At 63.8% G+C, this 57,671-nt stretch carries 48 protein-coding genes and 1 pseudogene (1 of these 49 running past the window's edge); 34 read left to right on the forward strand and 15 right to left on the reverse strand.

The genetic code is table 11. The features are described from left to right. Window positions 1-149 precede the first annotated feature (149 nt). Complete coding sequence (locus D906_RS24670; RefSeq protein WP_019099776.1) at window positions 150-1,643, reverse strand: CoA-acylating methylmalonate-semialdehyde dehydrogenase; 1,494 nt, start codon at window positions 1,641-1,643, stop codon at window positions 150-152. 73 nt (window positions 1,644-1,716) lie between these two features. After that, entirely contained in the window at window positions 1,717-3,063 is a 1,347-nt protein-coding gene (locus D906_RS24675) for an aspartate aminotransferase family protein (protein ID WP_027615806.1), read from the reverse strand. A 118-nt stretch (window positions 3,064-3,181) separates the two neighbouring features. Between D906_RS24675 and D906_RS24680 the strand changes: the two genes are divergently transcribed. The 5 genes from D906_RS24680 (at window position 3,182) to D906_RS24700 (ending at window position 7,533) form a co-directional block, all read left to right on the forward strand. Continuing rightward, window positions 3,182-4,099, forward strand: a complete 918-nt coding sequence (locus tag D906_RS24680) for a LysR family transcriptional regulator (RefSeq protein WP_027609861.1) — start codon at window positions 3,182-3,184, stop codon at window positions 4,097-4,099. A 90-nt stretch (window positions 4,100-4,189) separates the two neighbouring features. Further along, window positions 4,190-4,852, forward strand: a complete 663-nt coding sequence (locus D906_RS24685) for a TetR/AcrR family transcriptional regulator (RefSeq protein ID WP_027615805.1) — start codon at window positions 4,190-4,192, stop codon at window positions 4,850-4,852. A gap of 9 nt (window positions 4,853-4,861) precedes the next feature. Beyond that, entirely contained in the window at window positions 4,862-5,446 is a 585-nt protein-coding gene (locus D906_RS24690) for a YigZ family protein (RefSeq protein ID WP_016484768.1), read from the forward strand. Window positions 5,447-5,812: 366 nt separating this feature from the next. Then, a complete protein-coding gene (locus tag D906_RS24695) occupies window positions 5,813-6,499 on the forward strand; it encodes an SDR family oxidoreductase (protein ID WP_019099772.1) in 687 nt (228 codons plus the stop codon). An 86-nt stretch (window positions 6,500-6,585) separates the two neighbouring features. Continuing rightward, window positions 6,586-7,533, forward strand: coding sequence for an adenosine deaminase (locus tag D906_RS24700; protein ID WP_016715423.1), 948 nt, complete (start codon window positions 6,586-6,588; stop codon window positions 7,531-7,533). A gap of 19 nt (window positions 7,534-7,552) precedes the next feature. On the opposite strand, the gene D906_RS24705 is transcribed toward D906_RS24700, so the two are convergent. After that, window positions 7,553-8,266, reverse strand: coding sequence for a helix-turn-helix transcriptional regulator (locus D906_RS24705; protein ID WP_016715422.1), 714 nt, complete (start codon window positions 8,264-8,266; stop codon window positions 7,553-7,555). Between the two features lie 458 nt (window positions 8,267-8,724). Here D906_RS24705 and D906_RS26925 point away from each other — a divergent pair, with 458 nt between their 5' ends. Further along, window positions 8,725-8,922 (forward strand): hypothetical protein, encoded by a 198-nt coding sequence (locus tag D906_RS26925; RefSeq protein ID WP_081741895.1) that lies wholly within the window; start codon window positions 8,725-8,727, stop codon window positions 8,920-8,922. Here D906_RS26925 and D906_RS24715 read toward each other — a convergent pair. After that, window positions 8,873-10,054 carry a multidrug effflux MFS transporter gene (locus tag D906_RS24715; protein WP_027615804.1) on the reverse strand — a complete coding sequence of 394 codons (1,182 nt, stop codon included), beginning with the start codon at window positions 10,052-10,054 and terminating at the stop codon, window positions 8,873-8,875. The genes D906_RS26925 and D906_RS24715 overlap by 50 nt on opposite strands. A gap of 121 nt (window positions 10,055-10,175) precedes the next feature. After that, on the reverse strand, window positions 10,176-10,373 hold the full coding sequence (locus D906_RS24720; protein ID WP_019099770.1) for a heavy-metal-associated domain-containing protein: 198 nt from the start codon (window positions 10,371-10,373) through the stop codon (window positions 10,176-10,178). Between the two features lie 131 nt (window positions 10,374-10,504). Between D906_RS24720 and D906_RS24725 the strand changes: the two genes are divergently transcribed. From D906_RS24725 to D906_RS27175, 5 genes and pseudogenes are all read left to right on the forward strand, one after another. Then, window positions 10,505-10,891, forward strand: coding sequence for a hypothetical protein (locus D906_RS24725; protein WP_016715419.1), 387 nt, complete (start codon window positions 10,505-10,507; stop codon window positions 10,889-10,891). 52 nt (window positions 10,892-10,943) lie between these two features. Next, window positions 10,944-13,343: a heavy metal translocating P-type ATPase gene (locus tag D906_RS24730; protein ID WP_019099769.1), complete on the forward strand. Its 2,400-nt coding sequence runs from the start codon at window positions 10,944-10,946 to the stop codon at window positions 13,341-13,343. Further along, entirely contained in the window at window positions 13,340-13,750 is a 411-nt protein-coding gene (gene cueR / locus D906_RS24735; protein ID WP_019099768.1) for a Cu(I)-responsive transcriptional regulator, read from the forward strand. The genes D906_RS24730 and cueR overlap by 4 nt, the downstream gene beginning before the upstream one ends. A 365-nt stretch (window positions 13,751-14,115) precedes the next feature. Continuing rightward, window positions 14,116-15,003 (forward strand): annotated as a pseudogene (locus tag D906_RS27170) (cache domain-containing protein); the annotation flags it as partial. Window positions 15,004-15,132: 129 nt separating this feature from the next. Continuing rightward, window positions 15,133-15,861 (forward strand): methyl-accepting chemotaxis protein, encoded by a 729-nt coding sequence (locus D906_RS27175; RefSeq protein ID WP_371257973.1) that lies wholly within the window; start codon window positions 15,133-15,135, stop codon window positions 15,859-15,861. Between the two features lie 65 nt (window positions 15,862-15,926). Here the strand turns inward: D906_RS27175 and D906_RS24745 are convergent, their stop codons facing one another. Continuing rightward, window positions 15,927-16,706, reverse strand: a complete 780-nt coding sequence (locus D906_RS24745; protein ID WP_019099766.1) for a helix-turn-helix transcriptional regulator — start codon at window positions 16,704-16,706, stop codon at window positions 15,927-15,929. Between the two features lie 54 nt (window positions 16,707-16,760). Next, window positions 16,761-18,041, reverse strand: coding sequence for an acetyl-CoA C-acetyltransferase (locus D906_RS24750; RefSeq protein ID WP_027609860.1), 1,281 nt, complete (start codon window positions 18,039-18,041; stop codon window positions 16,761-16,763). Between the two features lie 118 nt (window positions 18,042-18,159). Between D906_RS24750 and D906_RS24755 the strand changes: the two genes are divergently transcribed. The 8 genes from D906_RS24755 to D906_RS24790 all read left to right on the forward strand — a co-directional run bounded on the left by D906_RS24755 (window position 18,160) and on the right by D906_RS24790 (window position 24,287). Continuing rightward, window positions 18,160-19,512, forward strand: a complete 1,353-nt coding sequence (locus D906_RS24755; protein ID WP_027615803.1) for a 3-oxoacyl-ACP reductase — start codon at window positions 18,160-18,162, stop codon at window positions 19,510-19,512. A 2-nt stretch (window positions 19,513-19,514) separates the two neighbouring features. Continuing rightward, complete coding sequence (locus D906_RS24760; protein ID WP_027615802.1) at window positions 19,515-20,366, forward strand: MaoC/PaaZ C-terminal domain-containing protein; 852 nt, start codon at window positions 19,515-19,517, stop codon at window positions 20,364-20,366. 55 nt (window positions 20,367-20,421) lie between these two features. Then, a complete protein-coding gene (locus D906_RS24765; RefSeq protein WP_009685784.1) occupies window positions 20,422-20,727 on the forward strand; it encodes a MazG-like family protein in 306 nt (101 codons plus the stop codon). Next, a complete protein-coding gene (locus tag D906_RS24770; protein ID WP_016715412.1) occupies window positions 20,724-21,473 on the forward strand; it encodes a methyltransferase domain-containing protein in 750 nt (249 codons plus the stop codon). The genes D906_RS24765 and D906_RS24770 overlap by 4 nt, the downstream gene beginning before the upstream one ends. A 21-nt stretch (window positions 21,474-21,494) precedes the next feature. Next, window positions 21,495-22,130, forward strand: a complete 636-nt coding sequence (locus D906_RS24775; protein WP_027609858.1) for a DUF4136 domain-containing protein — start codon at window positions 21,495-21,497, stop codon at window positions 22,128-22,130. 19 nt (window positions 22,131-22,149) lie between these two features. Next, window positions 22,150-22,719 carry a DUF4136 domain-containing protein gene (locus D906_RS24780; RefSeq protein ID WP_016715410.1) on the forward strand — a complete coding sequence of 190 codons (570 nt, stop codon included), beginning with the start codon at window positions 22,150-22,152 and terminating at the stop codon, window positions 22,717-22,719. A gap of 204 nt (window positions 22,720-22,923) precedes the next feature. Continuing rightward, window positions 22,924-23,394 (forward strand): prepilin peptidase, encoded by a 471-nt coding sequence (locus D906_RS24785; RefSeq protein ID WP_016715409.1) that lies wholly within the window; start codon window positions 22,924-22,926, stop codon window positions 23,392-23,394. 119 nt (window positions 23,395-23,513) lie between these two features. Then, on the forward strand, window positions 23,514-24,287 hold the full coding sequence (locus tag D906_RS24790) for a response regulator transcription factor (RefSeq protein ID WP_019098619.1): 774 nt from the start codon (window positions 23,514-23,516) through the stop codon (window positions 24,285-24,287). A 68-nt stretch (window positions 24,288-24,355) separates the two neighbouring features. Here D906_RS24790 and D906_RS24795 read toward each other — a convergent pair whose 3' ends face one another. Further along, on the reverse strand, window positions 24,356-26,011 hold the full coding sequence (locus D906_RS24795) for a ShlB/FhaC/HecB family hemolysin secretion/activation protein (RefSeq protein ID WP_027615801.1): 1,656 nt from the start codon (window positions 26,009-26,011) through the stop codon (window positions 24,356-24,358). 91 nt (window positions 26,012-26,102) lie between these two features. Then, a complete protein-coding gene (pbpC, locus tag D906_RS24800) occupies window positions 26,103-28,457 on the reverse strand; it encodes a peptidoglycan glycosyltransferase PbpC (protein WP_027615800.1) in 2,355 nt (784 codons plus the stop codon). Window positions 28,458-28,534: 77 nt separating this feature from the next. On the opposite strand from pbpC, the gene D906_RS24805 reads away from it, so the two are divergent. Further along, window positions 28,535-28,828, forward strand: a complete 294-nt coding sequence (locus D906_RS24805) for a hypothetical protein (RefSeq protein WP_016715405.1) — start codon at window positions 28,535-28,537, stop codon at window positions 28,826-28,828. Between the two features lie 46 nt (window positions 28,829-28,874). On the opposite strand, the gene D906_RS24810 is transcribed toward D906_RS24805, so the two are convergent. Beyond that, window positions 28,875-33,776, reverse strand: a complete 4,902-nt coding sequence (locus tag D906_RS24810) for an alpha-2-macroglobulin (protein ID WP_027615799.1) — start codon at window positions 33,774-33,776, stop codon at window positions 28,875-28,877. A 181-nt stretch (window positions 33,777-33,957) separates the two neighbouring features. On the opposite strand from D906_RS24810, the gene D906_RS24815 reads away from it, so the two are divergent. Further along, window positions 33,958-35,295 (forward strand): MATE family efflux transporter, encoded by a 1,338-nt coding sequence (locus D906_RS24815; protein WP_025754640.1) that lies wholly within the window; start codon window positions 33,958-33,960, stop codon window positions 35,293-35,295. Window positions 35,296-35,382: 87 nt separating this feature from the next. On the opposite strand, the gene speA is transcribed toward D906_RS24815, so the two are convergent. From speA to D906_RS24835, 4 genes are all read right to left on the reverse strand, one after another. Continuing rightward, complete coding sequence (gene speA, locus D906_RS24820; RefSeq protein WP_097156186.1) at window positions 35,383-37,296, reverse strand: arginine decarboxylase; 1,914 nt, start codon at window positions 37,294-37,296, stop codon at window positions 35,383-35,385. Between the two features lie 151 nt (window positions 37,297-37,447). Next, complete coding sequence (locus D906_RS24825; RefSeq protein ID WP_025754639.1) at window positions 37,448-37,819, reverse strand: translation initiation factor Sui1; 372 nt, start codon at window positions 37,817-37,819, stop codon at window positions 37,448-37,450. Between the two features lie 295 nt (window positions 37,820-38,114). Beyond that, window positions 38,115-38,651, reverse strand: coding sequence for an NUDIX hydrolase (locus D906_RS24830; protein ID WP_019097109.1), 537 nt, complete (start codon window positions 38,649-38,651; stop codon window positions 38,115-38,117). 2 nt (window positions 38,652-38,653) lie between these two features. Beyond that, a complete protein-coding gene (locus tag D906_RS24835; RefSeq protein ID WP_019097108.1) occupies window positions 38,654-39,721 on the reverse strand; it encodes a DUF2333 family protein in 1,068 nt (355 codons plus the stop codon). A 248-nt stretch (window positions 39,722-39,969) separates the two neighbouring features. On the opposite strand from D906_RS24835, the gene D906_RS24840 reads away from it, so the two are divergent. The 6 genes from D906_RS24840 to accC all read left to right on the forward strand — a co-directional run bounded on the left by D906_RS24840 (window position 39,970) and on the right by accC (window position 47,928). Then, window positions 39,970-41,328: a diguanylate cyclase gene (locus D906_RS24840; RefSeq protein ID WP_025754637.1), complete on the forward strand. Its 1,359-nt coding sequence runs from the start codon at window positions 39,970-39,972 to the stop codon at window positions 41,326-41,328. A 1,312-nt stretch (window positions 41,329-42,640) separates the two neighbouring features. Further along, complete coding sequence (locus D906_RS27180) at window positions 42,641-43,420, forward strand: methyl-accepting chemotaxis protein (RefSeq protein WP_371257974.1); 780 nt, start codon at window positions 42,641-42,643, stop codon at window positions 43,418-43,420. A 163-nt stretch (window positions 43,421-43,583) separates the two neighbouring features. Beyond that, window positions 43,584-45,356 (forward strand): protein-disulfide reductase DsbD, encoded by a 1,773-nt coding sequence (locus D906_RS24850; protein WP_027615797.1) that lies wholly within the window; start codon window positions 43,584-43,586, stop codon window positions 45,354-45,356. Window positions 45,357-45,535: 179 nt separating this feature from the next. After that, window positions 45,536-45,991: a type II 3-dehydroquinate dehydratase gene (gene aroQ, locus D906_RS24855; protein WP_003255330.1), complete on the forward strand. Its 456-nt coding sequence runs from the start codon at window positions 45,536-45,538 to the stop codon at window positions 45,989-45,991. Between the two features lie 99 nt (window positions 45,992-46,090). Further along, window positions 46,091-46,555, forward strand: a complete 465-nt coding sequence (gene accB, locus D906_RS24860) for an acetyl-CoA carboxylase biotin carboxyl carrier protein (RefSeq protein WP_016715395.1) — start codon at window positions 46,091-46,093, stop codon at window positions 46,553-46,555. Between the two features lie 17 nt (window positions 46,556-46,572). Further along, entirely contained in the window at window positions 46,573-47,928 is a 1,356-nt protein-coding gene (gene accC / locus D906_RS24865) for an acetyl-CoA carboxylase biotin carboxylase subunit (protein ID WP_016715394.1), read from the forward strand. Between the two features lie 72 nt (window positions 47,929-48,000). Here accC and D906_RS24870 read toward each other — a convergent pair whose 3' ends face one another. Then, window positions 48,001-49,854: a sigma-54-dependent Fis family transcriptional regulator gene (locus D906_RS24870; RefSeq protein WP_019098112.1), complete on the reverse strand. Its 1,854-nt coding sequence runs from the start codon at window positions 49,852-49,854 to the stop codon at window positions 48,001-48,003. 283 nt (window positions 49,855-50,137) lie between these two features. Here D906_RS24870 and D906_RS24875 point away from each other — a divergent pair, with 283 nt between their 5' ends. The 7 genes from D906_RS24875 to D906_RS24905 all read left to right on the forward strand — a co-directional run. After that, complete coding sequence (locus D906_RS24875) at window positions 50,138-51,193, forward strand: ATP-NAD kinase family protein (protein ID WP_027615796.1); 1,056 nt, start codon at window positions 50,138-50,140, stop codon at window positions 51,191-51,193. 22 nt (window positions 51,194-51,215) lie between these two features. Then, the gene (locus D906_RS24880) at window positions 51,216-52,193 is read left to right on the forward strand and encodes a thiamine pyrophosphate-dependent dehydrogenase E1 component subunit alpha (RefSeq protein ID WP_019097910.1); all 978 of its coding nucleotides are present in this window, start codon (window positions 51,216-51,218) and stop codon (window positions 52,191-52,193) included. 33 nt (window positions 52,194-52,226) lie between these two features. Then, complete coding sequence (locus D906_RS24885; protein WP_013970705.1) at window positions 52,227-53,249, forward strand: alpha-ketoacid dehydrogenase subunit beta; 1,023 nt, start codon at window positions 52,227-52,229, stop codon at window positions 53,247-53,249. Further along, a complete protein-coding gene (locus D906_RS24890) occupies window positions 53,246-54,352 on the forward strand; it encodes an acetoin dehydrogenase dihydrolipoyllysine-residue acetyltransferase subunit (protein WP_027615795.1) in 1,107 nt (368 codons plus the stop codon). The genes D906_RS24885 and D906_RS24890 overlap by 4 nt, the downstream gene beginning before the upstream one ends. Window positions 54,353-54,405: 53 nt before the next feature. After that, on the forward strand, window positions 54,406-55,470 hold the full coding sequence (locus tag D906_RS24895) for a 2,3-butanediol dehydrogenase (protein ID WP_232238366.1): 1,065 nt from the start codon (window positions 54,406-54,408) through the stop codon (window positions 55,468-55,470). Window positions 55,471-55,699: 229 nt separating this feature from the next. After that, window positions 55,700-57,433 (forward strand): C13 family peptidase, encoded by a 1,734-nt coding sequence (locus D906_RS24900; RefSeq protein ID WP_027615793.1) that lies wholly within the window; start codon window positions 55,700-55,702, stop codon window positions 57,431-57,433. A 27-nt stretch (window positions 57,434-57,460) separates the two neighbouring features. Further along, a protein-coding gene (locus tag D906_RS24905) for an oxidoreductase (RefSeq protein ID WP_016715385.1) crosses the window boundary here: on the forward strand, window positions 57,461-57,671 show its start. It continues 434 nt past the right edge of the window; only the first 211 of its 645 coding nucleotides appear in the window; the start codon lies at window positions 57,461-57,463; its stop codon lies beyond the right edge, outside the window.

Raw genomic sequence — 57,671 nt, forward strand, 5'->3', positions numbered from 1 at the left:
TCAAGGAGTTTTTCGTTCCGATGTCGCTGGAAGTGGGGCGCATTATAAGGGGATTCGAAACCGCGTCAACCCTTAATTTCAAGAAACCTTAATATTGCGGAAAAACAAAGCGGGGAGGCCTGCCGGCCTCCCCGCTTCAATTACCTGCCTTAAAGGCTAGGGAATGCGAATTGCGATGCCTCATGGCTGGCACGCTGCGGCCAACGCTGGGTAATTGCCTTGCGACGGGTATAGAAGCGAACACCGTCCGGGCCATAGGCATGCAGGTCACCGAACAGCGAACGCTTCCAGCCACCAAAGCTGTGGTAAGCCACCGGCACCGGCAGCGGTACGTTTACCCCCACCATGCCCACTTCAATCTCGTCGCAGAACAGGCGCGCCGCTTCACCGTCACGGGTAAAGATGCAGGTACCGTTGCCATACTCGTGATCGTTGATCAGCTGCATGGCCTGCTCCAGGCTGTTCACGCGCACCACGCAAAGCACCGGGCCGAAGATCTCTTCTTTATAGATGCGCATCTCTGGGGTCACCTTGTCGAACAGGGTGCCGCCCACGAAGTAACCATCTTCATTACCGGTCACACGGAAGCCGCGCCCGTCCACCACCAGCTTGGCGCCGGCAGCAACACCGTCATCGATGTAACCCACCACCTTGTCACGTGCAGCCGCAGTCACCAGAGGGCCCATGTCCAGACCGCACGAGGTGCCTGCACCAATCTTCAGCGCTTTGATCTGTGGTTCCAGCTTGGCAATCAGCGCATCAGCCACTTGGTCGCCCACGCACACAGCCACCGAAATGGCCATGCAACGCTCGCCGCACGAACCGTAGGCCGCGCCCATCAGTGCGCTGACGGCGTTATCCAGGTCGGCATCCGGCATCAGCACCGCGTGGTTCTTGGCACCACCCAGGGCCTGTACACGCTTGCCGCGCTTGGTACCTTCTGCATAGATGTATTCGGCGATAGGGGTCGAACCCACAAAGCTCAGTGCTTTCACTTCTGGCGCTTCGATCAGCGCATCCACTGCTTCCTTGTCACCGTGCACCACGTTCAGGATGCCCTTTGGCAGGCCGGCTTCCAGCAGCAGTTGGGCAATGAACAGCGTGGAGCTCGGGTCACGCTCGGAAGGTTTGAGGATGAAGGCGTTACCGCAGGCGATGGCCAGCGGGTACATCCACAGCGGCACCATGGCCGGGAAGTTGAACGGGGTAATGCCCGCAACCACGCCCAGTGGCTGGAAGTCGGACCAGGCGTCGATGTTCGGGCCGACGTTGCGGCTGTACTCGCCTTTCAGCACTTCTGGCGCCGCGCAGGCGAACTCGACGTTCTCGATGCCGCGCTTCAGCTCACCGGCTGCGTCTTCCAGGGTCTTGCCGTGCTCTTCGCTGATCATCTGCGAGATTTTGGCTTCGTTCTGCTCCAGCAGTTGCTTGAAGCGGAACATCACCTGGGCGCGTTTGGCCGGCGGGGTGTTGCGCCAGGCCGGGAAGGCTGCCTTGGCGGAGTCGATCGCTTCCTGCACGGTCGCGCGGCTGGCCAGCTCGACCTTGCGTACAGCCTGGCCGGTGGACGGGTTGAAGACATCGGCGGTGCGCTCACCCTTGGTAACCAGCTCGCCGTGGATCAGGTGCTGAACAATGCTCATGCAAAACTCCAGATAAAGAAGGTAGAAGCAGGCGCGTGATGCGTTCACGCGCCGGGCATCAAAATCGGATAGATCAGTCGATCAGGTTCAGGGTTTCGCCGACTGCGTCGAACAGGCGGTCCAGTTCCTGCGGCGTGGTGTTGAAGGTTGGGCCGAACTGCAGGGTGTCGCCACCGAAGCGCACGTAGAAGCCCGCCTTCCACAGTTTCATCGCCGCTTCGTACGGGCGGACGATGGCATCACCGTCGCGAGCGGCGATCTGGATGGCACCGGCCAGGCCGTAGTTACGGATATCGACGATGTTCTTGGTGCCCTTCACGCCGTGCAGCAGCTTCTCGAAGTGCGGCGACAGCTCGGCGGCGGACTGCACCAGGCTTTCCTTCTGCAGCAGGTCCAGCGCAGCGATACCGGCGGCACAGGCTACAGGGTGGGCCGAATAGGTGTAGCCGTGCGGGAATTCCACGGCGTACTCCGGGGTCGGCTGGTTCATGAAGGTCTGGTAGATCTCGCTGCTGGCAATCACCGCACCCATCGGGATGGCGCCGTTGGTGACCTGCTTGGCGATGCACATCAGGTCCGGGGTCACGCCGAAGGCTTCAGCGCCGGTCATCGCCCCCATGCGGCCGAAGCCGGTGATCACTTCGTCGAAGATCAGCAGGATGTTGTGCTGGGTGCAGATTTCACGCAGGCGCTTCAGGTAACCCTTCGGCGGCGGCAGTACGCCGGCCGAACCGGCCAGCGGCTCGACGATCACCGCGGCGATGTTGGAAGCATCGTGCAGCTCGATCAGCTTGAGCATTTCGTCAGCCAGGGCAATACCGCCCTCTTCCGGCAAGCCCTTGGAGAAGGCGTTCACTGGCAGCACGGTGTGAGGCAGGTGGTCGACATCCAGCAGCTGACCGAACAGCTTGCGGTTGCCGTTGACGCCACCCAGGCTGGTACCGGCAATGTTCACGCCGTGGTAGCCACGGGCACGGCCGATGATCTTGGTCTTGGTGGCCTGGCCTTTCAGGCGCCAGTAGGCACGCACCATTTTCAGCGCGGTGTCGGCGCACTCGGAACCGGAGTTGGTATAGAAGACGTGATTCAGGTCTCCCGGGGTCAGCGCGGTGATCTTCTCGGCCAGCTGGAACGACAGCGGGTGGCCGAACTGGAAGGCCGGTGAGTAATCGAGGGTGCCGATCTGGCGGGCCACTGCCTCGGTGATTTCCTTGCGGGTGTGCCCGGCACCGCAAGTCCACAGGCCAGACAAGGCATCGAAAATCTTGCGCCCTTGGTCATCGACCAGGTAGTTGCCTTCGGCCGCCACGATCAGCCGTGGGTCGCGCTGGAAGTTACGGTTGGCGGTGTAGGGCATCCAGTGGGCATCCAGCTTGAGCTGGCTGGCGATACCGGCGGGAGCGGTTTCGGGCATGTTCATCGGCGGTTCCTCGGAAGACGATTAGGCAACGATGGATGTTGTTGCAGCTAAGTTGGCACGCGGATAAAGTCTGAAAAAGCCTACATTTCTAATCTTCAGACAGGCCAAGACTAAACTAATGAGCCGACGCCCCGATCCACTCGCCCAGGTCAGCGACTTCGACATCCGCTTGCTGAAGATCTACCGCAGCGTAGTCGAGTGCGGCGGCTTCTCGGCCGCCGAGAACGTGCTGGGCATTGGCCGCTCGGCCATCAGCCAGCAGATGAACGACCTGGAGCAACGCCTTGGCCTGCGCCTGTGCCAACGTGGCCGCGCCGGTTTTTCACTGACCGAGGAAGGCCGTGAGGTCTACCATTCGGCCCTGCAACTGCTCAGCGCACTGGAGAGCTTTCGCACCGAGGTCAATGGCCTGCACCAGCATTTGCGTGGCGAGCTGAACATTGGCCTGACCGACAACCTGGTCACCCTGCCGCACATGCGCATCACCCACGCCCTGGCCGAACTCAAGGACCGAGGCCCCGATGTGCGCATCCAGATCCGCATGATTGCCCCCAGCCAGGTTGAACACGGTGTGCTCGACGGTAGCCTGCATGTGGGCGTAGTCCCCCAGACCAGCCCGCTGTCGGGCCTTGAGTACCAACCGTTGTACAGCGAACGTTCGCTGCTTTACTGCGCCGTTGGCCACCCGCTGTTCTATGCCGATGACCAGCAGATCGACGACGCACGCCTGAACAGCCAGGAAGCCATTACCCCGACGTTCCGCCTGCCGGCCGACATCCAGGCGCACTACCAGGCGCTGAACTGCACGGCCAGTGCTTCGGACCGCGAAGGGATGGCGTTCCTTATCCTCACCGGGCGCTACATCGGCTACCTGCCCGATCATTACGCCACCTTCTGGGTGCAGCAGGGCCGCTTGCGTGCCCTCAAGCCTCAACAGCGCTTCTATGACCTGAGCCTGAGCTGGGTAACGCGCAAGGGCCGGCGGCCGAACCTGGTGCTGGAAAGCTTTCTCGACAGCCTGGCTGCGACACGTTGATGCCAGTCTCTGCCGCAAACGCTTGTCACTTCGGCACAGGCAGGTAATCTTGTCCGACAGCCGCAGCCCCTGACCCGTACGGAATCGTCCATGACCCTAGAAGTCCCTGCGCATCGCCTCTCTGCCTCGGGCAAGCCCGCGGGCCGCATCCGCCAGAAGAACGAACAGGCCATTATCCAGGCCGCCGAAGACGAGTTCGCCCGCCATGGTTTCAAGGGCACCAGCATGAACACCATCGCCCTCAAGGCGGGCTTGCCCAAGGCCAACCTGCATTACTACTTCACCAACAAGCTGGGCCTGTACATTGCCGTGCTCAGCAACATCATCGAGTTGTGGGACAGCACCTTCAACGCCTTGAGCGTCGATGACGACCCCGGCGAGGCCTTGAGCCAGTACATCCGTACCAAGATGGAGTTTTCCAGGCGCAACCCGCAAGCTTCGCGGATTTTCGCCATGGAAGTGATCAGCGGCGGCACCTGCCTGACCGAATATTTCAGTGCCGACTACCGTGAGTGGTTCCGCGGCCGAGCCGCTGTGTTCCAGGCCTGGATCACAGCCGGCAAGATGGACCCGGTCGACCCGGTGCACTTGATCTTCCTGCTGTGGGGCAGCACCCAGCACTACGCCGACTTCGCCACCCAGATCTGCCAGGTGACCGGCCGCAGCCGCCTGACCAAGCAGGACATGGAAGACGCGAGCAACAACCTTATCCACATCATTCTGAAGGGCTGCGGCATCAAGCCGGCTGCCTGAACGTCATTTATGCCTTCTACCCTGCTCGACCTCTGCGAGTACCGCGAGGAAATCCGCAAAAGCCGCTTCATCACCCTGGCCGGGCCGATCAGCAGTGCTGCGGACGCGATGAGTTTCATCGAACGCCACAGCGACCTGGCCGCCACCCACAACTGCTGGGCCTGGAAGCTTGGTGCCCAGTACCGCAGCAGCGATGACGGTGAACCCGGCGGCACTGCCGGGCGGCCGATTTTGGCAGCCATCGAAGCACAAGACTGCGACCAGGTCGTGGTACTGGTGATCCGCTGGTATGGCGGTATACAACTGGGTACCGGCGGCCTGGCCAGGGCCTATGGCGGTGGCGCCAACAAATGCCTGCAGCAGGCGCCCAAACGGCTGCTGGTGCAGCGCAGCGAATTCACTTGCAGCTGCAGTTTCAGCGAACTGGCACTGGTGAAACTGCGTCTGGCAGAGGTTGATGGCCTCGTCCTGGATGAGCAATTCACCGCCAACGGCGTGGACCTGCTAATTGCGCTGGGTGACGCCCACCTGGCCCCCCTGCAGCAGCAACTGGCCGACTTGAGCCGCGGGCGCATCCTGCTCGAAGCCCGCTGAACATTGCCCACAGCAACTGTGGGCCGGCCTGTGGATAAGCTTGGGGCACTCGGTTGCAGCCCAATAAATTCAAGGCCCGCATAGCTTTGATCATATTTTGATCACTGCTTGATGACAGCCGCAAACCGCTGAAAGCGTGAAAGTTATCCCCAGTGGAGGGCTCGACGAGCCTACCCACCCCACCAGAGCTTGCACACAATAACTGTGGAACAGCCTGTGGATAACCCGTGCGCCAACAGGCGAAGCGCCCGGCTACAAGCGCTCTGGCAACCTTGATCAATTTTTAGCCGTTTATCCGGTGAGCGCACACGCCTTCCGTAACGTATGCTCAATTCCTTTTTCCTACACCGATAAAGGAATGTTCCTATGGCTAATTCAAGAACTGCCCTCATCATCGGCGCCTCGCGCGGGCTTGGCCTGGGCCTGGTGCAACGCCTGCACGAAGATGGCTGGAACATCACTGCTACTGTCCGCAACCCACAGCAGCCCGGCGCCCTGGCGGACGTGCCCGGCGTGCACATCGAGCAGCTGGAGATGAACGACACCGCCCAGCTCGACGGCCTGAAGCAACGCCTGCAGGGCCAGGTGTTCGACCTGGTATTCGTCAACGCCGGTGTCATGGGCCCCCTGCCACAAGACCTGGAGACCGTACAAAACAAAGACGTCGGCGACCTGTTCATGACCAACGCCGTCGCACCGATCCGCGTGGCCCGGCGCCTCGTCGGCCAGGTACGCGAGGGCAGCGGCGTACTGGCCTTCATGAGCTCGATCCTGGGGAGCGTGACCATCCCCGACGGCGGTGAAATTTGCCTGTACAAGGCCAGCAAGGCGGCGTTGAACTCGATGATCAACAGCTTTGTCGTCGAGCAGCAGCGCCCCGACCTGTGCGTGCTGGCCATGCACCCAGGCTGGGTAAAAACCGACATGGGTGGCGAAAACGCCGAGATCGACGTACTCACCAGCACCCGCGGCATGCTCGACCAGATCAAGGCGCAAAGCGGCAAGGGTGGCCTGCGTTTCATCAACTACAAGGGCGAACCCTTGGTCTGGTGATTCACCGGGTCGCAGCCTGGCCGGGCGCAATGCCCGGCCAGCCCCTGTAGAATGGCGGCAACCGTACCTGATTGAGACCCCCCTATATGTATGACTGGTTGAACGCCCTGCCCAAGGCCGAGCTGCACTTGCACCTGGAAGGCTCGCTGGAGCCCGAGCTGCTGTTCGCCCTGGCCGAGCGCAACAAGATCGCCTTGCCCTGGGCCGATGTAGAGACCTTGCGGGGCGCCTACGCCTTCAACAACCTGCAGGAGTTCCTCGACCTGTATTACCAGGGCGCCGATGTGCTGCGTACCGAGCAGGACTTCTACGACCTGACCTGGGCCTACCTGCAACGCTGCAAGGCGCAGAACGTGATACACACCGAACCGTTCTTCGACCCGCAAACCCACACCGACCGTGGCATCCCCTTTGAAGTGGTGCTAAACGGTATCAACCAGGCACTGAAGGACGGCCGTCAGCAACTGGGCATCAGCAGTGGCCTGATCCTCAGCTTCCTGCGCCACCTGAGCGAAGATGAAGCGCAAAAAACCCTCGACCAGGCCCTGCCGTTCCGCGATGCATTCATCGCCGTTGGCCTGGACAGCTCGGAAATGGGCCACCCGCCGAGCAAGTTCCAGCGTGTGTTCGACCGCGCCCGCAGCGAAGGCTTCGTTGCCGTCGCCCATGCCGGCGAAGAAGGCCCGCCCGAGTACATCTGGGAAGCGCTGGACCTGCTGCAAATCAAGCGTATCGACCATGGCGTGCGCGCCATCGAGGACGAGCGCCTGATGCAGCGCATCATCGATGAGCAGATCCCGCTCACGGTGTGCCCGCTGTCCAACACCAAACTGTGCGTGTTCGACCACATGAGCCAGCACAACATCCTCGACATGCTCGAGCGTGGCGTGAAAGTGACGGTCAACTCGGACGACCCGGCCTACTTCGGCGGCTACGTCACGGAAAACTTCCACGCCCTGCACACCCACCTGGGCATGACCGAAGACCAGGCCCGTCGCCTGGCACAGAACAGCCTGGATGCCCGGCTGGTCTGATTGAACGACGACGTTGCGTTCAACCGACCTGCAATGTCTCCACGCGGGCGATGCGATTGATCTGCTGGATACCCAGCGCAGAGATATGCAACGCCCGCGTGTCTTCGGCCTCACGCATCCAGCCAGATTGCAGGAATAGCCTGAACAAAGCCTGGCCCAGCACGCCGCCCAGATGCGGGGCCTGGTCATTCCACTCGGTGCAGCGGCAAATCACGCAACCGCGTTGCTCGTGGGGTGCCAGGGCATCGATGTACACCCCGACCGAGGCCAACTGCGCCCTCCCCTCGTCACTGACCATCAACTGCCTTCCGCTGCCTTCCAGCCAGCCGGCCACCACCAGGCGGTGATACAGCTCACTGGCTAACTCCCCGCCCAGGTGATCGCCACAACGGCGTGCCCGGCGCATCGACATGGGCAGCGGTGATACCGGTGCCTTGGCCTGCTCTCCCCTGGTGCTTTCCAGCTGTACGCTGGCCAAGGCCTCGACCGCCGCCCCGACCTGTGGGGTTGCCAGGCGGAAGTAGCGTTTTCGCCCCCTGGCTTCATGCCGGAGCAAACCGGCCGATGACAGCAACGAAAGGTGCGCGCAAGCCGACGAGGACGTCAGGCCGGTCATTATCGCAAGTTCATTGGCTAGCCGTGGCGTACCGTCGATCAATGCCCACAACATGGCACTGCGTTTGGGGTCGGCCATCAAGCTGGCGATCTGGCTGATGCTGCTGGCTGCGTTCATGTCCCTGTAACTCCCTGCAAGTTCACTGAGTGGATGCGATGGCCAACCCTGGCAGGGAAGCACCTCTCGCTGGCACTGGCCTGGCTCGCCAGTATAAGCCGCAGAAAATCGCATTCAGACGGCCTTGCGCAGACACATCGGCGACGAAAAACCACTGGGTATGCCTACCCATGGCAACCAGTGAACCGGCGCCAGAAAGCGACCCGCAAGCCGGTCAGCCAAAGCGCCGATACCCACAGACAGAGGCCCCGAAATATCTGGATAGAAAAAGACTTGCAGCAATTTCAGATACGGCCCACAGCGACCTTCCACAAATAGCGCGCGAGCTAGCGAAGGTTTCGCAGGTTTGCAGGCATTGCGCCCTTCGACCGTCAGTCAGAACACTGACGCAACGCATGGCAGGCAGGAGGGCCAGCGCTACACTTGAGCGGCTCTTCCCATTCTGGAGGTATGCCGCGATGAAAATTATCGTCAGTGCATCGAGCCGAAACCCCGCCTGTCCTTGGCAGGTCCAGCTCGATCAACACGTGGTCAGTTTCCGCAGCGAGGCCGAGGCGCGAGCCTTCGTCGCCACGCTGGAAACCCGCCTTCATGCACCTCACCCGCTCATGCGGGAGTCTTGGCCTGCAAGCGCCGGGTCAGCAGCGCGACACTGACCGCCAATGCCCCGCACAAGCTGATCACCAGCGCCATAGGTACCGCGCTGCCATCGTGCAGTAGCCCGACCAGCGCAGCGGCACCCGCAGCAACGCTGAACTGCACGCACCCCATCAATGCCGAAGCACTGCCGGCCCGCGCGCCCTGCCCGCTCATGGCACACGCCGAAGCATTGGGGATGATGCAGCCCAGGCTGGCAATGCAGATGAACAACGGCACCAGCAGCGGCCACAGCTGCGCGGGTCGCAAAGCCGCCACGCCCAACAGCACCAGGCCCGCAACCAGGTACAGCCACACGGCGCGCGCCAGCAGGAAAGCAGGCCCGCGCTTGGCCAGCAATCGGGCATTCACCTGCGCCACGAGTATGAAGCCGGCAGCATTGGTGCCGAATAGCCAGCCGTAATGTTCGGCCGGTACGCCATAGAGCTTGATGAACACGAATGGCGAACCGGCGATGTAGGCAAACATGCCGGCAATGGCGATACCACCCGTCAAGGCATGGCCAAGGAACACCCGGTCAGCGAGCAGGCGCAAATACTGGCGCAATGCGCCAGACAGCGGCTGTCGCGGAATATGCGCAGGCAGGCTTTCCGGCAGGCCCAGGCTGACCGCCAGCAGGCAACCGGCGCTGAACAGGCTCAACGCCAGGAAGATCGACTGCCAGCCCGCCAGGTTCACCAACACCCCGCCCAGCATCGGTGCCAGGATTGGCGCCAGGCCCATGACCAGCATCAGTTGCGAGAACACCTTGGCCGAGGCCACCGGGTCGCACTTGTCGCTGACGATGGCCCGCGACAGCACCATGCCTGCGCAACCGCCCAGCGCCTGGACAAAGCGCGCTACCACCAGGGTGTCGAGGTTGGGGGCATAGGCACAGGCCAGTGACGCCAGGGTGAACAGGGTCACGCCGAACATCAGCGGCTTGCGACGGCCAAAGCGGTCGGCAACCGGCCCGTAAGCCAGCTGGCCGATGGACAGGCCAAGGAAGTAAGCGGCCAAGGTGGCCTGGACGTGTTTTTCGTCGGTGGCGAACGCCTGCGCCATGGCCGGGAAGGCGGGCAGGTAAAAGTCGATCGCCAAGGGCCCGAACGCACTGAGTGCGCCCAGGATGAGCACCATTCGCAGGTTCATCAGGAATCCATAGCAGGCTAAGCAAGTGGATGATTCTACCTGCTGTGGACCCTATGAATGTGAAAACATTTGCAACAAACCCACGGGCTTCGCGGGCACGCCCGCTTCCACAGGTTGGTAATCAGGCGAGTTCAGCCTGATACCCTTCATCCCTGATCGCAGTAAGAATCTGTTCCGGCGCCAGCTCACTCTGCACCCGCACCTGTCTGGCCGCCAGGTCGATCTCGATTTTGGCCGCTGCATCCTGCTCCTGCACTGCCCGGGTCACCGCTTTCACACAATGGCCACAGGTCATGCCTTGTACATTGAACACTTGCATGGGGGTCTCTCCTTCAGGTTTTCAACGAGTCTCAAGCTTGCCATCGGGGCAAGGTCAACAGCCGGGGTGGAAATCTACGCCCGTGTCGGCCAAGCTGCGCCTTTGACGATCAGGCAAGCAGGAGATTATTCATGTTCAGGGCAGCATTGGGCGTCGTCGGGCTATTGAGCGCGCTGGCTGCGGTGCCACCGGCCAGCGCCGAGGGCAACTCGGACTACAGCGTACTGATCATCTCCCGGGAACGCCTGGAAGTGGCCACCGGTTGCGAAATTGGCGTTTACCTCAACGACCAGCTCTCCGGGCGCGTGTTCCAGGAACAATCCACCTCGTTCAACCTTCCACCCGGTCCGGTAGACGTACGCCTGCGCCTGCTGCCAGGGCAGGTGCAAGGCTGCGCGCCGGGCATCGAGGACCAGCGCAGTACACGCTTGAACTTGCAGGCGGGCCAGATCAACAAATACCGCATCGCCATGGGGCAATATGGCCTGGAGTTGAAGCGAGCCGGCCTGGGCTATTGACCTTACCTGCATGGCAAGGTTGATGCTGGAGGCCTGTCCAAGGAGGAGAGCCATGCCCGCATCCACCACTTACGACCTGCCGATCTCCGGCATGACCTGCGCCAGCTGTGCCGGCAGGGTCGAGCGCGCCCTGCGCAAGGTCACCGGCGCTGAACAGGTCAGCGTCAACCTCGCCACCGAACAGGCTCGGGTCCAGGCCCCGGCCAACAGCCTGCCCGCCCTGGTCGACGCCGTGCGCGAAGCCGGCTACGGCGTGCCCACCCGCACTGTCGAACTGCAGATTGGCGGCATGACCTGCGCCAGTTGCGCCGGCCGCGTTGAGCGTGCCCTTGGCAAGCTGCCTGGGGTCGAGCACGTCAGCGTCAACCTGGCCAGCGAACGCGCGCACCTCGAAGTGCTCGCAGCCCTCGATGACAACCTGCTGATCGACGCCGTGCACAAGGCCGGCTACAGCGCCAGCCTGCCGCAATCGGCCAAGGACGACCAAAGCGCTGCCCAGCGCCGCCTGCGCAATGAGCGTCTGGCGGTCGGCGCAGCCTTGCTGTTGGCCCTGCCGCTGGTACTGCCAATGCTGGTGCAGCCCTTCGGCCTGCACTGGATGCTGCCAGCATGGGCACAGTTCCTGCTGGCCACGCCGGTGCAATTCATTCTCGGCGCACGCTTCTACGTAGCCGCCTGGAAGGCCGTACGCGCCGGTGCCGGCAACATGGACCTGCTGGTGGCCCTGGGCACCAGCGCCGGCTATGGCCTGAGCCTTTACCAATGGGCACATGCCCCCGCCGGCATGGCCCCGCACTTGTACTTCGAAGCCTCGGCCGTGGTCATTGCCCTGGTATTGCTGGGCAAGTACCTGGAAAGCCGTGCCAAGCGCCAGACCGCCAGCGCCATCCGCGCCCTTGAGGCACTGCGTCCGGAACGTGCCGTGCGTGTCGTCGAGGGCCAGGAAGAAGACGTGCCCATTGCCCAGCTGCGCCTGGGCGACCTGGTACTGGTCAAGCCCGGCGAGCGCTTCCCGGTCGATGGTGTAGTCGAGGACGGCAGCAGCCATGCCGACGAAGCCCTGATCAGCGGCGAAAGCCTGCCAGTACCCAAGCAGCCGGGCGACAGCGTCACGGGCGGTGCCATCAATGGCGAAGGCCGGTTGCTGGTGCGCACCCAGGCGCTGGGGACCGAAACCGTGCTGGCACGTATCATCCGCCTGGTCGAAGACGCCCAGGCCGCCAAGGCGCCGATCCAGAAGCTGGTCGATCGGGTCAGCCAGGTGTTCGTCCCCGCCGTGCTGGTGCTGGCCCTGATCACCCTGGTCGGCTGGTGGCTGGCCGGCGCACCGCTGGAAACCGCGCTGATCAACGCCGTCGCCGTGCTGGTCATCGCCTGCCCCTGCGCCCTCGGCCTGGCCACCCCTGCGGCAATCATGGCCGGCACCGGGGTCGCTGCCCGCCACGGTATCCTGATCAAGGACGCCGAAGCCTTGGAGCGTGCCCATGCGGTCAACCGCGTGGTCTTCGACAAAACCGGCACCCTCACCTCCGGCAGCCCTCGGGTGGTCCACAGCCAGGCGCAGGCTGGCAGCAGTGCCGACCTCCACCGCCTGGCCGGCGCCCTGCAACGTGGCAGCGAACACCCACTGGCCAAAGCAGTGCTGGATGCCTGTGCCGAACAGGGGCTGGACGTGCCGGTGGTTACCGACAGTCAGTCGCTGACCGGGCGCGGTATCGCAGGAAGTGTGGAAGGCCGTGAGCTGGCCCTGGGTAACCGCCGCCTGCTGGACGAAAGCGGGCTGCAGCCCGGCGACCTGGCTGCGAAGGCCCAGGCCTGGGAAGCCGAGGGGCGCACCTTGTCGTGGCTGATCGAACGTGGCGCGCAACCCCGCGTGCTGGGCCTGTTCGCCTTTGGTGACAGCCTCAAGCCCGGCGCCGCGCAGGCCATCGACACCCTGCATGCCCAACACATCAGCAGCCACCTGCTGACCGGCGACAACCGCGGCAGCGCCAAAGTGGTTGCAGACGCCCTGGGCATCGACGATGTGCATGCCGAAGTATTGCCAGCCGACAAGGCTGCGACCGTGGCCGCGCTCAAGCAGGACGGGGTGGTCGCCATGGTGGGCGATGGCATCAACGATGCCCCGGCACTGGCCGCCGCCGACATCGGCATTGCCATGGGTGGCGGTACCGACGTGGCCATGCAGGCCGCGGGCATCACCCTGATGCGCGGTGACCCTCGCCTGGTGCCTGCGGCCCTGGAGATCAGCCGCAAGACCTATGCGAAGATTCGCCAGAACCTGTTCTGGGCATTCATCTACAACCTGATCGGCATCCCGCTGGCCGCGCTGGGTTATCTCAATCCGGTACTGGCCGGCGCCGCCATGGCCCTGTCCAGCGTGAGCGTGGTCAGCAACGCGCTGTGGCTCAAGGCGTGGAAACCCACCAGCACCACCCAGGAGGCGCCATGAATATCGGCCAAGCCGCCCGCCGCAGCGGGCTTAGCACCAAGATGATCCGTTATTACGAATCCATCGGCCTGCTCAAACCGGCCACACGCAGCGACAGCGGCTACCGCCTGTACCAGGCGGAAGACTTGCACAGCCTGGCCTTCATCAAGCGCTCCCGCGACCTGGGGTTTTCCCTGGAGGAGGTCGGCAAGCTGCTGACCTTGTGGCAGGACCGCCAACGTGCCAGCGCCGATGTGAAAGCGCTGGCCATGCAGCACATCGACGAGCTGAACCGGCGCATCGAGGAGCTGGTGAGCCTGCGCGACACCCTTGGCGAGCTGGTTTCGCACTGCCAAGGGGACGACCGCCCGGACTGCCCGATCCTCAAAGACCTGGCCAACGGCGCCGCCGGCAACTGCTGCCACTGAACGGTCACACGCGTTTGGTATGCCAAAAGCGTCCAAACGCGACCGAATAGTCACCAACTACGACTTTATCCAATAAATACGGGCGTTATCGCTACATAAAACCCGGATGCTGCCGATGCACTGGCTACCTGCCTCGTGTGTCGACAATAAAAATTCCGGGAGCGTCGATGAGCATCAAACAGAAACTGACCTGGGCATTCGCGGTCATCGCCGGCTTGCCCATCGTCCTCGTGGCCACCTTGGTGGTCCTCAACCTGCGTGGCGAAGCCCGCGACGGATTCCTCGACAGCAGCAGCCGGGAAATCCGTCAGGTCAGCAACGCGATGAACATCTTCTTCCAGGGCATCAACCAGAACGTCGAGTACATGGCTTCGCAGCCAATGGTCGCCGCCACGGGCAGCGAGCTGAACAAGTACATGAGTGCCTCGCCGTCCTACGAACTGGGCGAGCAGGCCAGCAAGCTCCTTGACTTCATGACCCGCCTGGCCAACTCACACCCTGCGTATGCCTACTTGTCCTACGGGGTGAACGACGGTGGCTACACAGGCTGGCCGGCAGGGCAGAAGTTCGTCAATTACGACCCACGCACTCGCCCCTGGTACCAACTGGCCATGGCCAACCCGGGGAAAACCGTTCGTACCGGCGCCTACTACTGGGCGGCAGACGATGCGGTACTGGTCAGCACCGTGCGCGCCGTGGCCAACCAGCTGGGCAACCCCGGTGGCGTGGTCAACATTGACGTGTCGCTCAAGGGCCTGACCGAGATCATCAAGCAGATCAAGCTGGGCGAAAGCGGCTACCTGATGCTGGTGGAAAGCAACGGTAACGTAATGGTCGACCCACGCGACGCCGGGCACAACTTCAAGCAACTGGCGAGCGTTGGCGGTGGTTATGCCGAGTTGGCCAAGGCGGGCAAAGGCCTGGTCGAAGTCGAGCTCAATGGCGTGCACTACATGGCCAACGTCTACCCCGACGAGCAACTAGGCTGGACCTTCATCGGCCTGATCGAACACAGCGAAGTGATGCAGACCACCACCCGGCTAACCTGGCTGATCGGGGTCATCGCCGTGGTGCTGGCGGCGTTGTTCGCCGTGGTGGGTGCAGCGTTCGCCAAGCTGATCGTGCGCCCTATCAACAGCGTTACCAACGGCCTGGAAGACATTGCCCAAGGTGAAGGTGACCTGACCCGTAACCTGGAAATCCGCGGCCGCGACGAAACCGCGCAACTGGCCAGCTGGTTCAACCAGTTCCTGAGTGCCATCCGCAGCCTGATCCAGCACATTGGCGCTGCCGCCGGCAAAATCCTCAGCACCTCCAGCAGCTCGACCCGCGTCTCCAGCGACATGGCCGAGGCCGCAGGCCGCCAGCGCGAAGCCGTGGACATGGTTTCCACTGCGTTCCACGAAATGGTCGCCACCGCCAACGAAGTGGCGCGCTCCTGCAGCCAGGCAGCGCAGTCGGCCGACAGCGGTCAGCAGCAGGCCCGCGAAGGCCAGCAGCAGATCGATGCAGCGGTACACAGCGTTGACCGCCTGAGCCAGGAAATCGAGCAGTCGGCGCAGTCGATCCAGCAGCTGGAGCGGGACAGCAATGCCATCCAGTCGATCCTCGGCACCATCCGCTCGATCGCCGAGCAGACCAACCTGCTGGCCCTCAACGCCGCCATCGAAGCCGCCCGCGCGGGTGAGCAAGGCCGTGGCTTTGCCGTGGTGGCCGATGAAGTACGGGCCCTGGCCAAACGCACTGCCGACTCCACTGCCGAAATCGATGGCCTGCTGGGCAACCTGGCCAACCGCACTGCCGAAGTGGCCGCGCAGATGCATGCCAGCCTGGAGGTATCGCAGCAATCGGTGAGCCGCATTGGCCTGGCACGCGACAGCTTCGGGCAAATCCGGGAATCGGTGGATGTGATCCGCGACATGAATACGCAGATCGCCACAGCCGCCGAGGAACAGCATCAGGTGGCCGAGGACATCAACCGTCACATCAGCCAGATTCACGGTGATGCCCAGCTGGTGGCCGAACTGGCCCAGGCGGCGCGGGTGGACTCGGAGAGCCTGGCAGGGCTGTCCAATGAGCTGGATGCGCTGGTGCGCAGGTTCCGCACCTGATGCGTTACCTGTACCGGCCTCTTCGCGACTAACGCCGCGCAGAGGCCGGTACAGGTAACCGAGGACTAAAGCTTCAACTCCCCAGGCGTCGCCCCGAACAACTGCTTGAACGCCGCAATGTAAGCCGAAGTCGAGTCATACCCACATCCCAGCGCCGCCTCGGTCACATTCTCCCCCGCCTCCAGCAACGCCAGCGACGACAACAGCCGCATGCGCTGCCGCCAGTTTCGAAAGCTCAACCCTGTCTCCCGCTGGAACAGCCGCATCAGCGTCTTCTCCGAGCAACCCAGCTCCCGCGCCCATTGCTGCAATGTCTGCGGCTGGTCCGGTGCAGCAATCAAACCGTTGCACAGCGCCAGCAACCCAGGGTGCCGTGGCAACGGCAGCGAAAACCCGACCTCGGGCAACGTGCGCAACTGGTCGAGCAGCACCGCCACCAAGCGTGCTTCGGCGCTGTCATCTTCGGGGTAATCCGCCGGGAACAGGCAAAACTGCTTGATCAGCTCGCGTGCCAGCGGGGTTACTTCCAGCACCCGGCATTGCTCTGGCGCCCACGGGCAGGCATCACGCCGTACATACAGGCTGCGCATTTCGGCCTGCATCGAGGTCACCACTTCGTGCTCGGCATCAGCAGGAATCCACACCCCCCACTGGGGCGGCGCGAAGTAACTGCCGTCGCGGGTGTACACACCAAGTACGCCGCTGATGGCGTAGGAAAACTGCACCCAGTCGTGCTGGTGGCGGGTGGTCCAGGAGCCGGCGCCGAGGCTTTCGGCACGGGCGTAAAGAGGCCTGGGCAGGTGGTCCAGCGCCGGGATGGCGCGGGGATGTCCGATGATCGGCATGGCGGCTTCTTGTAGTTCTGATGGGACAAGCCTAACAGCTGACGCAGGCGCACGTCAGGTGCGCTCGACAATCACCGTCACCCCCTGCCCACCTGCCGCACAAATCGATATCAACCCCCGCCCCTTCCCCGCCGTGGCCAATAGCTTGGCCAGGTTGGCCAATATGCGCCCTCCGGTGGCCGCAAACGGGTGCCCCGCCGCCAGCGAGCTGCCTTTTACATTGAGCTTGCTGCGGTCAATCGCCCCAAGCGGCGCCTCCAGCCCCAACCGTTCACGGCAATAATCGGCATCTTCCCAGGCCTTGAGCGTACACAGCACCTGGGCAGCGAAGGCTTCGTGAATTTCGTAGTAGTCAAAGTCTTGCAAGGTCAGGCCATTGCGCGCCAGCAAGCGTGGCACGGCATACACCGGCGCCATCAAGAGCCCTTCGCGACCGGTCACAAAGTCCACCGCAGCGGTTTCGCCATCGACCAGATAAGCCAGCACCTCCAGCCCCTGCTGCGCGGCCCATTCCTCGCTGCCCAGCAACACCATTGAGGCGCCGTCCGTCAGCGGTGTGGCGTTACCGGCCGTCAGCGTGCCCTGCCCGCTGCGGTCAAAGGCGGGTTGCAGCTTGGCCAACTGCTCAAGGGTCAGGTCGGGGCGCAGGTTATTGTCGCGGGTCAACGTAAGAAACGGCGTCAGCAAATCATCCTGCCAACCCTCGGCATACGCGGCAGCCAGTTTCTGGTGGCTGAGCAGCGCCAACGCGTCCTGTTCGGCACGGCCAATGCGCCAGGCCTGGGCCATACGCTCGCAATGCTCGCCCATTGACAGGCCGGTGCGTGGTTCGCCATTGCGTGGTAGTTCGGGTTTCAGGTGGTGAGGCCTGAGCTTGAGAAAGGGCTTGAGCCGCTCGCTCAGGCTTTTGCCACGGTTGGCTTGCAGGAGGATGTGGCGCAGACCTTCGTTGACGGCAATCGGTGCGTCGGAGGTGGTATCCACGCCGCCGGCAATACCACTGTCGATCTGCCCCAAGGCGATCTTGTTGGCCACCAGCAACGCCGCTTCGAGCCCGGTACCGCAGGCTTGCTGGAGGTCATAGGCCGGGGTCTGCGGTGAAAGGCGCGAACCCAGCACACATTCGCGGGTGAGGTTCATGTCGCGCGAGTGCTTGAGCACCGCGCCAGCCACTACCTCCCCCAGCCGCAGCCCATGCAGGCGATAGCGTTCGATCAATCCTTCAAGGGCAACAGTGAGCATCGCCTGGTTGCTGGCCGTGGCGTAAGCGCCGTTGGAGCGGGCGAAGGGAATTCGGTTGCCGCCCAGGATCGCGACCCGGCGAAGTGAACGCATGCGCTTTTTCCTCCTGAAACAATTTGATCCGTACAGCCTAGGTGTTTTTACCGTGGGCGAACGACCTTGCCACAAAGTTGGTCCACACTTTCAAGCTTGCCTTTGCGGAGACCCACCCATGAGCGATCGCTACCTCGGCTTTGCCAACTCCAACCTCGGCCGCCGCCTCGTGGATGCCCTTGGCCTGCCACGCCCGGCCCCGCTGGAGCGCTGGCAGGCCGGCCGCCTACGCCCGGTGGAAGGGGCGCTGGTGCTGGGCGGCGGGCCAATGGCGAAACAGATCGAAGCCATCGCCCCATGCCTGACTGACGAGGTTTACAGCTTCAATGCCGACGACCTGCAGGCTGAAGCCTGGGTGGCCGGCCTGGGGCCGAAAATCAAGGCCGTGGTATTCGATGCCCGTCATCTGTCCGACAGCGATGCCTTGAAGCAGTTGCGCGAATTTTTCCAGCCCCTGCTGCGTAGCCTGGCGCCTTGCGCGCATATCGTGGTGCTGGGGCGCGCACCGGAAAGCCTCGACAACCTGTTGGCCAGCGTTGCCCAACGGGCACTGGAAGGCTTCAGCCGTTCGCTGGCCAAGGAACTGCGCAACGGCGCGACTGCCCAGCTGCTGTATGTCGCTTCCGGTGCCGATGACCAGCTGGAAGGCGCCCTGCGCTTTTTCCTCTCGCCCAAGAGTGCCTTCATTTCTGGCCAGGTGCTGCGCCTGGAAGCCTGTATCAGCCAGGTGGAGGACTGGACCCGCCCACTGGCCGGCCGTCGTGCCCTGGTCACTGGCGCAGCGCGCGGCATCGGCGCCGCTATCGCCGAAACCCTGGCACGGGACGGCGCCGACGTGCTGCTGCTGGATGTGCCGCAGGCCAGCCAGGACCTCGACGCCCTGGCTGCACGCCTGGGTGGCAAGGCGCTGCCGCTGGACATCTGCGCCAGCGACGCGGCAACGCAACTGCTGGCGGCCTTGCCCGACGGCATCGACATCGTGGTGCACAACGCGGGTATCACGCGTGACAAGACCCTGGTCAACATGACCCCGGATTACTGGGACGCGGTGCTGGCTGTCAACCTCAAGGCCCCACAGGTACTGACCCAGGCGCTGTATGACAGTGGCGCACTGGGGGAAAACGCACGTATCACCCTGCTGGCCTCGGTCAGCGGCATTGCCGGCAACCGTGGGCAGGCCAACTACGCCGCCAGCAAGGCCGGGCTGATCGGTCTGGCCCAGGCCTGGGCGCCCCGGCTCGCCGAACATGGCGGCAGCATCAATGCCGTGGCGCCCGGCTTTATCGAAACCCACATGACCGCAGCCATGCCCATGGGCCTGCGCGAGGCCGGCCGGCGCCTGAGCTCGTTGGGCCAGGGCGGGCGCCCGCAGGACGTCGCCGAAGCCATTGCCTGGCTCAGCCAACCGGGCTCCGGGGCAGTCAACGGCCAGGTGCTGCGGGTGTGCGGCCAGGCATTGATGGGAGCCTGAGCATGAGCCGACACTGGCATGACCTGCACAGCCCGGCTTCGCGCGCCAGCCTGTACCTGCGCGCAGCCAGCAAACGCACCATCAGCGGCGACCACCTGCCGGATGATGGCCTACGCTGCTTCATCCCGGTTCAGCCGGGCAACCTGAGCACCTACCGCAAGCTCTGCCACTTTCCCGACGATGGCCGCCTGCCGGCGACATATCCACATGCAATGGCATTCAACCTGCAGTTGCAGTTGATGACCGCTCCAGACTTCCCCTTCCCACTGCTCGGCCTGGTGCATCTGTACAACCGCATCGAAGTGCTGCGCTCGCTTGGCGGTATCGAGGGGCTGCGCTTTGCGGTGTATGCGCACAACCTGCAACCGCATGCAAAGGGCGGCACCTTCGATTTGATCACCGAGGCCGAAGACGGCATAGGCCTACTCTGGCGCGAGACCAGCCGCATGCTGGTACGTGGGTTGAAGCTGGAAGGCGAGGCAAGTGAACGACCCGAAGCTGAGCCAGATGCATTACCCGAGGCCTGCCGCTGGTACGCCGACAGTGACATCGGCCGGCGGTATGCCAAGGTCTGCGGGGACTACAACCCTATCCACCTCAGTGCTGTCAGTGCCCGGTTGTTCGGCTTTCCTACAGCCATTGCCCATGGCATGTGGAGCATGGCCATGGCCCTGGCGGCATTGCGTGGGCACCTGCCGCACAGTGGGTATGCCTTTGAAGTGGACTTCCGCAAACCGGTACGGTTGCCGTCGGAGGTGGTGCTCAGTGCCAGTGAGGCGGGCACTGCAGGTCAACTACGGCTGGATGGGCATGGGGGGGTATTGCATATGGTCGGGCGGTGGGATCGACTGTAGGCCACTTGCTTTGCATCGGGCCTGGGCAGAAGCTATGCAGCATTAGGAGACCCCGATGAATCTGCAAGAACTCACCCAACGCCTGCACCAGATCCGCGACAACAACGACTGGCGCGGCTTCCACAGCCCGAAGAACCTGGCGATGGCCGCCAGCGTCGAAATGGCCGAGCTGGTAGAAATTTTCCAGTGGCTGAGCGAAGACGAATCGCGCCAGCTGCCTGCCGACAAACTGGCCCACGCCGGCCAGGAGGTCGGTGATGTGGTGCTCTATCTGTTGCTGCTGTGCAGCGAGCTGGGCCTGGACATGGACCAGGTGGTGCGGGCCAAGCTGGCCGACAGCGAAAGGCGCTTCGCCCGATGAATGACCGTCACTTCGATGAGCTGGCCACTCGCTTTGCCGAGAAGATCTACGGCGGTGCCAAGGGCGCAATCCGCCTGGCCGTGCTGCAGGCTGACCTGGCCGAGGCACTGCCCGATCGTCCGCTGCGCATTCTCGATATCGGTGCCGGGCTGGGCCACATGGCCTTGTGGCTGGCCCAGCGTGGTCATCATCTGACCTTGGCCGAGCCCGCCGCCCCCATGCTCGATGGCGCCCGCGCGCGCTTTGCCGAGGCTGGCCAGACTGCCACGTTCATCCAGGCCCCCTGGCAAGACCTGCTTGGCCAGCTCACCGAACCTTACGACCTGGTGCTGTGCCATGCCGTACTCGAATGGCTGGCAGAGCCTGAGAGCATCCTGCCCGTGCTGCACCAGCTCACAGCCCCTTCCGGGTGGCTGTCACTGGCCTTCTACAACCGCGACGCCCTGGTCTACCGCAACCTGCTCAAAGGCCATTTCCGCAAGTTGCGCAGCAACCGGCTGGAAGGTGAAAAGCAGAGCCTGACCCCACAGAAACCGCTTGATCCACGCGCGCTCAAGGCGCAACTTGATCCTATGTGGCAAGTTGAAAGCGAAAGCGGTGTGCGGGTGTTCCACGACTACATGCCCAAGGAGTTCCAGGGCAAGGCCGAGCTGCTCGACCTGCTGGAAATGGAACTGGCCCACCGCCGCCACCCCGCCTTCGCCGGGCTTGGCCGCTACCTGCACTGGGTGTGCCGCCCCCGCTAACCCACCCTGCCGGAGGAGTTCATGCCGTACCGTCTGTTGTGCCTGGCCCTGCTGCCATTCGCCCTGGCTGGCTGCCAGGGCAGCAACCCGTATGTGGCCAGCAGCCGCCCGCTGCCTCCGGCCCCCGCCCAGGCGGCCACCACCTTCGACGCCAGTGCCTACCCGGCACCCGCCCGCGATTATGGGCACTACCGCAGTTGGAGCTGGCGCAACGGCGAACTGCCCAGTGGCTCGGCCAATGCCGATCCTGCGCAACTGGCCGATGCTGTCAGCGGGGCACTCGACCAGCATGGCCTGCGCCCCGCCCGAGGTGCCACCGGCGACCTGCTGGTGAGCGCAGACATGCGCCTGGAAAAACGCTTGCGCCAGGTGCGTGACTACGACACCTACGACCCGTACTACGGCCCCTACCCCTACGGTGGCGTGGGCTATGGTGGCTATCGCCATGGCTACGGGGGTTATGCCAGCGTGCCCATCGTACGCACCTACGAAGTGGACGTGATGGTAGTGCGCATCGACCTGTACGACGCTCGCAGCGGTCAGCCGGTATGGAGTGCCAGCGCCGAAAGCGGCAGCGACAAGGACTCGCCGCGTGAACGCGAAAGCGCCCTGCGAGACTCTGTGCACAAGGCGCTCAGCGGCTATCCTCCCAGTTAATCGCTAACGGAGAACCATCATGTTGCGCCGTCTCGTTTTACTGTCATTCGTGTTACTGCTTGCAGCCTGCTCCAGCAACAACGTCCAGCAGGATTTCGATGCCAGCCGTGACTTTGCCGCTTACCGCAGCTGGGCGTGGCAGGAACCGGGCCTGCAGTACCGCCCGGACGACCCCCGCATCAAGAGCGACCTTACCGAGCAGCGCATCCGCCAGGCGGTAGCCGACCAGCTCGACCAACGTGGGCTGCGCCCGGTCCAGGGTGGCGCACGGCCTGACCTGACGGTCCGCACCTACCTGATCGTCGAGCAGCGCCAGCAGCAGATCACCACCAACTATGGCGGTGGCTGGGGTGGCTATTGGGGCGGTTACTGGGGTGGCCCGATGTACAACGAAACCCGCAGTGTCGACTACAAGGTCGCGACCATTCAGGTGGACATGTTCGATGGGCGTGACGGCAAGCTGGTGTGGCGCGGCAGTGCCGAGCAAATCATGAACAACTACCCGCCAAGCCCGGAAGAACGCAACAGCGCCATCCGCAATACTGTGAACAAGGTATTGGCCAACTACCCGCCGGGTAGCAAGAAATAAGCCTCAGCCCTTAATAGTGGGAGCACCTTTTCGCGCCCCAAGGTCGCTCCCCCACTTAAACGGTGTCAAGAACGACAAAATCCATTTCGACCACGCCTTTTTCCCGTTCCCGCCCACTCCCTCGCAGGTTCCCGTCTATCTTCACTTAAGGAAACCTGACTGACCGGGTAGAAGTGTTCAACTTTTGGGAAAGGCGACCTGCCAATGCAAAGCATTGTTCTCCTGCTGTGGCTTGCCTTGTGCTCCGAACAGGATGTGCGTCAACGCCAGATCTCCAACCTGCTGACCCTGGGCGTGGCAACGGGCGCTCTGGTCTGGCTGTTCGCCACCGGTCGCAGCTGGATCGGCGCCGAGGCCGCCGATGCCGGCTGGGCGCTGGCCATCGTCATGCTGCTGACCTTGCCGGGGTACATGCTCGGCCGCTTCGGTGCCGACGACGTCAAGCTGATGGGCGCACTGGCCCTCGCCACCAGCCCGCAATACGTGCTCGGCACCTTCATCGGCGCCGGCGTCAGTGTGCTGGTGTGGCTGCTCACCCGCCGGCGCCTGTGGACCCTGCTCAACCCCAAAGTGAAGAAGCGGTTGCAAACCCTGACTGAAGAAATGGGCGACAAACAGGCCTTCGTACCCTATGTGTTAGCAGGTTTTCTTCTAACGGCGGTATGGATCCAATAAAGCAACCTATGGTCCGATACCTTGTACATGCCTTGTACAAAATCGCAACGTAGGGCTATTTTTAAGCTGCCAGAGCGTCTGGCCCGGGAGCAGGGCCGCATACGAACAGGGAGTTGATCGTGTCCAGACCTTTCAGTGATGTGAAGATTTTGGTGGTCGATGACCAGCCAGTCATCGTCGAACAGCTATGTGAGTTTCTTGAAACCCGGGGTTACCACTGCCTGCCGGCCCATTCCACCGACGAAGCCCTCGAGCGCTACCTGGCCGACGAGGCCATTGGCCTGATCATCTGCGACCTGCACATGCCCGACCGTGATGGTATCGAACTGGTTCGCGCGCTCAAGCAAATCACCGGGCAGCGCATGTTCGAAGCCATCATGCTGACCGGGCGCGCGGAAAAACAGGATGTGATCCGTGCCCTGCGTGAAGGCTTTGCCGATTACTACCAGAAGCCCACGGACCTCGATGAACTGCTCGAGGGCGTGCGCCGCCAGGAAGAGGCCCTACTGGAGCGCCAGCGCAACTTCCGCGCCTTGGGCGGGTTGAACCAGCGGTTGCAGAATCTGGCCGACTCGGTGGACGAATTGTACCAGGACCTGGAAAAGGCCCGCGGCCAAGGCACCCACCGACGCGCCAGCGATGTGGAAGACAGTGAGAGCGAGCTACCGGCAGCGTTCGAGAAGCTATCGCCGCGCCAACTTGAAGTGGCACGACTGGTGAGCAAGGGCAAGACCAACTACCAGATTGCCTGTGAGCTGGGCATTACCGAAAACACGGTGAAGTTGTATGTGTCGCAGGTACTGCGCCTGACCCACATGCACAACCGCACCCAGTTGGCACTGGCACTGACGCCCAGTTCGTCACCGGTTCACCAGCGGTTTACTACCCACTAAGTGACTGCTTCAAAATTGCCGGGGCTGCTTTGCAGCCCATCGCGACACAAGGCGCGCAAAGCGCCCCCCTACAGTTGAAGGCCAATACTCAAGGTCAAGCGGGGGGCACGGTCCAGACTGTCCAACGCCACATCCGCCAGCGGTTTTGCCACCTCCATCGCAACATTGAAAAGCCGCCCATCCCCCAACCGTACACCCAGTGCCGCCGAAGCCAGGTGGGCATCCTCCACCGATCCCCGGTTATGCCAGGTCTGCGCCGCATCCACTGCCAAATAGGGCTGAACCAGCGCCAACCTGCTACCCCGCATGCTGTAGCTCACCTCGTAAGCCACACCCCACCCCTTGTCTCCGTCGGCCTGATCACGGGGATAGCCACGCCCGAAGCTCTGCCCACCAAACCCCACCCGTTCGCTATCAGGTAGCCGGTCATCACTCCAGTACAACGCGCCAGACACTACACCCTGCCAACTCGCTGACAGCGGGTCACTTTGCAGGGCCGACAACCTGAACCGCAAAAAGTCCATGTCGTAGTCGGCATCGCTGCGGGCGCCCAGGTAATCCAGGCCTTGGTAGACCCCGGCACTGACCATGCGCAGGCGACTACCTTCCACTTTGCGCCAGTCGCCCTCGAATGACAGCGCGCGCACAGAAGTGTCGTAGTCCCGTGACGAAGACTGCCGCTCTTCGACATGTTCGCTGACCGCATACACGTGTCCCTGCACGGCCAGCCATTCATTCGGCCTGACAATCACGGGTTGGCGCAGGCCTATCGCATAGCGTTGGCTGTCACGCTCACGGGTGATGTCGCGGCCATCGTCCAGGCGGATTCGCGTGTCCGGCTCACTGCGGTAGCGCGAAGCCGACAACAACAGTTGGCTGCCGGCCTCGTCCAGGTGCTGGCTGTAATCCAGCCGTTGGTAATGCACCTGGTCATCGCCCGGGGGCAGTAGCAGGCTGGCCTGGAACTGTTCGGCAAAGCGGGTCTGGGCATTGCTGGTGGCCGTCAGCAGCGCCTGTGCATCATCGCGACTGGAGTCTGCCAAAGTAACAGCGGCGCTGAACGGTTTGTGCCGCGCATGCACGGTCAAAAGGGCCGCACCGTCACCGGTTCTTGCCATCGCCAGCTCAGCCTCTATCGACACGCCGGGCAAGCGCCCTGCCAGCCCCAGGTAGCGTTCTAGCGTTTCGCGGGTCAGCGGGCGCTCAGTCTCAAGGCGTGCCAATAGCTGCCGGAGATAGTCGCTGGCCAGGCCGATATCACCGTCGATGTGGTAATCGCGGATGTAACCCTCGACCAGCACCACATTCACCCGGCCCTCGGCCACATCCTGCGGTGGCAGGTAGGCATAGGAAAGCAGGTAGCCCTCCTGCCGATAGCGCTGGGTTAGCTGCCGGGTGTACTGCTGCAATTCGCCCAACGTGGTCTGGCGCCCGACCAGCGGCTGGTAGTGCTCGCGCAGATCACTCAAGGGGAACACCGTGCCCCCCTCGAAACGCACTTTATGCACAACGACGGGCGTGTCCGCAGGTGCCCAGTCAAGTCTTTCGCCAACCGGCCCGGCCAACCTCAGGTTCGGGCTGATGGGGCGGTAGGCCTCTATCGGCAGGTTGGCAGCAGGCAGGCGCCGTTCGTATTCATGGCTGTCGAGAAAACCCGGCAACGGCTCTGCGTGGGCAGCAAGCGCCCAAGGCAACAACAGCAGGGGCACGGCCAGAGGACGCATAGGGCGCTCCATGTTCCCTTGGTTGCGGGGCGCCAGCCGGTCACACCCGTTATCTGCAAGCGTAGGTGCTGGCCCGAATGCCGTCGAACGCCTACTCGCTGACCTGGAACGCCACCCGCGCCGTCTCGCCGCTTTCATCCACCGCGCTGAGCTCGGCCTGTCCGACCTGCGGCAAGCGAACCAGCAGGCTGTCCTGCCCCTGGGTTTCGCCCAAGGGCTGGCCATTGAGGAACCACCAGCGCCGCCCGCCCCCGCCCAAGGCCGATACATAGAGTTGCAACGGCTCGCTGCTGGTGGCCGGGCGGCGCAGGTTGTCGCCGGGGCGCACGCCGACGATCGACAGCGGCGGTGCGCTGGCCGGCACCTGCGGCGGGCAGGCCGGGTCGATGGCCGGCAGGCGCGCCGCGCGCCGCTCGACACGGGGTAGCCAGGGCTCCAGCGGGGCCGGCCACAATGCAATGTCACGGGCCTTGGCGCTTGGGCAGCTACCATCCACGCGCAGCCCCTGCTCGTTGACCCACACGCGCTCACGCAGGCCCAGGCCCAGCGGCTGATCGGCAGCTTGCAGGGTTGGCGGCGTGGTGCCATCCAGGGTCCAGGCAAAACGCTGACGCCGGCAGTTGGGGTCCTGCTTGCTCATCGGCTGGCCCAGCGGCCAACAGATCGCCGCCACCCCGATATTCGCCGGCACCCGCTCCACCGGCACGCTGATGCCGCGCTGGCTGTCGCGGTTGCTCAGCAGGTCATGCACCTGCAGCATCAGTGGCGCCGCCGAGGCCAGGCCAAACTGGCCGGGTACCGGCGTGCCATCGGGGCGGCCGATCCACACGCCGATCAGGTAGCGCGGGCCCACACCAATCGACCAGGCATCGCGAAAGCCATAACTGGTTCCTGTTTTCCAGGCCAGTTGCGGGCGCTGCACCAGCTCGGCGTGCGGGTCGCGGTCGGGGCGCGCCTGGCCACTGAGAATGCGCCGGATGATCCACGCCGCCCCCGGTGACAGCAACCGCCGCTCTACCAGCGGCTCCTGAGGTTGCAAGCGCACCCTCGCGCTGTTGCCACCGCGCGCGAAGGCTGCATAACCACCCACCAAATCTTCCAGACGGCTACCGGCGCCACCGAGGATCAACGACAGGTTGGGCTCGGCCAGCGGCGGTAGTATCAGCGGCATACCCGCCATGCGCAGTTGCGCGGCAAAGCGTTTCGGGCCGTAGGCCTCCAGCAATTGCACCGCCGGCAAGTTGAGTGACAGGGCCAGCGCCGAACTGGCCGACACCGGCCCGCTGAAGCCCATGGAGAAGTTACCGGGCCGGTAGTCGCCATAGCGGCGTGGCACGTCCTGCAGTAGCGATTCGGAATGGATCAGGCCATCATCCAGCGCCATGCCGTACAGGAACGGCTTGAGCGTAGAACCGGGTGAACGTAGCGAACGCACCATGTCGACATGCCCGAAGCGGCGCTCATCGGCCAGATCAATCGAGCCCAGGTAGGCACGCACCGCCATGGTCTGCGCCTCGACTACCAGGATGGCTGCCGAGGTACGCTCCGGCAGGCGCGCACGCCAGCCCAACAGCAGGTCTTCCAGGCGCCGCTGCAGTGCCGCATCGAGGGTGGTGCGGATCAGCGGTGGGCTGTCGGCGCTGTTCAGCCGTCTGGCGAGCAAGGGCGCCAAGGCGGGCTCCTGACGTGGCGCCAGCACCAGCGGCTCCTCGGCTGCCTCGCGGATTTGCTGCGCAGGCCATACCTGGTATTCGGCCAGGCGCTGCAGCACCTTGTCGCGGGCACGCTGGGCACGCGCAGGATGGCGGTCCGGCCTTAGCCGGCTGGGCGCCTGTGGCAGTACCGCCAGCAGCGCTGCTTCGGCCGGGGTCAGGTGCAAGGGTGATTTGCCCAGGTACGCCCAGCTGGCTGCGGCAACCCCCTGCAAGGTGCCGCCAAAGGGTGCGCGGTCAAGGTAGATCTGCAGGATTTCGCGCTTGGACAGATGCCACTCCAGCTGCGCCGTACGCCACAGTTGGCGCAGTTTACCGGCCAGGGTACGTTCATGCGGGTCGAGCAGCCGTGCCACCTGCATCGACAGCGTGCTGCCGCCCGACACCACGCGTCCGCCGCGCAGGTTCAGCCAGGCGGCTCGGGCCAAGGCCAGCGGGTTGACCCCGGGATGGCGGTAGAACCAGCGGTCCTCGTAAGTCAGCAAGGCCTGCAGGTACAACGGCGAAACTTCGTCAGGGCTGACCGGGTAGCGCCAAACACCCTCGGCATCGGCAAAGCGCCACAACGGCGCGCCGTCTTCGGCCACCACCACCCGGGCCAGGTCGTCGCCCGGCATGGGCAGCGGCCAGATCCGGTCAGCCAGCCACACCAGGCCACACAGCACTAGCAAGCCGATTACCGTGGCACGCAACCACTTGCCCGCACGCGTGCATGGCCGCGCTAAGCTTGGCATCGGGAACCGACCTGGCCAGGTGATGGCCAAAGGCTTGGGAACGGCAACCTCGCCGAATCGTTCATCAGGAAACAACTATGCATGTAGAAGGTTTTTTCGAGTGGCTGGGCCAGGCACTGGGGTCGTTGATCCGCTTCATCGTCGACGCATTGAGCGGGCTGTTCAACCTGCTGGCCAATGCTGGCGGCAATTTCATCGACGGCCTGGCGCGCACACTGGGCATGGACACCTCGCTGCTCAGCATCCTGGCCCTGATCGTCGGCCTGATGCTGCTGTACTCGGCCATCCGCGCGTTCATGCGCGCCTCGATCATCCTCGGGATCATCTGGCTGGTGCTGGGGCTGTGGGTGATGAGCTGGGTGATTCACTGATGGTAGAGCTGCCCTGCGCGACCCTGTGGATGCGCAGGGCAGATTCTTACCGGGCTTTTACGGTCATCTCCCCTTGCCCATCCCCCACGGCCTGCAGGTTCGGCCGGTACATCGACTCAACCTGCGGCGGCGGCACACGGTAGGTGCCCGGGGTCACCGCCCGCGCCAGGTACAACAGGTGGGTGGTGCCGTAGCCGTCGAGCTTGAGCGCGGCAACATAACGGTCATCACGGTACTCCTGGTGCACCACGCTGGCGTTCTGCATCGACTCGCGCCATTCCTTCACCGCGGTGCTGGCGTTGTCCAGGCTGGCGGCACTCTGCGCCAGGTTCTGGTTTTCCAGCTCCAGGCCTGCGGGCAGCAAGTCCACCACCAAGGCATCCGGCACGCGGTCTTCAGCCTTGAGCGCAAGGTGCACCAGCACCAGGTCGCCGCTGCGCAGGTTATGCAGGTCCAATGGCTGGCCATTCATGCCCAGGTACTCACGGCGAATCTGCATACCATTGCCGCCGGCCGCAGGCGCCTGACGGGGGTAACCAGACAGGGTGAGTTGCTGGTACAGCGTCTCGCTGCCTTCGTTCTGCACGCTCAGCGGCGAAGCCAGCAACGGGCCTTCCAGCTTCATGCCGGCTTCGGCATTGTTGAACTCGCGCACCTCGCCAGCGCTGTCCAGGCGTGCCTGCCACTTGCCTTCCGGCTTGCCCAAAAGGCCACGGCCGGCAAGGAACAGTGCATTGCGCTCCTGGGTCGACAACCAGCGGTTGGCCGCCAGTTCGTCCGACAAGGCGAACAGCCGCTGGTCGACCTGACTGCTGGCAAGGTTGCTCTCCTGCAACAAGGCCAGGATCAACGCCTGATCACGCAGTGCGCTGCCGTAGTCCGCCATCCAGCCTTTGCCACGGCTGATGCCCAGGCCCGCCTGCAAAGCCTGCTCGGCTCGCGGCTTGTCGCCCATCTTGTCCAGTGCCACTGCCAGTTGTACCAGCGGCAAGCCGGAACGCGCATCGGCACTGCGCTCGAACAGGCCACGCAAGGCACCCAACGGCGCCTGCTGACTGCGCGACAGCACCAGCGCTGCATAGGCCTGCACGGCGAAGCGGGTGTGGTCGGCGTTTTCGCTGTAGTCCACTTCGATCAGGTTGCGCTCTTGCAGGTAGCGCAGCAGGCGCTCGCTGGCCTTCTTCAGCGCCTCGGCCGGCACGCCGTAACCCTGGTCACGGGCACGCAGCAGGAAGTCGGTGACATAGGCAGTCAGCCAGTACTCTTCTTCGCTGTCCGAACTCCACAGGCCAAAGCTGCCGTTGTAGCGCTGCATGCCCAACAGGTGCTCGATGCCCATCTCGATCTTGCGCTTGCGCACGTCCGCCGGCTCGCCCTTGATGCCCAGGCGCTTGAGGCTGTCGGCATCGGCGTACAACGACGGGTAAAGGCCACTGGTGGTCTGCTCAAGGCAACCGTAGGGGTAGGCTTCCAGGGCGCGAATCTGCTCGGCCAGGTTCAGCGGTGGCCGGCTCGACAAGGCCAGGCTGGCTTCCAGGCCGGCAGGCTCGAAGGCCGCCAGGTCTGCTTCAGGCAAGGTCCAGGGCTGGTCTTTCAAGGCCACGCGGTAGTGTTTGAGCATCGCCGGGTAGGCCGAGCGCACGCCCAACGTCCACTCCCGTTCGAACGCGGTGGTCGGCTCGTTTGGTAGTTGCAGGCCTGTGACCCGCACATGCACCTTGCCTTGCCCCAGGCCGCCCTGGGCCTGCACCGGGATCATCAGTGTCGAACGCTGGCCTTCAGTCAGGGCTACGTTCTGTACGGCACTGGCCACGAGGCTAAGCTGCCCCTCGGTGGTGATTTCAACATTCAGTTGTTGAGCGCGGCCCGACAGGTTGGCCAAATCCAGCGCCAGACTGGTGCGGTCGCCTCCGGCCAGGAAGCGCGGGGCCGAAAGCTCGGCAATCAGTGGCGCGGCCACCACGGTCTTGCCTTCGGCCATGCCGAAGTGTTCTTCGGTCCAGGCCTGGGCCATCAGCCGCAGCTCGCCGTTGAACTCCGGGATGTCGACCGTAGCTTCGCCCTCACCCTTGTCATCCAGAGTCACCGGCAGGCTCTGCTGGGCGACGATAGTCACCGTGGTATTAGGGCGCTTGCCCCCTTTGGCCATGGCCGCGTCACCACCGAACGCCAGGCTGGCCAGGCGGCCCTGCCCGGCTTCGATCAGCTGGCCGTAGATGTCCAGTTGGTCGGCGCCATAGGCCTTGCGCCCGAACAGGCTGGCGAACGGGTCGGGGGTTTTGAAGTCGGTGATGTTGAGGATGCCCACGTCAACCGCCGACAGCAGCACATGCACTTGCTTGGGCACGCTGCCATCCGCATTGGCGGCCTTCACCTTCACGGTCAGCGGCTGTTTCGGGCGCATCTTGTCTGGTGCCTGCAGGCTCACCGCCAACTTGCGCTCAGCGCGGTCCAGCGGCAGGTGCAGCACACCCACCGAACGCTTGGGCGTGGCGTTGGCCTTGCGCTCACCCGGGCGGATCACCAGCGCGCTGATGTACAGGTCGTGGCGGGCCCAGGCTTTGTCCAGTTGCACATCGAAGGTCTTGCCCTCGGCGGGCACGTCGATTTCCTGCCACCACAGCGGGCCATCGCTGGACTCGATCATCAGGTAGCCGCTACCTGCGGCAGGCGGGGTGACGGTGACCTTGGCCGTGGCACCGTCGGCGTAGGAAGGTTTGTCCAACGCCAGCTTGACCTGGTCGGGGCGCACGGCACCGCCTTCAGCGTTGTCCTGGGCGCGGTAGCCGGCCCAGAAGCGTTCGCTGGAAACCAAGCCAGTTAGCGGGTCTTCCACCTCGACGCGGTAAGGGCCCCATTCAACCTGGAAGCTCAGCTTGGCAGTGGAGCCGGCCTTGACGCTGACCGTCTCTTCGCTCTGAGTGAGGATTTTTTCGTTGTAGGCGTAGCTCCAGCCGTCGCTCTGCGAGTAGTTCCAGTAGTAGTCGCGGCGCTCACGAATCAACCGCACCTTGAGGTCATCGGCCGCCAGCTTGTTGCCATCGCGATCGGCCACCAGGAACTCGAATTCCACTGGCCCGTCACTGTCGGTTTCCTCGCCATCGAACAGGCCACGCAGGCCCGGCAAGCGCTCGGCTGGCCAGATCGGCTGCTCCAGGCGCCGGGTGATCGGACGGCCACCCGACTCCTGCAAGCTGGCTTGCACGGTCAGTTGCAGCGGCGAGCGGGCTTCGGCCCAGCGGCTTTCGATATCGACCACCGCCTTGCCCGCCTGGTCGAGGGCGACTTCGTCCAGTTCCAGATCCTGGTTCAGCTCGGTTTCGGTGACCGAGCCGAACTGGTAGCCCGGCAGAGCGGGCACCGCCTCGCGCAGCGGGCGCACATAGGCCTGGCCACTCAGGCGATTACCGGCAGCCGGGGCGCCATAGAGGTAACGGCCATTGACCTGGATGCGCGCATCCTCATCCGGCGACAGTGGCGTGCTGCTGCCCTTCAGCTCCAGCGCCAGGCGCTCAGGCAGGAAGTCTTCGACGAGGAACTCATACACCTGCTTGCGCCCGCCGCCCAGGTCGAGCAGCAACTGCCAGCGCCCGGTCGGGGCTTCGGTGGCCAGTTGCAGCTGGTATTGGTACAAGCCATTGCTGTCGGCTTCCCAGACGAACTTGCGGCTGACCTGCTCATCCGGGCGGCGCACTTCCACGCTGACGGGTTGGGCTTTGACGGGTTTGCCGTCCTGGTCGCGCAGCAGGCCGTTGAGCAGCACGGTTTCGCCTGGGCGATACAGGTCACGCGGGCCGAAGATGAAAAACTGCAGCGGGTTGGCCTGGGGGCCGGTGATGTCGAATTCGGCCAGGTCCAGCGCGGCGGTGTTCAGGCGCAGCAGGGTGGTGTGCACACCTTGGGTGGCGATCAGGGTATCGGCCTTCGGGGTGATCGGCAGTTGGGCGTGGCCTTTGCCATCGGTGCTGGCCTGGGCCAGCAACTTGCCCTTCTCGTCATGGATTTCGAGGTTGACGCCGCTCAACGCCTTGCCGCCTTCCAGCGCCTGCGCGAACACGTCCAGGCGGTCGCGGTAACGGTGTGCCGACACGCCGATGTCACTGAGGGTGAACAGGGTCGCCGGCTGCGAGTAGTCGTAGGTGCCCGAGGCGCGCATCACTGCCAGGTACACGCCCGGATCCTGCAGTGGCTTGATGCCGGCGATGGGCAGTAGCACGGTTTCGCGGGTGTTACGGGCAGGGTTGAGGTCGAAGCGGCCGCTGTAGACCAGCTCGGCCATGTCCAGGGTTTCCTTGGACTGGTAGTAGTACAGGCTGCTGTTGCGCCCCCAGCTGGCCAGGAAGGTCGAGAGCATTTCCGGCTTCACCCGGAAGAACTCGACATCGACCTTGTCGACGTTGAGGGCAATCACCGGCAGCCCTTCGGCCAGGCGTGTGGGCAGCAGCGATCCACGGCTGGCAAAGCCGATGGTCGGCTGCATGTCGCGGGTTTCCAGCCGGGTGACCGACTCGCTGTCCAGTTGCTTGCCGTTGACCGCGAGCAGGCCCTTGTCCACGGTCAGCACCAGCTTGCGCTGTGGTTCCAGGTGCCGCAGGCGCAGTTCCATCTGATTGTCAGAAAGTTCCCAGGCGCCGTCGAGCTTGCCTTTGACGGTGTCGACCAGGTGTACCTTGGTGGCGAAGTCCTGCTTGGCATCCAGCGGTGCGGAGAAGCTGATCGACAGTGTGGCCGCACCATCGAGCTGCACTTCGGATACGTCCAGCACCGTGAGTTCGCGGCCCTCGTAGCGCTTGGCGAGCACAGCGGGGTCTTCGCGTTTGGGGGCAGCGGCTTCGGCGGGCGTTGTAGCGACAGGCTTCTGCGCCGGCGCAGGTTTGTCTGGCGTGGAAGAGTCACAGGCACTGAGCAAGGCCAGCGCGCAGGCCAGCAACAATCCTTTGTTGAACATGGAGTAGGAACTCTTTGGCAGCGTGTACGTGAGGGCAACAACTATAGCGCAAGGTCGGGTGCAACACCCGGCGTTGCGCGCGAGGTGAGACCATGGTCGCGCTAAATGGTTGCCTGGTCGTTACACTGTGACACTCGTTGAAGTAGGGCCGCTTCGCGCCCCCGACTTACCAAGGACTGCAATGTCGCAACTGACCACCGACTGGCGCCACCGCCTCACTCACCGAAAGGTCTGGGCATTGGCCGCGCCGATGATCCTGTCCAACATCTCTGTGCCGCTGGTAGCCCTGGTCGACAGCACGGTCATCGGCCACCTCCCCCACGCCCACCAGCTGGGCGCCGTGGCCGTGGGCGCCACGCTGTTCACCTTCATGGTCGGCCTGATGGGCTTCCTGCGCATGGGCTCCACCGGTTTCGCCGCACAGGCCGCTGGTCGAGGTGACGGTGCAGCGCTGCGCCAGGTACTGGTGCAAGGGTTGCTGCTGGCGGTCGGCTTCGCCCTGCTGATTGGCCTGCTGGCCCTGCCGTTCAGCCAGCTGGCACTGCAGGCGATGCAACCCAGCGCCGCCCTTCAGCAATCCACTGAAGGCTTCTTTCATACCCGCCTGCTTGGCCTGCCCGCAGCACTGGCCAGCTACGCGCTGGTCGGCTGGTTCCTGGGCACCCAGAACGCCCGGGCACCGCTGGCCATCCTGCTGACCACCAACCTGCTGAACATCATCCTGAACCTGTGGTTCGTCCTGGGGCTGGACTGGGGGGTGCTGGGTTCGGCGCGGGCCTCGGTGATTGCAGAATGGAGTGCTGCCCTGCTCGGCCTGTCCCTGACCCGCCCGGCGCTGCGGGCTTACCCAGGGCAGATCGTGTGGCCAGCGCTCAAACGCTGGCAGGCCTGGCGACCGCTGCTGTCGGTCAACCGCGACATCTTCCTGCGCAGCCTGGCGCTGCAACTGGTGTTCCTGCTGATTACCGTACAAGGCGCACGCCTGGGCGAGGCCACCGTGGCGGCCAACGCCCTGCTGCTTAACGGCCTGCTGTTGACCGCCTACGCGCTCGACGGCCTGGCGCATGCGGTCGAAGCCCTGTGCGGCCACGCCATCGGCGCCCGCGACCGGGATACCCTGCGCCGCTCGCTGGTGGTGGCCTGTGGCTGGTCGCTGATTACCAGCCTTGGGTTTGCCGGGTTGTTCTTGCTGGGTGGGCACCTGTTTATTGACTTACAGACCGATATCGAGAGCGTGCGGGCGGCGGCTTACCCGTACCTGCCGTACCTGGCATTGCTGCCGTTGATTGCGGTGTGGAGTTATTTGCTGGACGGTTTGTTCATCGGTGCGACCCGGGCGCGGGAGATGCGCAATGCGATGTTGGTGTCGGTGCTGATTGCACTGCCGGTGGCGGTGGGCATGAGCGGGTTTGGCAACCACGGGTTGTGGTTGGCGTTTCTCGGGTTCATGGCGTTGCGGGCGGTGACGTTGGGGTGGGTGGGGTGGCGGTTAGAGCAGAAAGGTAAGTGGTTTGAGTGATGCGGGCAGGGTATGTCGTGGGAGTTGCGGCGCCTTTGAGATCGAGCGCCGCCCGGGCGGCGCTCGATTGACTAGGCGCTACACCACTCAAGACGACAGGTACGAAGACCGGGTCAACCCAAGACGCAACGCATCCAGGAACTGGGTCCGCTCCCGCGCAGTGATCTTGGCACTGGCCACCTTGTCGCGGTAGTGGGTCATCAACTCCTCCGGCGACAAGTGCACATAGCGCAGCATGTCTTCGATGGTGTCGTGGGTTTCAATACCGGCGTGATACACGCTGCCATCGGCATTCTGGTAGATGTTCACCGAGTCGGTATCACCGAACAGGTTGTGCATGTCCCCCAGGATTTCCTGGTAGGCACCCACCAGGAACACGCCCAGCAAGTAGTCCTCGCCCTCTTTCACCGCATGCACCGGCATGCTGGTCTCGATGCTCTGCTCGTCGACGTACTGGTTGATCTTGCCGTCGGAGTCGCAGGTCAGGTCCTGCAGCACCGCGCGGCGCATCGGCTCTTCGTCCAGGCGGTGCAGCGGGATGATCGGCAGCACCTGGCCGATGGCCCAGGTGTCCGGCAGGCTCTGGAACACCGAGAAGTTGCAGATGTACTTGTCGGCGAGCTTGTCGTTCAGCTCGTCCAGTACCTGGCGGTGCGAGCGCTGGCGGGCCTTGAGCGAGTTGTGCAGGCGGCGGCACACGGCAAAGTAGCACTGCTCGGCCAGGGCTTTCTCGCTCAGGGTGATCTTGCCATCAGCATACTGCGCCGCCACGTCACCCATGTAGTGGGTGGCGCGCCAGTAAGTCTCGGTCACCATCTCGATGTCGGTCGGGCCCAGCAGGTCGACCAGCCACTGCACGGTCTCGGGCAGGGCTTCCTTGTTCTCGATGGTCGGCACGTCGTCGTTGTGTTTCTCGACGTCGGTGACCTGAATCACCAACATGGCGTGGTGCGCGGTCAACGAACGGCCACTCTCGGAGAAGATGTGCGGGTGCGGCAGGCCCTGCGCGTCGCAGAACTCCTTGAGCATGCCCACTACCACGCCGGCATAGTCGTCCATGTCGTAGTTGATGGAACTGGCATTGCGCGAGTGGGTACCGTCGTAGTCCACGCCCAGGCCACCGCCAACGTCGATGTGGTCCACCGGCAGGCCCAGCGCACGCAGCTCGCCGTAGTAACGGATGGCTTCCTTGAAGCCGTGCTGGTAGTCAGCCAGGTTGGCGATCTGCGAGCCCATGTGGAAGTGCAGCAGGCGGATGCCCTGGTCCAGGCCAGCATCGCGGAAGCGCTGTACCACGGAGAGCAACTGCGCGGCAGACAAACCGAACTTGGACTTTTCACCACCGGTGTCGGCCCACTTGCTCGAAGCCAGCGACGACAGGCGCACGCGCAGGCCGACCTGGGGTTTCACCTTGAGCTCGGCGGCTTCTTCGATTACCAGAGCCACTTCCGACTCTTTCTCGATGACGATGAACACGTTGTGGCCCAGCTTCTGGCCCATCAGGGCCAGGCGGATGAACTCGCGGTCCTTGTAGCCGTTGCAGACGATGGTGCCGCCCTTTGGCGCCAGTGCCAGCACGGCCAGCAGCTCGGGCTTGGAGCCGGCTTCCAGGCCAATCGAAACGTTCTGCGTGGCGATGATGTTTTCCACCACCGCTTCTTGCTGGTTGACCTTGATCGGGTACAGCGCGGTGTACTTGCTCTGGTATTCCAGGCGTGCGATGTTGGCGTCGAACGCGCCGGTCAGCTGGCGAACGCGGTCCTGCAGAATGTCGGGGAAGCGTACCAACAGGGGCAGCGACAGGCCGCTCTGGCGCAGTTCGTCGACCTGCTCGAACAGGTCCATCGGCGCGCTCTTGGGGCCGTTGGGGCGCACTTCGACGCGCCCGGCTTCATTGATGGCGAAATAACCAGCGCCCCAATGGCGGATGCCATAAACACTGCGGCTGTCGGCCACGGTCCATTGGCTACCATCGTCTTTGCGTGTGCGTCGTACGGACATTCAAGTCCCCTATAGATAAGTCGAAGACACTGCCCCGCAGGCAGCGGAGCGAGTGTAAAAGCTGAAAATGACGATTCATCCGTGCTCAGGCATAGACCTTGACCACGGGAACGAGTTTAGAAAGCGCTGGGCAAAAAATCGCGCGATGGCCTCAGCCGCCGGACTTTTTCGCCTTGAAACCCTGTTTGGTCAGCTCGCCGATCAACAGCTCGACATGGTCGCCCTGGATCTCGATCACCCCATCCTTCAGGGCACCACCGGTACCACAGCGACGCTTGAGCGTGGTCGCCAGCTCCTTGAGCTGGTCGAGCGGCAGCGGCACGCCGGTGACGGTGGTCACGGTCTTGCCGCCACGGCCTTTGCTCTCACGGCGCACACGGGCAATGCCATCGCCTTCGGGGATGATTTGTTGCTTGCAAATGCAGGCGTCCACCGGCTGGCCACAGTCGGGGCAGTGTCGACCGGCATCGGTGGAGTACACGAGACCGCCAAGGGCGGAAAAGGAAGAAGCTTTCTTGGCCACTTTTGTTCCTCTGTGCTGAGGACAAAAACTGGTCGTGCCTTGGGGTAGAGGCCGACCGCGAAGCCCCACTCTGGCAGGGGCGGCGCTACTGCCGCAAGATCCTGCGACAGCCCGAAAAGGGCGCGCAGTGTAACGATAAAAAAGGCGATTGCTAAGTACTGGATTGCGGCATTTTACGAATGTTTTGCGACTATTCGCGGGCACGCCCGCTCCTAGAGGTTCGGCACCGCTCTGAACACTGCACAATCCTGTGGGAGCGGGCGTGCCCGCGAAAGGGCCGGCACAACCAAATCAGCTATCCCAGGCTGGCCTTATAGCGCTGCAACGCCGCCAAAGAGTCCGGGCAATATAGCTTGGTCAGGCTTTCCTCTTCAGCCAGCTCAAGGCTGACAAAGCGCGCCTCGATCACTTCCTCCGGCTGCAAGCGCAACGGCGCATCCGACACCGCCGAATACACCGCACACCACAACCGGTTGTCGGGCTGGTCAAAATAGAACCGCTCGTGAAACCGCAGCTCCACCCCTTCAATTCCCAACTCCTCGGCCAGCTCACGCGCCGCCGATTCGGCATAACCCTCACCGGCTGTCACCATGCCGCCCGCCGCCACATCCCAGTACCCCGGGTACAGCGCTTTGCTCAAGGTCCGCCGGTGCACGCACAACTCACCGGCGCTATTGAACAGCAGAATAAACGTGCAACGCCCGATCAAACCCCGCTCGCGCAGTTCGGCGCGGGGCAACGCTCCAAGCACCTGGTCGGCTTCGTCCACCCAGGTGACCTGTTCGCGGTCGGAAGCCGCCCGGTGGGCGGCCTCGTTTGGGCTGATGGCCATTATCAACCCTGCGACAGCAGCTGACGCAGGTCGATGACCGCAGCGTTAGCCCGGGAAATGTAGTTGGCCATGACCAGCGAGTGGTTGGCCCACATGCCGAAACCACTGCCATTGAGCACCATCGGGCTCCACAGCGGCTCTTGCGAGGCTTCCAGCTCACGAATGATCTGACGCACGCTGACCGTGGCGTTCTTCTTCGCCAGCACGTCGGCAAAGTCCACCTCGATGGCGCGCAGCAGGTGCGACAGCGCCCAGGCCTGGCCACGGGCTTCGTAGAACACGTTGTCGATCTGCAGCCATGGGGTTTCCACCAGCTCTTCGTCCACCTGCGGCGCCTGGCCGGCAACCACCGACTCGGTCTTCAGCGTGGTGTTCAGCTTCACCCGGCCAACGCTGGCCGACAGGCGCTGCGACAGCGACCCCAGACGGGTAGCCACGTCACCCAGCCAGTTGTTCAGGTTGTCGGCACGGGTGTAGAAGATCGCGCCCTTGTCGCCGGCAGCCAGACGGGTCTGGTAGCGGGTCAGCGACTTGATGCCCTCTTCGAACTCCGACTCGCTCGATGGCAAGATCCAGCTCTTGTTGTCGAAGTTGAAGCGCGGCTCGGCCTTGGCCAGGTCGGCGTCCTCGGTGGACTGCGACTGCGAACGGGCAAAGTCCTTGCGCAGGGCGCGGGACAGGTCGCGGACCTGGACCAGAACGCCGTATTCCCAGCTCGGCATGTTGTCCATCCACAGCCCGGGCGGGAAGCGGTCGTTGGAAATGTAGCCGCCCGGCTTGTTCAGCAAGGTGCCGGCCACGGTCTTGAGGGTTTCGAGGGTGGTATAACCCACCACCATCTGCTGGCCGGTGCGCTCGGCAGCGGCTTGGGCATTCTGCTGCACCGGGAACAGCGCAGGCTCCTGGCTCCAGTACCAGCCCAGGCCGATACACACCAGCAGGTACAACCCGATCAGGGTCCCCAGGGCACGGCTCCAAAGGCCGCCAAGGTAGCTACGGGCAGCAGCGCCGCGGCCATCGACACGCTCGCGGGGCTCGGCTTTGGCCTCGCGGTTTTTCCAGTCCAGCATGGCTTTGTCCTTAATCAGTCACGACGGTTCAGGGGCTTGGACCACAGGCCTGCGCCAGGGTGCCACGGCAAGCCCGTGTGGCAGCACTATAAAGCAGACACCACCGTACGCATAAGCGACCAATCGGTCAGCAACTGAATATTCGTTCTGGCCGCTTTGTTGATGCAGGGCACTCACGTATTCGGAAAGAACTGCTAGCATAGAGCCATCATTGCCCCTGCACATCCCAACCTATAAGTAGCCAGGACATGAGCAAAGCAGTCGAGCCGAGCCCGCAGTGCCCCGCCCAACAGGCGACGCGTAGCGGCCTGCGCAAGGATGACCCGCTCGACCAGGTGCTGCTGCCGCCCCTGCGAAAACCGGTGTACATCCTGCTGCAGGACCACGAGCGTGCCCAGCGCCTGGCCCAGCAGTTGGAATTCTTCGGCCTGGTGGTGCAAGCGCTGCCCAGCGCTGCGGCGCTCTGCGCTTCGATCAGCGAGTACCCACCCTCGGCCATCATCATGGACGTCGACTTCACCGGCGCTGGCCAAGGCTTGCTGCTGGCCGCCCAGGTGCAGCAGGCGCTGGCGCAACCTGTTCCGCTGCTGTTCTTCAGCCACCACGAAGCCGATACCCCGACCCGCCTGGCCGCCGTGCGCGCGGGTGGCCAGGACTTTCTCACCGGCAGCCTGGAGGCTTCCAGCCTGCTGGAAAAAGTCGAACTGCTGACCCACATCACCCAGCAAGACCCGCTGCGCGTGCTGATCATCGACGACTCACGCACCCAGGCCCTGTACACCGAGCGCGTGCTGGCCGGTGCCGGTATGGTAACCCGCAGCCTGACCGATCCGATCCTTACCATGGCGGAGCTTGCCGACTTCCAGCCCGACCTGATCATTCTCGACCTGTACATGCCAGCCTGTACCGGCCCGGAGCTGGCCAAGGTGATTCGCCACAGCGACCGCTACGTGAGCGTGCCGATTATCTACCTGTCAGCCGAAGACGACCTGGACAAACAGCTGGACGCCATGAGCGAAGGCGGGGATGACTTCCTGACCAAACCGTTTCGCTCACGCCACCTGATCACCACCGTGCGCAACCGCGCCGCCCGTGCCCGGCACCTGAAGGCGCGAATGGTGCGCGACAGCCTGACCGGGCTGTACAACCACACCCACATCCTGCAACTGCTTGAAGACTGCAGCTTCCGCGCCCGCCGTGAGCAGCAACCGTTGAGCTTTGCCATGCTCGACATCGACCATTTCAAGAAGATCAACGACCGCCATGGCCACCCCATGGGCGACCGGGTGATCAAGAGCCTGGCCCTGTTTCTCAAGCAGCGTTTGCGCAAGACTGACTTCATCGGCCGCTACGGCGGCGAGGAGTTCGCCATTGTCATGCCCAACACCGCGCTGGACGCAGCACACAGGGTGCTGGACGAAATCCGCCGGCGCTTTGCCGAAATTCTCTACCCGGCACAACCCCGGGATTTGCAGTGCACGTTCAGTGCAGGTGTGGTGCAGCTGGATGACGGGCTCGATGCGCTGACCATGGCCAGTGCGGCGGACGAGGCGTTGTACCGGGCCAAGCATGCCGGGCGCAACTGTGTAGTGCGTGTAGAACCCTGACCAGTTTCACCAGTACAGGCACTGTGCCACTTTTTTTCTGAGGCCAGCCCCTTGTCGTCATCACCCGGTCACAAAATCGCAATAACTTCAGGCGCCTACCTCTACTCCCCTGCGCAGGAAGTTCGCGGCTATGCGCCTGAAGTGGCTGACCAATTTCAACACCCTGTTGCTGGTGACCGTGTGCCTCGCCTTGGGCGCCACCTTGTGGTGGTCGCAGCGCGCCCTCGAGCGCCCCTACCAGATGATGGAGCGTTACCTGGGCCTGTCCCAGCAGTTTCAGAACCTGGCGGCACGCAACATCCAGGCGTACCTGGCCAGCGGCGACGCCCTGCGCCATGCCGCCGCCATGGAGGCCAACCAGCAGCTGCAGGCCGCCCTGGCCGAATGGCCCGTTGAGCTGGCCGACACATTACGCCCAAGCCTGGACAGCCTGCAGGCCTTCACCGCCAATGAGTTGCTGGCCGCTGGCAAGCTGGCCGGCGACCCACAAGCCCTGCTGCTGCAGGCCGAGCGGGAGCTGGGGGCTAACGTCGAACAACTGGCCGGCTACGCTCGCGACAGCGGCAACGCCGATGCCAACCGCTACCTGTTGCCATTGCTCGATGCCGCTGTGCACCTGAGCCGCCTTTCGCTGGCCCGGGACAAACTGGTCAATAGCGGCCGCCCGGAGCTTGCCGACGAGGTGGAGCGCGAGCTGCAACGGATCCGCGCCCAGGCTCAAGCCATCGATGCCTTGCCCTTGCTTGGCGTAACCCGCGCCGCCGAGTCCGGTGCCGACGACTTCGCCGCGATGATGGGCCTTGAGACCCAGGCCAATGCCCAGCAGGAAGACATCGCGGTTGGCCTAAAGCGTGAACTGCAAAGCCTGCTGAGCCGCTACCCGGCTGAATTGCAGCGTACCCGCGAACAGATCGAACGCCGCGGCGCCCTGGCCGCCAGCACTAATCAACGCCTTGAGGCCGTGCAGCTAGCCATTGCAGCATTGGAACCCGAAGTGCGTGGCCAGCATGCGAAAATTGCCGCCGAGGTGCGCATCATCCAGGGTTTGATGATTGGCTTGATCCTGCTGATCGCCTTGTTGATCGACACCCTGCAGCGCCGCCTGACGCGTACCCTCACCGGCCTGGCACCCGCCTTGTCACGGTGGGCCGAAGGCGACTTCGCCCAAGGTATCGCCCTGGGCAAGACCAACCGCGAACTGCGCGACATCCAGGAATCGCTCAACCGCCTGCGCCAGTACCTGGTGGAACTGGTAGGCACCATCCGCCACAACGCCGAGCAAGTGGCGGGCAGCAGCCACGCGCTGGCCGGCATGAGCGCCGCCCTGCACGACGGCGCCGAACGCCAGGCGGGCGATACCGGGCAGATCCGCGACGCACTGGGCGAACTGGAAGCGACCATCCAGCAAGTGGCAGGTGATGCCAGCGCCGCCGCCGACGCCAGCCGCGACGCCGGGCGTGCGGTGGAGCAAGGCCAGGCGGTGATCGGCCAGAGCCTGTCAGGTTTGCGTGAACTGGTTGATGAAGTGCAAGGCAACGCCCGCATGATCGAGCAACTGGCGGAAGAGTCGGCCACCATCGGCGGGGTGCTGACGGTGATCCGCTCGATTGCCGAGCAAACCAACCTGCTGGCGCTGAACGCCGCCATCGAAGCGGCGCGTGCGGGTGAGATGGGCCGTGGCTTTGCCGTGGTAGCCGATGAAGTGCGCTCGCTGGCGCAACGCACCACGGGGGCTACCGGCGAGATTCAGGCACTGATCGACCGCCTGCAGCAAGCCGCGAGAAGTTCGGTAGCAGGGATGCGTGCGCAGCTTGAGCATGCCGAGGCCACAGCCAACCAGGCCCAAGCGGCAGATGGCGCGCTGGACGAGATTGTCTGCGCCATTCGCACCATCTCGGATACCGCCGTGCGGATTGCCGATGTCACGGCGCAGCAGAGCGGCGCGGTGAGTGAGATTCGTGACCACAGTGAACGCATTCATGAGTTGGGTGAGGACAACCTGCAGCGCATTGGCGAGGGGCGTGAGCAAGGGGAGCAGTTGCTGAGCCTGGGCGGCGAGCTGAACCGGACGGTGCGGGCGTTCAGAGTCTGAGCTGGCGGGTGCTCGCCCTGACATGTGCAGTGCCTGGGAGATCGAGCGCCGCCCGCGCGGCGCTCGATCTCCCAGGCACTAAAAATGTCATGGCAAGCCCAGCTGGCCCCATCCTCCACCAACTCCGCTATCATGCCGGCACGTTCCACCTCGCGAGTCCGCCATGCGCCGCCTGTTTTTCCTGCTGTTCCTGCTGCTGGCCAGCCCTGCCTTCGCCACGGGCCTGCTCGACAACCGCCCCAGCGCCACCCTCGGGGCCGCTTCGCTGTCCAATAATGCCGACTTCCTGCCGGTGCACGAGGCCTTCAAGCTCAGCCTGATCCAGGCCGACGCACACACCCTCAAGCTGCGCTTCGTCGCCACCGAGGGCTACTACCTTTACCGCCACCGCTTCCAGTTCCGCACCGAGCCGGCCGACATTGCCCTGGGCACGCCAAACATCCCCAAAGGCGAGGCCAAGCACGATGAGTTTTTCGGCGACGTCGAGGTTTATCACGGCGTGGTCGACATCGAACTGCCGCGCACCGACCCGCGTGCCTTCACCCTGCTGGTGGGCTACCAGGGCTGCGCCGACAAGGGCCTGTGCTACCCACCGGAAACCGAACGCCTGAGCATCGATGGCGAAAGCGGCGCAAATACGCCGGGCGCTGCCGAACACGCCTGGAACTGGAAATCACTGCTGCTGTTCTTCCTTGCCGGGGTTGGCCTGACCTTCACCCCGTGCGTGCTGCCGATGCTGCCGATCCTGTCTGGCGTGGTGCTGCGTGGCCAGGTCGGCGGCCTGCGCGGGCTCGCTCTATCGCTGGCCTACGTGCTGCCGATGGCGGCCAGCTTCGCCGTACTCGGCGCGCTGATGGGCCTGTTCGGTGCCGGCCTTAACCTGCAGACCCGTCTGCAATCGGCCTGGGTGCTGGTGCCGTTCGCGCTGTTCTTCGTGGTGTTCGCCCTGGCCATGTTCGGCCTGTTCGAAATCAAGCTGCCGCAGGCCCTGAGCAACCGCCTGAACAACGTCGCCAACCACACCAAGGGTGGCTCGCTGCTCGGCGCGGCCGTGCTCGGCGTGCTTTCCAGCCTGCTGGTTTCGCCGTGCGTATCCGCCCCCTTGGCCGGTGCCCTGCTGTACATCAGCGCCAGCGGCGATGCCGTGGGCGGCGCGCTCAAGCTGTTTGCCCTGGGCCTCGGCATGGGCGCGCCATTGCTGTTGGTAGCCACCGGTGGCGCAGCCTGGCTGCCCAAAAGCGGCCCTTGGATGAATACCGTGAAAAACGCCATCGGTGTCCTGCTGCTGGGGCTGGCCATCGGCTTGCTCAGCCGCGTGCTGCCGGGCCCGCTTACCTTGCTGCTGGTCGGTTTCCTCGCCGCTGGCGTGGCGCTGTTCCTCGGCGCCCTGGAGTTCGTTGTAAAAAGCGCACGCCAGCGCCTGGCCCAACTGCTGGGCCTGGGCTTGCTGGTCTACGCCCTGGCTTGCTGGTATGGCGCGCTGAGTGGCCAAGGCGACCCGCTGCGCCCGCTGCCGGTTGCAACACTGGCGGTCAGTGGCGACAGCCCGGCGGCAAAGGTGGATGCCTGGCAAACCATCACCACTCCCGCCGCACTGGACGCGGCGCTGGCCCAGGCCAAGGCGGCAGGCCAGCCCGTGCTGCTGGACTGGTACGCCGACTGGTGCATCAGCTGCAAAGTGATCGAGCATGAAGTGCTGAACGCGCCACAGGTGCAAACGCAGCTGACCGGCTTCAAGTTGCTGCGTTTCGACATCACCGAGAGCAATGCCGAGCAACGCACGCTGCTCGACCGCTATCAGCTGTTCGGCCCCCCCGCCTTGCTCTTCTTTGCCGCGAACGGCAGCGAAATGACCGCCGATCGGGTGATTGGCGAGATAAACGCCGGTGAATTTGCGCAAATTCTGACACGCGTGCGCGGGAAAGTCGGTCTATAACTTCCCCCGTGCCGGGAAAAATCCTGAAATAGGTGACCAGATTTAAGTATTTGGTCACATACTTCGCGCGAATCTCGGACATCGTGCTGGCTACTGCCGGGAACTGGACACCTGCCGTCGCTTTGCGGCACACTCGCCGCGCTGTGTCGAATTGCCCTACAAATCCAAGGAATCCGCAGATGGCAACGCTACTGGTGCTCCACGGCCCCAACCTCAACCTGCTCGGTACCCGCGAGCCAGGCCACTACGGCGCCGTGACCCTGGCCCAGATCAACCAGGACCTGGAGCAACGTGCCCGCGCCGCAGGCCACCATTTGCAATACCTGCAGAGCAATGCCGAGTACGAACTGATCGATCGTATTCACGCCGCACGCAACGAGGGTGTGGACTTCATCCTGATCAATCCGGCTGCTTTCACCCACACAAGCGTCGCATTACGTGACGCATTGCTTGCGGTGAGCATCCCATTCATCGAAGTGCACCTGTCCAACGTGCACAAACGCGAACCGTTCCGTCACCACTCCTACTTTTCCGATGTTGCCGTAGGGGTGATCTGCGGCCTGGGCGCCAGCGGTTATCGCCTGGCCCTGGAGTCCGCGCTGGAACAACTGGCTGCCAACGCACAGCCCAAATGATGAAAACCCTGGCCTCAGAGGGCCAGGGTTCTAGAGAAACGTTCAGTTACGTTTTTTTGTATTTCGCCCCCTGACCGAACCTTTGGGAGTTGATGATTAATGGATATCCGTAAAGTCAAGAAACTGATCGAGCTGCTGGAAGAGTCTGGCATCGACGAACTGGAGATCAAGGAAGGCGAAGAGTCGGTCCGTATCAGCCGTCACAGCAAAACCCCGGCTGCCCAACAGTACTTCGCACCGGCTCCGGTAGCCGCTGCTGCACCTGTTGCCGCCCCGGTTGCCGCTGCCGCTCCAGCCGCCGAAGCCGCCGCCGCCGCCCCGGCCCTGAAAGGCACCGTGATCCGCTCGCCAATGGTAGGTACCTTCTACCGCAAGCCTTCTCCGACCTCGCCGAACTTCGCTGAAGTGGGCCAGACCGTGAAGAAAGGCGACACCCTGTGCATCGTCGAAGCCATGAAGATGATGAACCACATCGAAGCCGATGTTGGCGGTGTCATCGACGCCATCCTGGTAGAAGACGGCCAGCCGGTTGAGTTCGACCAGCCGCTGTTCACCGTCGTTTGAGTCGCGGAGAGCCAACGATGTCTGGGAAGCTCGAAAAAGTCCTGATCGCCAACCGTGGGGAAATTGCCCTGCGGATCCTGCGTGCCTGCAAAGAGCTGGGCATCAAAACCGTCGCTGTGCACTCCACCGCCGACCGTGAACTGATGCACCTGGGCCTGGCAGACGAGTCGGTCTGCATCGGCCCTGCATCGTCCAAGGATTCCTACCTGCATATCCCGGCAATCATCGCTGCCGCCGAAGTCACCGGCGCCACCGCGATTCACCCGGGCTACGGCTTCCTGGCAGAAAACGCCGACTTCGCCGAGCAGGTTGAAAAATCCGGTTTCGCCTTCATCGGCCCGAAAGCCGACACCATTCGCCTGATGGGCGACAAGGTTTCGGCCAAGGACGCGATGATCAAGTCGGGCGTACCGACCGTACCGGGCTCCGATGGCCCGCTGCCGGAAGACGAAGAAGTCGCCCTGGCGATTGCCCGTGACGTCGGTTACCCGGTGATCATCAAGGCCGCCGGTGGTGGTGGTGGTCGCGGCATGCGCGTGGTGCACAAGGAAGAGGACCTGATTGCCTCGGCCAAGCTCACCCGTACCGAAGCCGGTGCAGCCTTCGGCAACCCGATGGTGTACCTGGAGAAGTTCCTGACCAACCCACGCCACGTGGAAGTGCAGGTACTGTCCGACGGCCAGGGCAACGCCATTCACCTGGGCGACCGTGACTGCTCGCTGCAGCGCCGTCACCAGAAGGTGCTGGAAGAAGCACCAGCCCCGGGCATCGACGAGAAAGCCCGCCAGGAAGTGTTCAAGCGTTGCGTCGATGCGTGCATCGAGATCGGCTACCGTGGTGCGGGTACGTTCGAGTTCCTGTACGAAAACGGCCGCTTCTACTTCATCGAGATGAACACCCGTGTGCAGGTTGAGCACCCGGTGTCCGAGATGGTGACCGGTATCGACATCGTCAAGGAGATGCTGAGCATCGCCGCTGGCAACAAGCTGTCGTACCGCCAGGAAGACGTGGTGATTCGTGGCCACTCGCTGGAATGCCGTATCAACGCCGAAGACCCGAAGAAGTTCATCCCGAGCCCAGGCAAGGTGAAGCACTTCCACGCACCAGGCGGCAACGGCGTACGCGTCGATTCGCACCTGTACAGCGGTTATTCGGTTCCGCCGAACTACGACTCGCTGATCGGCAAGCTGATCACCTACGGCAAGGACCGCGACGAAGCCATGGCACGCATGCGCAATGCACTGGACGAGATCGTCGTCGACGGCATCAAGACCAACATCCCACTGCACCGCGACCTGGTGCGTGATGAAGGTTTCTGCAAAGGCGGCGTCAACATTCATTACCTCGAACACAAGCTGGCCAACGAGCATTGATCGAGTAGTGTGATGCACCAAAAACCCCGGCCTTGTGCCGGGGTTTTTTATTGCCTGCCAGGGCCTGAGGGCCTATCCCTTCATGCGCGGCATTTCGATGCGGTGCTCATGCACCCGCCGATACAGCGTCGCCCGCGATATCCCCAACGCCCGCGCCGCATCGGCCGGTTTCCAGCGATGGCGGATCAGTGCATCCAGCAACAACTGCCGGGCCGGGCAAGACACGCTGCTTTCAGGCGAAGCAACCGCTTCACCGCGCACCTCTTGCGGCAAGTCCTGCAATTGCACCTGCCCGCCTTCACTCACCGCGCAGGCATAGCGCAACACCTGCCGCAGCTGGCGCAAGTTTCCCGGCCAACGGTAAACCAGCAATGCTTGCAGCGCATCATCGGCCAACACCACCTCGACAGCACACGCATCGGCCTCCTCGGCCAGCAGCTGATGAATCAACCCCAACCGATCCTCACGTTCCCGCAGCGGCGGCAACTCGAAGCGGGCATTGGCCAGGCGGAAGTACAGGTCTTCACGAAAACGCCCGTCCTCAACCATCGCGGCCAGGTCGCGATGAGTGGCGCAGATCACCTGGATGTCCACACGCTCACGCCGCGCGGCGCCCAACGGCGCCACTTCACCCTCGGCCAGCACCCGCAGCAGGCGCGTTTGCAGGTTCAGCGGCATGTCGCCGATTTCATCGAGGAACAGCGTGCCGCCATCGGCCTGCTGCAACAGCCCTTGCATGCCTTTGCTGGAGGCCCCGGTAAAGGCTCCAGCCACGTAGCCAAACAGCTCGCTCTCGATCAGGCTTTCCGGAATGGCCGCACAGTTCAGCGTGACGAACGGGCCATCCCGGCGCTGGCTTTGCTGGTGCAGTTGGCGGGCGAACACTTCTTTGCCAGCCCCGGTCTCACCTTGCACCAGTACCGCCAGATTGCAGTCCTTGACCCGCGTGGCCAGGCGCAGGTGCTGTTCGATGCGTGCGTCCTGGGCCTGGCGCAACGGCTGCGCGCGCTGGCGTTGCCGTGGGGCGCTGACCCGACCATACAGCCCCCCCAGACCCGGCAGGCGCTGGGCCGACGACGCGCTCACCCGGCGTAGCTGGTCAATGTCGAACAGCTCACCAATATGCTCGGGCAAGCGCCCCAGGCGCTCCACCAGCCGTTGCCGGGCCAGGCTGTTGATCGCCTGCAGGCGGCCATCGGCATCCCAGGCCAGCAGGTAGTCCGGCTGGCTTTCCACATAACCCGGCGTGCCGTGGGCGCGCATCACCCAGTGGCCTTGGGCACTGTGCATGAAAAAGGCGTTTTCGATCTCGCGGGCGGTCTGCTCCACCAGTTGGCGGATCAGATGCTGGCTACGGCGGTCATCTGGCGACTGCAAGGCTGACACATCCACCACGCCCAACAACTCGCCAAGCGGGTCGAACACCGGTGCCGCCGTGCAGGTCAGGCCGATGAACGCAGCGCGAAAGTGGTCTCGCTTGTGCACGGTGACCGGGGCCTTGGCGGTCAACACCGCCGCCACGCCGCAGGTACCCTCCTCGCCTTCCGACCAGCAGGTGCCCAGGTACAACCCGGCCTTGCGGCAGTCGTTGCGGATGGCCGACTCGACCCGGTAATCGATGGTGCGCCCCTGGGCATCGGTCAGCAGTACGCAGTAGTCGGCACCGCGTACCCGCTCGTGCAGGCGTGCCACAGCATCGCTGGCGATGCGCAGGAACAGTTCGGCGCGTTCGCGGCACTCGTTGAGCAGGCTTTGAGAAAGGATACGCGGCCCCTGCTGGGACCCGGGGTCGAGGCGGTACAGCTCCATGGAACGGCGCCAGGAGTCGAGGATCAGCGGTGGCACCGGCGCCTGTGGCAGGCGGTCGGCATTCTTCAACACCCTGCTGACGCAGTCGACATGGGCTCGGGAGTTCGCGGCAAGCATTCAGGCCCTCCGGTTCTCGTTGCTGTTTTTATCGTTGTCTGGCCATTAAGCGCCTCTGGGCATGCCCCGACAAGCACTGTGTGATTACCGGCTGGCTTGAGACGCCGCGTCTCAGCGTCTCGGCAATGCCGGCCTGGCGCTGGCACCCGGCGTCTCGCCAGCACCGTGGCAAAGGCATGCCAGAACGCAATCAAAGCCCTCTAGCCCGGCCATTTCAGCCAAATCAAAGAAAGCTGGCACCGCGCTTGCTCCTGCCTTGGCAAACAAAAATACGAGGTGCGCCATGCCGCAACCCGCCCCGATTGTCGGGATCATTGCCAACCCTGCCTCTGGCCGCGACCTGCGCCGCCTGACCGCCAACGCCGGGCTCTATTCCAGCACCGACAAGGCCTCGGCCATCCAGCGCCTGCTGGCGTCCTTCGGTGCCACCGGCATCGGCCAGGTGCTGTTGCCCAGCGACATGACCGGCATCGCCGCGGCCGTGCTCAAGGCCAGCCAGGGCCCGGGCGCCCGTGACCAGCACTGGCCGGCCCTCGAAATACTCGACCTGCCGCTGACCCAGACCGTTGCCGACACCCGCCTGGCCACCCGGTGCATGGTCGAGCGCGGCGTGGCGATGATCGCCGTGCTCGGTGGCGATGGCACCCACAAGGCAGTCGCTGCCGAGGCCGGTGACGTACCGCTGCTGACGTTGTCCACCGGCACCAACAATGCGTTCCCCGAACTGCGCGAAGCCACCAGCGCTGGCCTTGCCGGTGGCCTGTTCGCCAGCGGCCTGGTGCCCGCCAGCATCGGCCTGCGCCGTAACAAGCGCCTGCTGGTAAGAGTGCCCGAGCAACAGCTGGCCGAATGGGCCTTGGTCGAAGTGGCCGTGTCGCCACAGCGCTTCATCGGCGCCCGTGCGCTCAGCCGCAGCGAGGACCTGTGCGAAGTCTTCGCCTGCTTTGCCGAACCCCATGCCATCGGCCTGTCGGCCCTCTGCGGCCTCTGGTGCCCAGTGTCACGCCAAGAGCTGCACGGTGCCTGGGTACGCCTGAACCCCGGCGCCGAACAAGCATTGCTCGCGCCGCTGGCGCCCGGCCTGCTGCAAGCCTGCGGCATCACCGCCAGCGGCCCGCTGACACCTGGCGTTGCCCATCGCCTGAGCCTGACCAGCGGCACCCTGGCCCTGGACGGCGAACGCGAAATCGAATTCGCCGAGCACGACACGCCCACCATCACCCTCGACCACCAAGGCCCGCTAAGCGTGGATGTCGAGGCCGTACTGGCGCACGCCGCCCGCCACCACCTGCTGGCCGTCCCGCGCGGCCACCGGCTGCACCCTGCATCCCCGCGTTGAGACAACCCTGGAGAACAACAAGATGTCCAATCAACTGAGTACCGAACAACTGCTGCATGCCTATGAAGTGATGCGCACCATCCGTGCGTTCGAAGAACGCCTGCATGTGGAATTCGCCACGGGCGAGATCCCCGGTTTCGTCCACCTGTACGCTGGCGAAGAGGCCTCGGCCGCCGGGGTCATGGCCCACTTGCGCGACAGCGACTGCATCGCGTCAACCCACCGGGGTCATGGCCACTGCATCGCCAAGGGCGTGGACGTGTACGGCATGATGGCCGAGATCTACGGCAAGAAGACCGGCGTATGTGGCGGCAAGGGCGGCTCGATGCACATTGCCGACCTGGAGAAAGGCATGCTCGGCGCCAACGGCATCGTCGGCGCTGGCGCCCCGCTGGTAGCCGGGGCAGCGCTGGCGGCCAAGATCAAAGGCAAGGACGATGTGTCAGTGGCCTTCTTCGGCGATGGCGCCTCCAACGAAGGTGCGGTGTTCGAGGCCATGAACATGGCGTCAATCATGAACCTGCCCTGCATCTTCGTGGCCGAGAACAACGGCTACGCCGAAGCCACCGCCTCCAATTGGTCCGTTGCCTGCGACCATATTGCCGACCGCGCCGCCGGGTTCGGCATGCCGGGTGTCACCATCGACGGCTTCGACTTCTTTGCGGTGTACGAGGCCGCCGGCGCAGCCATCGAGCGCGCTCGCTCCGGGCAAGGCCCGTCGCTGATCGAGGTCAAGCTCAGCCGCTACTACGGCCACTTCGAAGGCGATGCACAAACCTACCGCGCCCCGGATGAAGTGAAGAACCTGCGCGAATCCCGCGATTGCCTGATGCAGTTCCGCAACAAGACCACCCGTGCCGGCCTGCTCACTGCCGAGCAACTGGACGCCATCGACGCCCGCATCGAAGACCTGATCGAGGACGCCGTGCGCCGCGCCAAGTCCGATCCCAAGCCACAGCCCGCCGACCTGCTCACCGACGTCTACGTCGCCTACCCCTGAGCTGCGGATTACAAGAACAACAGGAGAACCACCATGGCAAGAAAGATCAGCTACCAGCAGGCCATCAACGAAGCCCTGGCCCAGGAAATGCGCCGCGACAACACCGTGTTCATCATTGGCGAAGACGTGGCCGGCGGTGCCGGCGCCCCCGGCGAGGATGACGCCTGGGGTGGCGTGCTGGGCGTGACCAAAGGCCTGTACCACCAGTTTCCCGGCCGCGTGCTGGACGCGCCGCTGTCGGAAATCGGCTACGTCGGGGCCGCCGTCGGGGCCGCCACCCAGGGCCTGCGCCCGGTGTGCGAGCTGATGTTCGTCGACTTCGCCGGCTGCTGTCTGGACCAGATCCTCAACCAGGCCGCCAAGTTCCGCTACATGTTTGGCGGCAAGGCAGTCACGCCGCTGGTGATGCGCACCATGTATGGCGCCGGCCTGCGTGCGGCGGCCCAGCACTCGCAGATGCTCACCTCGCTGTGGACGCACATCCCCGGCCTGAAAGTGGTGTGCCCGTCCTCGCCTTACGATGCCAAAGGCCTGTTGATCCAGGCGATCCGCGACAACGACCCGGTGATCTTCTGCGAGCACAAGCTGCTGTACAGCATGCAGGGCGAGGTGCCGGAAGAGGTGTACACCGTACCGTTCGGCGAGGCCAACTTCCTGCGCGATGGTGACGATGTGACCCTGGTCACTTACGGGCGCATGGTGCATGTGGCGCTGGAGGCTGCCAACAACCTGGCCCGCCAGGGCATCGACTGCGAAGTGCTGGACCTGCGCACCACCAGCCCGCTGGACGAAGACAGCATTCTCGAAAGCGTGGAAAAAACCGGCCGCCTGGTGGTGATCGACGAAGCCAACCCGCGTTGCTCCATGGCCACCGACATCAGCGCGCTGGTGGCGCAGAAGGCCTTCGGCGCGCTCAAGGGCCCGATCGAAATGGTCACCGCACCGCACACTCCGGTGCCGTTCTCCGACGCCCTGGAAGACCTGTACATCCCTGACGCGGCGAAGATCGAGGCTGCCGTGCGCAAGGTGATCGAAGCTGCAAGGAGTGCCGCATGAGCCAGATCCATACCCTGACCATGCCCAAGTGGGGCCTTTCGATGACCGAGGGCCGGGTGGACGCCTGGCTCAAGCAGGAAGGCGACGAAATCAACAAAGGCGACGAGGTGCTGGACGTCGAGACCGACAAGATCAGCAGCAGCGTCGAAGCCCCGTTCAGTGGTGTATTGCGCCGCCAGGTGGCCAAACCGGATGAAACCCTGCCGGTTGGCGCGCTGCTGGCGGTGGTGGTGGAAGGCGAAGCCGAGGAATCCGAGATCGATGCAGTGGTACAGCGCTTCCAGGCCGAGTTCGTCGCCGAAGGGGGCGCCGACCAGGCACAAGGGCCGGCCCCGCAGAAGGCTGAAGTGGGCGGCCGCCTGTTGCGCTGGTTCGAACTGGGCGAAGGCGGTACGCCGCTGGTACTGGTACACGGCTTTGGCGGCGACCTCAACAACTGGCTGTTCAACCACCCGGCGCTGGCGGCCGAGCGCCGGGTGATCGCCCTCGACCTGCCGGGGCACGGCGAGTCGGCCAAGGCCCTGCAACGGGGCGACCTGGATGAACTGAGCGAAACCGTGCTGGCCCTGCTCGACCACCTGGACATCGCCAAGGCCCACCTGGCCGGACACTCCATGGGGGGCGCGGTCAGCCTGAACGTGGCGCGCCTGGCGCCGCAGCGGGTGGCCAGCCTGAGCCTGATCGCCAGTGCCGGTCTGGGTGAGGTAATCAATGGGCAGTACCTGCAAGGCTTTGTTGCCGCCGCGAACCGCAACGCCCTCAAACCGCAGATGGTGCAGCTGTTCGCCGACCCGGCACTGGTCACCCGGCAGATGCTGGAAGACATGCTCAAGTTCAAGCGCCTGGAAGGTGTCGATGAGGCCTTGCGCCAGCTGGCATTAGCCATTGCCGACGGTGACAGGCAGCGCCACGACCTGCGCAGCGTGCTGGGGCAGCATCCGGCACTGGTGGTGTGGGGTGGCAAGGACGCGATTATCCCGGCCAGCCACGCAGAGGGCCTGGAGGCCGAAGTGCTGGTGCTGCCAGAGGCTGGGCATATGGTGCAGATGGAGGCGGCCGAACAGGTCAACCAGCAAGTGCTCGCATTCCTGCGCAAGCACTAAGCCCTTTCCCGTGAGCCTGGAGAACAACAATGAATGACCTGAGCCACACCCACATGCGCGCCGCCGTCTGGCATGGCCGTAATGATATTCGCGTCGAACAGGTCCCCCTGCCAGCCGACCCGGCACCCGGCTGGGTGCAGATCAAGGTGGACTGGTGCGGCATCTGCGGCTCCGACCTGCACGAATACGTCGCCGGCCCGGTGTTCATCCCGGTGGAGACACCACACCCGCTGACCGGCATCCAGGGCCAGTGCATCCTCGGCCACGAATTCTGCGGCCAGATCGCCAAGCTTGGCGAAGGCGTGGAGGGCTTTGCGGTAGGTGACCCGGTGGCGGCGGACGCCTGCCAGCATTGTGGTACTTGCTATTACTGCACCCACGGCCTGTACAACATCTGCGAGCGCCTGGCGTTCACCGGCCTGATGAACAATGGCGCCTTTGCCGAGTTGGTCAACGTACCCGCCAACCTGCTGTACCGCTTGCCGCAAGGTTTCCCGCCAGAGGCCGGGGCACTGATCGAACCGCTGGCGGTGGGTATGCACGCGGTGAAAAAGGCCGGCAGCCTGCTTGGGCAAACCGTTGTGGTGGTGGGTGCCGGCACCATCGGTCTGTGCACCATCATGTGCGCCAAGGCTGCGGGCGCGGCGCAAGTGATTGCGCTGGAAATGTCCTCGGCGCGCAAGGCCAAGGCCAAAGAGGTAGGCGCCACCGTGGTGCTGGACCCCAGCCAGTGCGACGCGCTGGCGCAAATCCGCGCACTGACCTTTGGGTTGGGGGCCGATGTGAGCTTTGAGTGCATCGGCAACAAGCACACGGCCAAGCTGGCCATCGACACCATCCGCAAGGCGGGTAAGTGCGTGCTGGTAGGTATTTTTGAAGAGCCTAGCGAGTTCAACTTCTTCGAATTGGTATCCACCGAGAAGCAGGTACTGGGAGCGTTGGCGTACAACGGCGAGTTTGCCGATGTGATTGCCTTCATCGCTGACGGCAGGCTGGATATTCGCCCGCTGGTGACCGGCCGGATCGGGTTGGAGCAGATTGTCGAACTGGGCTTCGAGGAACTGGTGAACAACAAAGAGGAGAATGTGAAGATCATCGTTTCCCCGGGTGTGCGCTGATTAAACCCTCAAAGGCTGCGCAGATCCTGTAGGAGCGGCCTTGTGTCGCGAAAGGGGTGCGCAGCGCCCCCAGGATCTGTGCATCACAGGTAATATTGCCGGGGCCGCGTTGCGGCCCTTTCGCGACAAAAGGCCGCTCCTACACCAGGTGATGCGCCAGCATCTGCCCTCGCTGTCTCAGGATCCCATTCTGCGTCATACTCGGCAGACCTATTGTCCGGTCTTCGCCATGCGTCCACTGCTCCCCATCACCTTGGTCTTGCTGCTCGCCGCCTGTGGCGATGGCGAATCGCTGCTTCCGCCGGACGCACGCTTGCCTGACGGCGGGCGTTACCGGGGGCAGGTGGTCGATGGCCTGCTGCAGGGCGAGGGCCGTATCGACTACCCCAACGGCAGCTGGTACGCCGGCGGCTTCAAGGACGGCCAGTGGCACGGCCAGGGAGAATGGCACGGCCAGAACGGCGAGGTGTACCGTGGCCAGTTCGCCGGGGGGCTGTTCCAGGGACTGGGCGACCTGACCACGCCGGGCAGCCACTATGCCGGCACCTTCAAGCATGGCCGCCGCGATGGCGAAGGCACGCTCAAGCAAGCCGACCAGACCTACCGTGGCCAGTTCAAGGACGACCTCTACGACGGCGCGGGCGAACTGGAACTGGCCGACGGCAGCCGCTACCAGGGCCTGTTCGCCAAGGGCAAACCCAACGGCGCCGGCGTACGCAGCGATGCCAGCGGTAACCAGTTCAGTGGCCGCTTCGTCAACGGCGAGCTGCAAGGCAGCGGCACCTACGACAGCGTTGACGGTGAGCAGTACATCGGCGAGTTCAAGGACAACCGCCTGGAAGGTCGCGGCCGTTACGAAAACGCCGATGGCGATGTGTGGATTGGCGAATTCAAGGATGGCTCATTGATCGGCGAAGGCGAACTGCTGGGCAGCGATGGCAGCCATTACAAAGGCGAGTTCGCCGACTGGCGCCTGTCGGGCCAGGGCAGCCTGCAGCTGGCCGATGGCAGCAAGTACATCGGCGGCTTCCTGAACGATGCCTACCACGGGCATGGGCGATTGATCCTGGCCAGCGGCAAGGTCGAAAGCGGCGTCTGGGTCAATGGCGTGCGGGTACGCGACCAGAACGGCCAGTTGCTACCCGATCCGCTGGACCTGGCCCTGCTCAATCAGGGCCGCCTGCTGGACGAGGCGCTGGCCCGTGTCCCGGGCTCAGCCCCATCGATCCAGCTGTACAGCCTGGTGGTGGCCGGGGATGGCCAGCAGAGCGTGTTCCTGCGCGAAGCCGACTACGTCAGCAACATGCTCAAGGTGCGCTTTGGTGCCCGTGGCCAGGTGACCTTGGTCAACCACCGCGACCACATGGCCACCCGCCCCATGGCCACTCGCGAAAACCTTACCCGTGCCGCCCGCACCCTGGCCGAGCGCAGCGGCCCTGAAGACCTGGTGTTCATCTACCTTACCAGCCATGGCAGCCAGGACCATCAACTGGTGCTCGACCAGCCGCGCCTGCAATTGGCTGACCTTTCCGCCGACGAACTGGCCACTGCCCTGGCGCCGCTCAAGAATCGAGACAAGGTAATCGTCATCTCGGCCTGCTATTCAGGGGGCTACATCGCCCCGCTCAAGGATGAGCGCACGCTGATCATGACGGCGGCCCGGGCCGACCGCGTGTCTTTCGGTTGCTCGGAAGAAGCCGACTTCACCTACTTTGGCGATGCCCTGTTCGCCGAAGCGCTGAACCAGACCGACGACCTCAAACAGGCATTTGAACTGGCACGTACCAGCGTTGCCGAAAGAGAACAAAGGGAAGGCTTCGAGGCCTCCGAGCCGCAGCTGTGGGCGCCGCCCGCCGTGCTTGAGCACTGGCAGCAGCTGCGCCGGCAACAGGCCGAAGAAGCGTTGCGTAACGCCACACAAGCCAGCGCGGAGCGACGAGCGGAAACGCCCGGCAACCACTAGAATTGTGTGTAACAAGGGAGAGACATCATGTATTTGACGCCTCAGCATGTCCTGCTTGCCGGTGCCACAGGTCTGACGGGTGAACACCTGCTCGACCGCCTGCTCAACGAGCCCACCATCACCCGCGTACTGGCGCCCACTCGCCGGCCGCTGGCCGAGCATCCGCACCTGGAAAACCCGGTGGGCGACCCAGCGGTATTCCTTCCTCAGTTGGCCGGGCGGGTCGATATCGCCTATT

Origin of the sequence: Pseudomonas sp. LAIL14HWK12:I1 (genome assembly GCF_003202095.1) — a bacterium.
GTDB lineage: Bacteria > Pseudomonadota > Gammaproteobacteria > Pseudomonadales > Pseudomonadaceae > Aquipseudomonas > Aquipseudomonas monteilii.

What these genes read in the sequence shown, in the direction of transcription:
- speA (WP_097156186.1), bottom strand. Translation starts at nt 37,296, where the DNA reads ATGTCCGTACGACGCACACGCAAAGACGATGGTAGCCAATGGACCGTG.
- D906_RS24890 (WP_027615795.1), top strand. Translation starts at nt 53,246, where the DNA reads ATGAGCCAGATCCATACCCTGACCATGCCCAAGTGGGGCCTTTCGATG.
- cueR (WP_019099768.1), top strand. Translation starts at nt 13,340, where the DNA reads ATGAATATCGGCCAAGCCGCCCGCCGCAGCGGGCTTAGCACCAAGATG.
- D906_RS24870 (WP_019098112.1), bottom strand. Translation starts at nt 49,854, where the DNA reads ATGCTTGCCGCGAACTCCCGAGCCCATGTCGACTGCGTCAGCAGGGTG.
- D906_RS24720 (WP_019099770.1), bottom strand. Translation starts at nt 10,373, where the DNA reads ATGCAAGTGTTCAATGTACAAGGCATGACCTGTGGCCATTGTGTGAAA.
- D906_RS24815 (WP_025754640.1), top strand. Translation starts at nt 33,958, where the DNA reads ATGTCGCAACTGACCACCGACTGGCGCCACCGCCTCACTCACCGAAAG.
- D906_RS24830 (WP_019097109.1), bottom strand. Translation starts at nt 38,651, where the DNA reads ATGGCCATCAGCCCAAACGAGGCCGCCCACCGGGCGGCTTCCGACCGC.
- D906_RS24875 (WP_027615796.1), top strand. Translation starts at nt 50,138, where the DNA reads ATGCCGCAACCCGCCCCGATTGTCGGGATCATTGCCAACCCTGCCTCT.
- D906_RS24785 (WP_016715409.1), top strand. Translation starts at nt 22,924, where the DNA reads ATGCAAAGCATTGTTCTCCTGCTGTGGCTTGCCTTGTGCTCCGAACAG.
- D906_RS24670 (WP_019099776.1), bottom strand. Translation starts at nt 1,643, where the DNA reads ATGAGCATTGTTCAGCACCTGATCCACGGCGAGCTGGTTACCAAGGGT.
- accC (WP_016715394.1), top strand. Translation starts at nt 46,573, where the DNA reads ATGTCTGGGAAGCTCGAAAAAGTCCTGATCGCCAACCGTGGGGAAATT.
- D906_RS24705 (WP_016715422.1), bottom strand. Translation starts at nt 8,266, where the DNA reads ATGAACGCAGCCAGCAGCATCAGCCAGATCGCCAGCTTGATGGCCGAC.
- D906_RS24715 (WP_027615804.1), bottom strand. Translation starts at nt 10,054, where the DNA reads ATGAACCTGCGAATGGTGCTCATCCTGGGCGCACTCAGTGCGTTCGGG.
- D906_RS24795 (WP_027615801.1), bottom strand. Translation starts at nt 26,011, where the DNA reads ATGCGTCCTCTGGCCGTGCCCCTGCTGTTGTTGCCTTGGGCGCTTGCT.
- D906_RS24700 (WP_016715423.1), top strand. Translation starts at nt 6,586, where the DNA reads ATGTATGACTGGTTGAACGCCCTGCCCAAGGCCGAGCTGCACTTGCAC.
- D906_RS26925 (WP_081741895.1), top strand. Translation starts at nt 8,725, where the DNA reads ATGAAAATTATCGTCAGTGCATCGAGCCGAAACCCCGCCTGTCCTTGG.
- D906_RS27175 (WP_371257973.1), top strand. Translation starts at nt 15,133, where the DNA reads ATGGTTTCCACTGCGTTCCACGAAATGGTCGCCACCGCCAACGAAGTG.
- aroQ (WP_003255330.1), top strand. Translation starts at nt 45,536, where the DNA reads ATGGCAACGCTACTGGTGCTCCACGGCCCCAACCTCAACCTGCTCGGT.
- D906_RS24840 (WP_025754637.1), top strand. Translation starts at nt 39,970, where the DNA reads ATGAGCAAAGCAGTCGAGCCGAGCCCGCAGTGCCCCGCCCAACAGGCG.
- D906_RS24900 (WP_027615793.1), top strand. Translation starts at nt 55,700, where the DNA reads ATGCGTCCACTGCTCCCCATCACCTTGGTCTTGCTGCTCGCCGCCTGT.
- D906_RS24880 (WP_019097910.1), top strand. Translation starts at nt 51,216, where the DNA reads ATGTCCAATCAACTGAGTACCGAACAACTGCTGCATGCCTATGAAGTG.
- D906_RS24765 (WP_009685784.1), top strand. Translation starts at nt 20,422, where the DNA reads ATGAATCTGCAAGAACTCACCCAACGCCTGCACCAGATCCGCGACAAC.
- D906_RS24680 (WP_027609861.1), top strand. Translation starts at nt 3,182, where the DNA reads ATGAGCCGACGCCCCGATCCACTCGCCCAGGTCAGCGACTTCGACATC.
- D906_RS24745 (WP_019099766.1), bottom strand. Translation starts at nt 16,706, where the DNA reads ATGCCGATCATCGGACATCCCCGCGCCATCCCGGCGCTGGACCACCTG.
- D906_RS24895 (WP_232238366.1), top strand. Translation starts at nt 54,406, where the DNA reads ATGCGCGCCGCCGTCTGGCATGGCCGTAATGATATTCGCGTCGAACAG.
- D906_RS24755 (WP_027615803.1), top strand. Translation starts at nt 18,160, where the DNA reads ATGAGCGATCGCTACCTCGGCTTTGCCAACTCCAACCTCGGCCGCCGC.
- D906_RS24750 (WP_027609860.1), bottom strand. Translation starts at nt 18,041, where the DNA reads ATGCGTTCACTTCGCCGGGTCGCGATCCTGGGCGGCAACCGAATTCCC.
- D906_RS24725 (WP_016715419.1), top strand. Translation starts at nt 10,505, where the DNA reads ATGTTCAGGGCAGCATTGGGCGTCGTCGGGCTATTGAGCGCGCTGGCT.
- D906_RS24850 (WP_027615797.1), top strand. Translation starts at nt 43,584, where the DNA reads ATGCGCCGCCTGTTTTTCCTGCTGTTCCTGCTGCTGGCCAGCCCTGCC.
- pbpC (WP_027615800.1), bottom strand. Translation starts at nt 28,457, where the DNA reads ATGCCAAGCTTAGCGCGGCCATGCACGCGTGCGGGCAAGTGGTTGCGT.
- D906_RS24775 (WP_027609858.1), top strand. Translation starts at nt 21,495, where the DNA reads ATGCCGTACCGTCTGTTGTGCCTGGCCCTGCTGCCATTCGCCCTGGCT.
- D906_RS24835 (WP_019097108.1), bottom strand. Translation starts at nt 39,721, where the DNA reads ATGCTGGACTGGAAAAACCGCGAGGCCAAAGCCGAGCCCCGCGAGCGT.
- D906_RS24770 (WP_016715412.1), top strand. Translation starts at nt 20,724, where the DNA reads ATGAATGACCGTCACTTCGATGAGCTGGCCACTCGCTTTGCCGAGAAG.
- D906_RS24685 (WP_027615805.1), top strand. Translation starts at nt 4,190, where the DNA reads ATGACCCTAGAAGTCCCTGCGCATCGCCTCTCTGCCTCGGGCAAGCCC.
- D906_RS24675 (WP_027615806.1), bottom strand. Translation starts at nt 3,063, where the DNA reads ATGAACATGCCCGAAACCGCTCCCGCCGGTATCGCCAGCCAGCTCAAG.
- D906_RS24695 (WP_019099772.1), top strand. Translation starts at nt 5,813, where the DNA reads ATGGCTAATTCAAGAACTGCCCTCATCATCGGCGCCTCGCGCGGGCTT.
- D906_RS24730 (WP_019099769.1), top strand. Translation starts at nt 10,944, where the DNA reads ATGCCCGCATCCACCACTTACGACCTGCCGATCTCCGGCATGACCTGC.
- D906_RS24760 (WP_027615802.1), top strand. Translation starts at nt 19,515, where the DNA reads ATGAGCCGACACTGGCATGACCTGCACAGCCCGGCTTCGCGCGCCAGC.
- D906_RS27180 (WP_371257974.1), top strand. Translation starts at nt 42,641, where the DNA reads ATGAGCGCCGCCCTGCACGACGGCGCCGAACGCCAGGCGGGCGATACC.
- D906_RS24780 (WP_016715410.1), top strand. Translation starts at nt 22,150, where the DNA reads ATGTTGCGCCGTCTCGTTTTACTGTCATTCGTGTTACTGCTTGCAGCC.
- D906_RS24690 (WP_016484768.1), top strand. Translation starts at nt 4,862, where the DNA reads ATGCCTTCTACCCTGCTCGACCTCTGCGAGTACCGCGAGGAAATCCGC.
- accB (WP_016715395.1), top strand. Translation starts at nt 46,091, where the DNA reads ATGGATATCCGTAAAGTCAAGAAACTGATCGAGCTGCTGGAAGAGTCT.
- D906_RS24810 (WP_027615799.1), bottom strand. Translation starts at nt 33,776, where the DNA reads ATGTTCAACAAAGGATTGTTGCTGGCCTGCGCGCTGGCCTTGCTCAGT.
- D906_RS24805 (WP_016715405.1), top strand. Translation starts at nt 28,535, where the DNA reads ATGCATGTAGAAGGTTTTTTCGAGTGGCTGGGCCAGGCACTGGGGTCG.
- D906_RS24885 (WP_013970705.1), top strand. Translation starts at nt 52,227, where the DNA reads ATGGCAAGAAAGATCAGCTACCAGCAGGCCATCAACGAAGCCCTGGCC.